Here is a 57,671-nt window from a genome sequence, read left to right as displayed (position 1 = left end):
ATTTTTATATGTGCTTACTGTAGACATTTGAATATCCAATTTATTAGATATTTCTAAATTGCCAAGTCCTGTTATTAATAATTGTGCAATTTCAAATTCTCTATTAGATAAACTTTCTATTGAATTGACTAATTGTTTTTTTCCAACTTTAGATTTAAGTTTATTTCTTATTTCATCACTGTAAAAACTTCCTTTTTCAAGAATTTCTTGTACCGCAGAAATAATTTTATCTTCGGAGCAATCTTTATTTAAAAATCCATCTGCACCATTTTGAATGTAGCGCAATCCATATTGACTTTCTTCATGTGAAGAAAAAATAAGAATTTTAATAGCAGGTTGAATGTCTTTAATTTGTTTCATGATTTTGATATTCTCAACACCATTGATGTTTATATCTAACAAAATTAAATCTATTTTTACAGCTTTCGCAATTTCTAAAGCATCTTCATAATTTTCTGCATTGTAAATAGTTGCGTTAGAAACATTAGAGCCTAAAATTAATTCAATTCCTTTTCTAACGACCATGTGATCATCAACTAATAGAATATTTTTACCTGAATTCATAAAAACAAAATTTTATTTATATGTATTTATTTACATATTTGGATTCAAATATAAAAATTTAAAACACAACACAAAAAAAACCCTAATGAACATTCATCAGGGTTTTTGAAAATGTCTTAAAAATTATTCTTCAGATACTATTGCTTTGTCTTTATCAACATGAACATTTAACGTTACAGCAACTCCATACTCATTAATCATAGTCATACTTAAAACATCTTTTTTAGCTAATTTTTTTGAAACAAATCCATTAAAATTATTATAGGAAATATTCATTTCTGTTAGATATTGTAATTTTTCTATATCTAGTGGAACTTGACCATTCATTTTATTATCAAATAAACTTAAATTTTCAAGAGCAACTAATTTAGAAATAGAATTACTTAAACTTCCAACCAGTTTATTACTATTTAATTGTAAAACTTTTAAAGATTTTAAATCATACAATGAATTTGGTATCGTTCCAGAAATTTGATTGTTGTACAATGATAATGTTTGAAGATTGGTCAATAAACCAATTGCAGTTGGCAATTCACCCGAAAGATCATTCATAAACAATTCAATTTCTTTTAATGAGGTTGCATTTGATAATTCATTTGGAATTGTCCCTGTTAATTTATTGAAGGAAATATTTAAAACTTGAAGTGATTTCATTTCGCCAATAGATTGTGGAATAGAACCCGAAACCTGATTTTTAAAAAGATTTAAAACATTTAAATATCTTAAATCTGAAATAGAAGCTGGAATTGTACCCGACAAGTTATTATCTGACAAATCAATTGAAACAACTCTGTCATTAAATAATTTTACTCCATACCATGAAGTAACTGGAGCATTCAAATTCCATTTTGTTTTCCATTGTTCTCCATTGGTAGACTTATTGAATTGCAAAAGGGCATTCTTTTCGGACACAGAAATTTCTGCATGCATTATAACAGAGAAAAACAAAGATGCCAAAAGTGTAATTGTTGCTTTCATAATTATTTATTTAAAAAGGTAAAACAACATAAATTATCGTTTATACGCAAATAAAATCGATGAAATGCATTTTTTTGAATAAATTTATGAGTTAAAATAGTTTTTTTCTTACAAAAAAAATTATTATCAAAACTAAATAAAATTATATATTTGTTATACTAATCAATAAAATTTGTGAATTATGCACACATTATTAATACTTTTATTATCAGCGTTTTCGTCGCTTGTAGTTGGATTTATTTGGTACAACCCAAAAGTTTTCGGTACCATTTGGATGAAAGAATCTGGGGTTTCAGAGGAAAAAATTAAAGGAGGCAACATGTTTGCAACTTTAACAATGGCATTTATCTATGCTTTTTTCATTTCAGTTATCATGCAATTTCTTGTAATTCATCAAACTGGAGCATTAGGTATGGTTGGAGGCGATGCAACTAAAGCGCTTCCGTCATACAATGCTTTTTTAGCAGATTATGGAACAAAGTTTCGCACTTTTAAACATGGTGCTTTACATGGTTTTATGACTGGATTATTTTTTGCGCTACCAGTTATTGGCGTTGGCGCTCTATTTGAAAGAAGAAGTTGGAAATACACTTTAATTGCTGGTGGGTATTGGGTAGTTACTTGCACAATTATGGGTTCAATTTTATGTCAATTGATATAACTTATTACCTACATTAATTTAAAGCTCTTTGTTTCAAAGAGCTTTTTTATGTTATTTTATCAATTGAAGCGGCAAGTTTAAAATCTTTTTCGGTCAATCCATCGGCATCATGAGTTGATAAAGCAATTGAAACTTTGTTGTATACATTAAACAATTCTGGATGATGGTTTTGCTTTTCAGATAAAAGACCAACTCTTACTATAAAACTTAGTGCTTCACTGAAATCATTAAATTCAAATTTTTTTTCTATTTTTTTATCATTTAAATTCCAATTATTAAGTGCTTTAATGCTCTTTTCGATTTCTAATTTTGATAACTTTTCCATGACTTTTATTTTTTTAAATGCATTTAAATATAAAACAGACTAAATTAACTAAATTTGAAAACTATAATTTAAGCTATTGAATCCATCTATTTCTTTTACAATTTATCATAAAGTTAGTGAAATTCCTGTCAACTGGAACGAACTTGCTGTTAAAAATATTTTTCTATCTCAAGAATATCTTCATATTCTTGAAAAATCGGCTCCAAAAAACATGATTTGCCATTATATTGGTCTTTATAAAGAGGAGAAATTAGTTGGAATAGCACTTTCACAATTTTTAGATTTAAATAAATTAGAATCTTTTGGAGATAGAGATAAATGCATAAAATCTAAAGTGAGAAATTTTGTTTTTAAAAATTTTTCTTCTCATGTTTTGTTCATAGGAAACAACATGCTTACGGGTCAAAATGCGTATTTTCTCTCTGATAAAATTGATAAAATAGAAGCTATTGAAACACTTAAAAAAGCATCTGATGCATTAAAAATAATTTTTAAAACCAAAGGAAAAAAAGTTCATATCACTACATTTAAAGATTTTGATAGTTCTGACATTTCTAATTTTAAAAAAGCTGGTTTTGATGATTTTTATCAATTTTCAACACAACCAAATATGGTTTTTAAAATTAAAGAAGAGTGGAAATCTGAGCAGAGTTATATTGATTCATTGTCTAAAAAATACCGTGATCAATACAAACGTTCTCGTAAAAGAGCAACCGAAATTGAAAAAAGAAAATTACACCTAGAAGACATTATTGAACACGAAGAAACCATTTATGATTTATATTTTTACGTGGCAAAAAATGCACCTTTTAATACCTTCTTTTTAACAAAGAATCATTTTAGTATTTTTAAAGAAACTTTAAAAGATAGATTTTTGTTTTATGGCTACTTCCTTGACGAAAAGCTTATAGGCTTCAACACTTTAATAAAAAATGGCGAAGCAATGGACACCTATTTTCTTGGTTATGACGACACGATTCAAAAAGAAAAAATGCTGTATCTAAACATGCTTTACGACATGATCGCCTACTCTATTAATAAAGGTTTTAAGGAAATAATTTTTGCTAGAACTGCGTTAGAAATTAAAAGTTCTGTTGGCGCAAAACCTCAAAAGATGTTTGGTTTAATGCAACATAGCAATTCTATAATTGATAAAAAAATTGATAAAATTTTTACCTACCTAGAACCCGAAACGGTTTGGCAGGAACGAAATCCGTTTAAATAAATTATGGAATGGCAACTTTCATTTGAGCTGGTAAAATATTAATATTTAATAGTGTTTCCTCTCCAATATATTCGCCATCAATTTGAAAACTGACTGGTAAAGCAGTAGTTATTGTTGCTTTGTCGGTAGAAATGATTTCGACATCTTCAGAGTTTACTGGAATATTTCCTGTTATTATTTTTCCAAAAACTAGTAAATCTAGATTTTTCAAAATCACTATTTCAAATTTTCCGTCGTTCATTACTCCATCAGGATTTATGGTAACGCCAGTTCCATATTTTTGAGAATTTGCAATTACAATCATCCTTGCAACACATTTTATAGTTTCATTATTGGCTACAATTTTGGCTAAAAAAGGTTCCTCAAGTTCAGTTAATGTTGTAATTACTTGCAAAGCATATCCTAGTTTTCCTCGTGTTGAGCCGTTTTCGTAGTTTTTAACCAATTGAGCATTAAGTCCTAAATCACTTAAGTGTATACTTTTTTTTCCGTTTATTGAAATCATGTCCATTTTCATAAAATGATTGTGAAATGATACCGAAAGATTTTCTTCAATTGTAGACGGCAAATTCAAATCTACCGATAATCCGTTGGCCGAACCTGCAGGAATAATTCCGAAAATTACATCTTGCTTTTCTAATGCTTCACCAACCATTTTTATAGTTCCATCACCACCAGCAATCAATATTCGTTCAGGTTTGTGCAAATTATAAAGCGTTTTTAATGCTTCTTCGTCGTTTTCGCCCGAGGTTTCATAAACTACAATTTCTACATTATACTCTTCGGCAAAAACCAGAGTTTTATTTAAAATTTCACTTTTATCTACATCGCCAGAAATTGGATTTACCACCAAAATGTATTTCTTTTTTACTGTCATGGATTACTATTGCTAAAAAATTTGTAATTTGTGAATCTCTTTCAAATATATGCAATTAAATGAAACCCATTCTAAAATTATATCGCGGATATGCCAACGAGCAAGAATTGATTGTGATGGGTCATGTTTTTAAACCAACTTCTAAGGAAGATTATGATTTTCAAAAGAAGAATTTTAAAAATGCTACTTCGGTAATTAGAATGTTTCGTATTGCAACTAAAGCCAATACCGATGTTTATCTAGAGCAAAACGGAAAAAAAATTCATACAAAAACTTTAGACGATGGGTATTTTAAATTTTGCATTCCGTTGCAAGAAAATAGGAATTATGGTTGGATAAATTACAGTGTAAGTATTTTTGATGGAGATGAAGAAATTATAGAAACAGCAAGTTACATAAGACCACACGAAGGAAATTTTGGATTTATATCTGACATTGATGACACTTTTTTGGTTTCGCATACTCGAAATCCTCTAAAGAAATTGTATATTTTATTGTTTAAAAACGTTTATGACCGTAAGGTCTATGAAGATGTTGTTCCACATTATTTGGCATTGAGTTTGGCTGGAAGAACTAATAAAAAAGAAGAAAATGCTTTTTTTTATGTTTCTAGTAGTGAATGGAATTTGTATCGATTTATTATTCAGTTTACAGAGATAAATAAATTGCCAAAAGCGGTTTTATTGCTTAAAGATATTAAAACCAGTTTGACCGATTTGTTTATAACTGGTCGTGGTGATCACAACCATAAGTTTGAAAAAATAAAACATATATTGGAATTTTATCCTAATTTGCAATACACACTTCTGGGCGATGATTCGCAGCATGATCCTTATTTATATGAGAATATTTGCAAAATATTTCCTGTAAATGTGAAAGCAGTTTACATTAGACAAACTGGAAATTCTAAAAAAAGTAAAACAGAAATTGCCTTAAAAAATATTGAAACCTTGAATGTTGAAGTGTGCTATTTTAAAAATAGTACGGAAGCAATTGCTCATTCTAAAAAAATAGGTTTGATTATTTAACCGAATTCTAGCCCAGATTAGAATGGAAATCCTTGCTTTGTAAAAACTATTTTTTTGCTAGTTTTGCAGAACGACCAACGGAAGTTCCTGCAAAGCTTTGCAAAAAAAGTTTTTACAAAGCAAGATTGGAATGTAAAGCTGGAAATAGCTCCAAAAATTACAAATTATCAATTTCTTGTTGAACAGTTTCCCATTCGGCAAGAAGTTTATCTAAATCGGCTTTTTTCTTGTTGTATGCCATGAAAAAACTTGCGTTTTCCAAGTGTTTGTCATAGTTAGAAGCCAGTTCTTTATCGTCTTTTTGAATGTCAATTTCTAGTTGTTTTATCTGACTTTCTACTTTGCTCAGGCGGTTTTGAAGTGACTTACTTTTCTTTTGATCTTCGTAGGAAACTTTAGAATTACTAACTGGTGCGTCTTTCTTTGCAACGTCTTTTTTCTCTACTTCGCGCATGTTTTCCATGTTGCGTTGTTCTAGAAAAAAGTTAATATCGCCAAGGTATTCTTTGATTTTTTGGTCTTTAAATTCATACACCAAATTGGACATTCCTTGCAAGAAATCTCTATCGTGCGATACTAAAAGTAATGTTCCTTCATACTTTTGAAGTGCGGCTTTTAGTACGTTTTTAGATTTTATATCCAAGTGATTTGTTGGCTCATCCATCACCAATACATTGATTGGCTGAAGCAATAACTTACATAATGCCAGTCGATTACGTTCGCCTCCAGAAAGTACTTTAACTTTTTTATCGACATCGTCACCACGAAATAAAAACGAACCCAGCATGTCACGAACTTTAGAACGATTGGTATCCGTTGCAGCGTCTTCCATAGTTTGCAGAAGCGTGATTTCACCGTTTAAATATTCGGCTTGATTCTGGGCAAAATAACCCACTTGAACGTTGTGACCCAATTTGATTTCGCCTTGGTATTCGAATTCGTTTACGATTGCTTTGATAAAAGTAGATTTTCCTTGACCATTTTGTCCAACAAAAGCTATTTTACTGCCTCTTTCTACCAAAAGTGAAATATCTTTTAGGATGGTTTTATCACCGTAAGATTTGGTTACATTGTCGGCTTCGACTACGACTTTCCCTGGTACTTTGGAAACTGGAAATGAAATATTCATGACCGAATTATCGTCTTCATCGACTTCAATTCGTTCTACTTTATCTAATTTTTTAATTAACGATTGCGCCATTGATGCTTTGGAAGCTTTGGCGCGGAATTTCTCAATTAATTTTTCTGTTTCCTCAATTTTCTTGGCTTGATTTTTTTGAGTTGCCAATTGCTTTTCACGAATTTCATGACGCAATTCAAGATATTCTGAATAAGGTTTGTTGAAATCGTAAGCTTTACCTAGAGAAATTTCAATAGTTCTATTGGTTACATTATCTAAAAACATTTTATCGTGCGAAACTATTACTACAACGCCAGGAAAATTCCTTAAAAAACTTTCCAACCAAATGATACTTTCAATATCCAAGTGATTGGTTGGCTCATCAAGAAGCAAAATGTCGTTGGATTGTAAAAGTAATTTAGCCAATTCAATACGCATTCTCCAACCTCCAGAAAAAGTTTCTGTTTGGTCGTTAAAGACCTCTCTTTTAAAACCTAAACCTAAAAGAATTTTCTCGGTATCTCCAACGTAGTTGTATCCACCAAGTAATTCAAAACGATGTGTATAATCGGATAAATCTTCAATTATTTGCGAATATGCATCACTTTCATAATCGGTTCTTGTCACTAATTGAAGGTTTACTTCTTCTAATTTTTTTTCTACAATTTTAATTTCTGTAAAAGCTTCATAAGCTTCTTCAAGAACTGTTCTTCCTTGTTCAAAATCGATATCTTGACGAAGAAAACCCATTCGAACTTCTTTTTCGGTAGCAATTTGTCCAGAATCTGGTTTAAAATCGCCAGCAAGAATTTTTAGCATTGTAGATTTTCCTGCGCCATTTTTTCCTACAAGTCCTACTCTATCGCCAGAACCAAGACGAAAAGTTACTTCTTCAAAAAGATAAGAACCACCAAAAGAAACCGATAAATTGTGAATGTTTAACATTAAAATAGTTTAAAAGATTGTGTTGATTTTAAGACAATATTAAATTAGATATCAGCTTTTCAATCGTAAATTTGTATGACCAAATTAATGGTAAAACAAATATTTTGCAAATGTTAAAAAAAGGATCCAAACTATATAGTATTTTAACAGGAAGTTGTCCAAAATGTCATCAAGAAAGCATGTATTTTGAAAAAAATCCATACAATCTGAAAGATTTATACAAAATGCACGAAACTTGTAGCCATTGTCATACACAATATATGATAGAGCCATCTTTTTTTTATGGAGCGATGTATGTTAGTTATGGTTTGACAGTAGCCCTTGGTGTAGCCATTTTTGTGATTTCAAATGTGATTTTAAACTTTCCAGTAAAACCAACTTTTATTGCAATTGTTGTAGGAATTATTGTTTTAATGCCTGTAACGGCGAGAATTGCGAGAAACATTTATATCAATATGTTTATTCATTATGATAAAAACTGGAAACAAAATTCTTAACCCTACGAATATCAATTGCTGGTTCTAGAGGTTTATCATTTTCAATATGATTAAAAAGACTTGTTGCCATTGCTGGAGCAAGCATTACACCACGAGTTCCAAGTCCGTTTAATAAATGGATTTTATTGTATTTGGGATGCGTTCCTACCAATGGTCGTCTGTCTTTTACAGTTGGCCTAACGCCAGCATAATGTTCAATTATTTCAAAATCGCAGTTAATTAATTCTTTTAAGTTGTCAGTCAATTCTTTTTTGGCAGCTTCCGTAGGGATATTTGTTTTGTCTTCCCAATTGTAAGTTGCTCCAACTTTGTATAAATCATTACCAATTGGGATAATAAATATTGATGATTTTACAATTACGTCTAGTTTTAAATTTGGGGCTTTTATAAGAAGTAACTCGCCTTTTGTTCCATCTAATGGTAAATTAGAGAAAAAAGGATTTAAAAGCATTCCAAATCCTTCTGCAAATATTATGTGTCGTGCTTTAAGATTTTTATATTCGACATAATCTACGTTTGTATTTAAAAGGGAATAATCAAATGTTTCTTCAAGATATTGATTTTGGCTTACTAAAAATTCTTTATATTTTTCTAATAAAAGAGCTGTGTCAACATAACCCGAATATAAAACTTCACCATAATTAAATGGAGATGATATAGCATCAAGTTTTTTAGAAATCAAGTTAGTGGAAAGGAATTTTGAAAGATTAGGTTTATCAGAAGCTGTGAACCAATTGTTTTGTTCTTCAACGGAATAGAATATTCTTAGTAAAGGCAATTTATAATCTAACTTAACCTTCAATTTAAGTTCTAAATCGCCGTAAAAACTATAAAGTAAATCAAGTTGTTCTTTAGCTTGCCATACTTCACTAAATCGCTTTAAAATTACAGGATTGTACAAACCACCAGCGATTTTAGAGGAATTTTGTGATTGATTATTAAGTACTACAATACTTTTATCATTTTGCAAAGCAATTTCAGAAAAAGCAATGCCCGCAAGTCCAGAACCAACTATTATATAGTCTAACATTTAATTGTATTTATAAATAAAGAAAAATAAAAAAAACTCCTACCAAAGGTAAGAGTTTTTTAATATTGTATGAAAACTTAAATTAGTAATTCCACATGTCTTGCTCGAAGTTACGGATTTTTTCTTTCACTCGTTCAGATTCTAACAACTGCATTTGAGCATTGTCTTTCATGTAATCTTGAATAGTTCTGTCACCATAAACATTTTCTTCTTTATAAATAACACCATTAAAGCGTCTGGAATTTAGAAGATGATCAAACGTAATTGGCATTGCTGAATTTTTATCATTGAAAGCTTTCGCATCATGAAGGACATCACGTATTGATGGAAAATATACCCAAAATAACTCAATTACATCAGCATTATCTTTTCCAATTTCTCTTGCTTCTGGAGCAACTGGACAAATAGCTAACAATCTGTATTTTAACTCACTTTGGCGTTTGTCAAAATACCAAAATCCTTTGATCTTATATCCTGATATATCCTGTGCAGACAATTCTTGTTCATTGATAAATTGCTTATCTAAAATTTTTTTTCCAGACTTATAATCATCATAAAAATTATTAATCTCGTCAAAACCTGCTTGAGCAGTATCAATATATTTAAAAGTAGAACTCATGTCTTTTAATGACTTTTTAGTATTAAAATAATCATCAGCATAGACTTCTGTTATCTTTCCACTTTTAATTCCATTAAGTAAAACTTGAAAAAGAGATCTTCTTTCTTTACCAATATTAGCTGTATCAACAGGGTAGTATAAAGGAAAATTTATTCTTTCATCAAGATCAATTATTTCCCAAGTAGTTTTACCCATTAAGACATCTCTGTCATGAACATAACCATAAGGAAGAGGCTTATCATTATCAGATTCTAATTGAGCGGCAGTTTTTTTACCTATCTCATCTGGAGTTTTAGCATTCAATAAATTTGATTGTGCAAAAGAACTGTAACCTCCTGCAACAAGTAAAACAACCAATAAAAAGTTTTTCAATTTCATAATTTATAATATTTGTTATCTATGTGGGTAATATATAACGAGAAATTCAGATAATTATTGTACTTCCCAAGTTACTGGAGAACATTTCCCAGGAACAATACCACTACCAATACCAACAATTTTAGTTTTAATATCAAATATAGATACTTGATCACCTCTACCAACTTTAGCTAAAGCAGCAGCACATTGAGCATTAACTCTATCACCATTCACAATAATTGCAGGTTGACCAGAAACTTTAAAAGTAAACTGGGTAACTGTATAACTTAAATCATACAAGAAATCTGGTAATTTAGCTGTTATTTGAGCAACTTGTAAACGTGATTTCGGACCTTTGCCTGAACCCATTTCACCAGCAATATACCCTGTTGGTGGAGGTATATTTTTTACTCTGAACACCTTTTTATCTGTAACAGTTTTACCATCAGACATTTTCCCAGTAACTGAAACAGTAACTTCAGTACCAGAACTAGGATTCAAATTATAAGTACCAGGCTTAGCAGCTTTTGTCAAACCTGTAGCGCTAGCATTTACATTATTATCAGAAATACCAGCAAATGAAATTGTCATTGGGTTAGGTAAACCTCTGTAAACTACGTTCATTTTGTCAGCAGATATATTAGCTGAATTTGGACGAGGAACAACAACATATTTACCTTCAAATTTTAATGGAACAGGCTTTCCTTCTTCCATAAAAGTAAATGTTCCATTAATATTTTGCTCACCAATACCTCCAGCAGTCATTGAAATAACTGCTTGACCATTTTCAATTTTTCCTGGTCCTTGAAATGATGTAGGCTTAGTATTTGCATCATATTTTCCTATAACAACTTTACCAGTAACTTGTTCACCTTGAAAATAAACATTTTTATCCAAAGCAACAATAGCTTGGAAATTTTTTAGGGACATTGATTCAACAGCTGCTTTTCCTAACAATATGCTGTAAACATCAGCCTCAGCTTTCTTCACATCATTTTGCCATGAAGTAAGTTTAGCCAATGAAGCTATTGATGGAAAATGCTCAAAGTGATATGACAAATATTTTTTTGTTATACCTTCTCCATCTTTAACATCTTTAGTGTCAAATTTAGAATTCAATTCCGACATTACATTATTCATCTTGGAATTTGAACCAATTACAGATTTCATGTCTGCTTTATACTTTTCTATTGCGCTAACAATATCATTCCCTTTAGAAGAATAGCCATCACCTTTAAACCAAGTCTCATCTATATGAAGACCTTTATCCATAGCCTCGTAAGGCAATTTTCCAGTTTCTTTATCTACTTCTACGCCATTAGTCGCATCTTTTTTAAGATTATCAATATAAGCGTAGAATTTTTTTGTAATATCAGCAACTTTATTTGATTGAGCAGCAGCATCTGCAAAGTGTGGATCTTCTAAAGCCTTCTTATCTAAAGCCTGCAACATACCTTCATTTGTTGTTATTGAACTAGAATTTGCGCTATCAAATTTTTCATTCATTAATCCGAATGCCGATAATACTTCTTTTGACATATTTAATGCCAACATAGCGATGAAAACCAGATACATCAGGTTAATCATCTTCTGTCTAGGGGTTAATTTTCCTCCTGCCATTTTTTCTAATTAGTTTAGTTTAAAATTTTGTTTAATAATAAATTTAGTTTAAAACTAATTATCCTTTATTGCTCATTGCAGATAACATTCCACCATATACATTGTTTAATGTAGATAAGTTAGAAGTTAAAGATTGCATTTGGTCTTTTAATTTTAAGTTGTTTTCAGCAACTTCATTGTTAATTTGTGCATTTTTCTCTGCGCTTTGAACTTGTACATGGTATAAACCATTTAAAGTTTCAAGGTGAGTTGCTGCTTTAGTCATTTCTTCTGCATATTTCTTTTGTCCTGCCATAGCATCAACAGTTGGAGATATAGATTTTGCTGCACCTTCAAAGTTTTTAATACTATTTCCTAAGCTTGCCATCAATTCACCATCGATTTTAGCTTCTTTTAACATGTTGTCTAATTTTTGAGAAAGCAATCCTTGAGCATCTTTGGGATCTTCAATTTTTTTAGCTTTTTCTTTAGCTTGACCACCAGCTAATTCAGGATAAACAAGTGACCAGTCTAATTCTACGTCAGCAGGCTCAAAAGCAGATAAAGCAAAGATGAAAGCCTCAGTTAACAACCCTATGATAAGTAATGCACTTGCAAATGGCCAGTGTTGAATTTTAAATAATGCTCCAACGATTACAACTGCCGCACCCATACCGTAGGTGAAATTCATGATTCTTTTAGGAATTAAAGCCATAATAATAATAATTTTTAGTTAGTTAAGTTTAATATTTAAGTTAGTTAATATTCAATTTATCTTTTTACAGTTTTTCCATTTCCTGTAGTTTGAGTTCCCATATAATCTTGAACTGTTCTAAAACCAATGTAGCTTCTAGCAGTATCTTGATATTCGAAATCTCTTGTTCCAACTTGCAAGAAGTAAGAAACGTCTTTCCATGAACCACCTCTAACAACTTTACGTTTGTTCGAAGTATCTGGTACATTTGGATTCATCGTTGAAACATATTCGTAAGCCGATGCATCATAAGACGAATCTGTCCACTCTGCTACATTTCCTGACATATTATAAAGATTGTAACCATTAGGTTGATATGATTTAGCTTCAACAGTATACAGGGCTTGATCTGCTGCATAATCTCCACGGCTTGGTTTAAAGTTAGCCATAAAACAACCTCTATCATTTTTAGTATAAGGTCCACCCCAAGGATAGTTTCCAGATTGTAAACCTCCACGAGCAGCATATTCCCACTCAGCTTCTGTAGGCAAACGGAAAGAATTTATTAAATCTCTTCCTTTTTTCTTTTTTACGTAAATGTTTTTATTTAAAGTTCTCCATGCACAGAATGCCTTAGCTTGTTTCCAGTTAACTCCAACCACAGGATATTCTCCGTACGCTTGATGCCAAAAATAATCATTGTGCATTGGCTCATTGTATGAGTATGCAAAGTCTTTGATCCAAACTGTTGTATCTGGATAAACTTTTGTATTTTCAGTTTTAATGAATTTACTTCTTTTACCTACTTTAGCTTTAGCCGCAGCTTGAATATCCATCCAAGAATAGTGAAATTGCAATTTATTAACATCAATAGTTCTCAACCCATTAAATGATTCTGCTACTGGCAAATACATAGTATCCATAACTTCTACATAGAATTCATCTGGATATTTTTTTGTATCGGTAATTAATTTAACTTTTTTGTTAAGTCGTCTTCCAGCATAAGCATCGTCTGTAGTACCTACACTATAGTAATTTTCATACATATATTTATCATAAGGAGTCATTTTAGCTGGATCTTGATCATTAAAAGCAAAATCACCAATACTTCCACCACTTTTACCACCTTTTCCAGATCCTTTTTTAGTACCAGTTTCATCAGCAAGAATAGCCAAACGAACTCTTATAATAGAATCCTTAACCCATTCAACAAATTGACGGTACTCACTATTTGTAATTTCAGTTTCATCCATGTAGAATGATCTTACGGTTACTGTTTTGGTTGGAGCATCTTGAACATTAGCTAAATCATCATCTGATTTACCCATGATGTATGCACCACCAGGAACTAAAGTCATTCCGAATGGTTTTTCTGGATGCCATTTCTTGCCTTTTACTCCAACTAATTCGCCTTTGTCATTAGACTTTCCACAGCTTACCAATAGAGCTAAAACAGATGCAAATGCAATGAACTTCTTCATATAAATTTGGGTTAATTATGTATTCTTATTTTAAGGGCGTAAACCTATCTATTATTTTTGAAAAAAACAATTATTTATATCTTAAAATTTTCATTTCTTGACCAAAAATACAATTATATATTTAGCGTCAAAATAAAAACATCGATAAAATGCAAAAAATTACGATTATTAACGTTTTCGTGGTATTTTTATAATATATTACCTACAAAACATTGGTTAAATAATTTTATAAGATTTTTATTTACTAAAATCTTAAATTATACTCTTGCGCTGTGCCTTCCACCATCTTTCTGGAAACTCTTGATTGCAAGCTGCTAAATAATCATCATGCGTACAAGGCAATAACGTGTTCTTTTTTAATTTATTGTGCGAATTAGTGAAAAATGGTATTTCAATCCACCATCGCTCAGTTTTATTACTTTTATAAAAAACAATATCTTCATCATCTAAAGGCACTGTATATTTTATATAATTGTCTTTGCTACCAAATGGATATTCATTTGATCTATAATGAACGCCTTCTATAAAATACCAAATAATTTGAGCAATTAAAGGCGATTCTTGCTTAGCACTAAAATGATTAAACACTCCAAAAGAAGATACCTTATCACTAATTCCTGCATATCTTGACAAGGAACATATTTCTTTGCCATTAAATCCGTTGGGTTGATAATTGTTTAAATTTCCCGAATCTGATGATTTAACTGAATTTAAATCTATACTTACTAAATCTGCATCTCTAAAAACAGGCTCCGAAATGGATAAATTATTACATATTTCTCCCAATCTATAGGCGTCAAAAAACAACTTCTCCATTAAATCAATCTCCTCTTGAGAGTTGTAATAGGTTTGAAAACCAATATTACTATAATTGAAAAGATTATTAGGTTCGTCAACAATTATTTTGGAAAAATAGGACTCACTAGAAATGGTTTCTTGTTGCTTACCCAAATCAAATTTATTGTCAATAGAGACTAAATTAACCATTTGTTCTAAATCGTCATATCCTCTATAAATAGCATAAGTTAAATCTTGTGAGCCGCCAATTATTATAGGAATAATTTTATTTTTAACTAATTTTGAAACTACTTTTTGTAGCGCAAAATAGGTGTCTTCTTTAGAATTACCTGGCAGAATATCTCCTAAATCTGCAATTATTTTACTCCAATTTCCAGGAAATAAATTATACAATTCTTTTCTAATAAAAGATAAATCACTGGTTGTAGCATTTTCTCCTGCACCTCTATTTTCTGGAACTCCAACAATAGCAATATTTATTTTAGAAATATCAGGAAAATCATCTTCTGTATGAAAGACAACTTTACTCGATAAATGCTGAGATGAAAGATTTTTTATATCGATCAGTAAATCAGTATCAATTGGCGTTAAAAAATCAAATTCCATGTATTATTTCTTTTTTACTGGTGCTTTTTTGGCAACTGTTTTTTTAGCAGGCGCTTTTTTAGCAGCTGTTTTCTTTGCAGGAGATTTTTTCTCAATCATTTCTTGAACTTCGGCTAAAGTTAATTTAGTTGCATCAACATCTTTACTCAGTTCAATTTTGATTTTACCTTTGGTAATCTCGCTTCTTCCCCAACGTGCTTTTTGAACCAAAATTCCTTCTGCTTCCCAGTTGTGAATTACTTTATCAATATTTTTTTGAAGCTTGTCTTCAATTAATTCTTCAATGTCATTTTGAGACAAATTATCAAAATTATATTTTTTAGAAACATTGATAAAAATACTATTCCACTTGATGAATGGTCCAAAACGACCTGTTCCTTTTTGAACACCTTCGCCCTTATAAACAGCAATTGGTGCATCGGCTTGGGTTTTTTCATCGATTAAAACTTTAGCTCTTTCTAAATCTACATCCAATGGTTCTTCACCTTTTGGAAGTGAAACAAATACTTTTCCGAATCTAATAAATGGTCCAAAACGTCCAAGACTAACTTCAACTTCTTCACCTTTATATTCTCCTAATGCTTTTGGAAGTAAAAATAAATTTAATGCTTCTTCCAAAGTAATGTTACCCATATTTTGTTCTGGGCGCAAACTTGCAAATTTCTTTTCTTCGTCGTCAATATCCCCAATTTGAGCCATTGCACCAAATTTTCCTAAACGAACCAAAACCGTTTTACCCGATTCTGGATGTTTTCCTAAAATACGTTCGCCACTTTCTCTATCGGCATTGGCTTCAACATCTTTTACATTAGGATGGAATTTATCATAAAACTCCTGCATCATGGTTGTCCAATTGATGTTTCCTTCTGCAATTTCGTCAAAATCTTGTTCGACTTTGGCAGTGAAATTATAATCTAAAATCGCGTCAAAATTCTTAACCAAGAAATCGGTTACAATATTTCCGATGTCGGTTGGAACTAATTTTCCTTTATCGGAACCTGTGTTTTCTTTTAAAATTGTATCCGAAACTTTACCAGATTGCAAAGTCAATTGTGTATATTTTCGTTCCTGACCTTCAAGTGTTCCTTTTTCAACATAACTTCTGTTGATGATAGTCGAAATAGTTGGTGCATACGTTGACGGACGACCAATTCCTAATTCTTCCAGTTTTTTTACCAACGCAGCTTCGGTATAACGACTTGGCGGACGAGAATATCTTTCGGTTGCCGTGATGTAATTGTTAATCAATTTTTCATTGACTTTCATTGCTGGCAACATTCCTTCTTGTTCATCATCATCATCGTCATTTCCTTCTAAATACACTTTTAGGAAACCTTCAAATTTGATAACTTCTCCAGATGCTGTAAAAACTTCTTGATGATTATTGGCTTCAATTTTTACGTTGGTACGTTCTAATTCGGCATCACTCATTTGAGAAGCTAAGGTTCTTTTCCAGATTAAATCATATAAACGAGCTTGATCTCTATCAATATTTACAGTATGACGCGACATGTCTGTAGGACGAATTGCTTCGTGTGCTTCTTGTGCGCCTTTGCTTTTATTTACAAATGTTCTTGGTTTAGAAAACTCTTTTCCATACGATTTTATAATTTCGGCTTGAGCAGCTTCCATCGCATCTTTGGAAAGATTTACACTATCGGTTCTCATGTAAGTTATCAATCCAGCTTCATATAAACGTTGAGCTAATTGCATTGTGATTCCTACTGGAAGGTACAATTTACGTGCCGCTTCTTGTTGTAAAGTTGACGTTGTAAATGGTCCAGCTGGAAATTTCTTGGTAGGTTTAGTTTCTAAATCGGCTACCTTATAATTTGACCCGATATTTTTAGCTAAAAAATCTTCGGCTTCTTTTTTTGTATTAAAATTCTTTGGCAATTTGGCTTTAAAAGCTCGTCCTGCTTCGTTAACAAACTCGGCAACAACTGAATAACTTGCAAGTGCTTTAAAGTTTTGAATTTCGCGTTCTCTTTCAACAATTAATCTCACAGAAACCGATTGCACACGACCTGCAGAAAGTCCGCCTTTGATTTTTCTCCATAAAACTGGCGATAATTCATAACCAACTAATCTATCTAAAACTCTTCGGGCTTGTTGTGCGTTTACTAAATTGTAATCTATTTCTCTTGGATTATCGATTGCTTTTAGAATGGCAGTTTTGGTAATTTCGTGAAAAACTATTCGTTTGGTTTTGTTTTTATCCAAATTTAATTCTTCTGATAAATGCCAAGAAATAGCTTCTCCTTCGCGATCCTCATCGGAAGCTAGCCAAACCATATCGGCTTTTTTTGCTAATCCTTTAAGTTTGGTAACCAATGCTTTTTTATCGGCTGAAACTTCGTATTTGGGTTTGAATCCGTTTTCGACATCTACTCCTATTTCTTTGGAAGGCAAATCGGCAATGTGTCCATAACTCGATTCTACTTGGTAGTCTGCTCCAAGAAATTTCTCGATGGTTTTTGCTTTTGCTGGTGACTCTACTATTACTAAATTCTTTGCCATTTACTTTTTTGTTTGTGAGGCAAAAGTAGAAGTTTTTTTTAGATTTTTGGTAATTGGATATAAATTTGGAACTTTTCACAATTAAAAAATAGAAAATTAAATTCTATTTACTGCAATTTTTGAAAGTCTCTTATTGTGAATTATTGCTGTAAAAACTACATTTTTATTATTCTCATCAATGTAAAAATGAATATTATAGGGAAATGTTTTTGGATGAGCAATACGAACATTCTTATATCTTGGCGAATAAGAACTTGGCATTGTTAAAATTTTTTGAATTGCTATTTCTATAGCTAAAGCAAATTCAATTTCTAATCCTTCTTTTTGTTCTTTATACCAAATTTTAGCTTCTTGGATATCTGCAAAAACTGCATCTAAATAATATGCGTTGTACATTAAATTTTGCGCTTTAATTCTTCCAAAAGGTTATCTATTGGCTTCAAACTTTCAGTGTTTTTTGCTATCGATGCTAATCTAGTATCTATTAGATCTTTTTCCCATTGTGGAAGATCTTGCTCTAAAGTTTCAATATCTGGATAGTTATTTTTTATCAAATTCCAATCTTCCATTGGCACATAAACACCTGTTTGATTGCCTAAATTATCTTGTAATACTTGAAGTTTCATGATTTTGATTGTTAGAATATTGTATAATAGAAGTTTCTCAAACAAAGCTACTAAAAATATTATGAATTAAATTATTATTTTGGAATTTGTCTTGCTATGCAAAAACAAAATATCGGAATAATGAATAGTGAAGTTTATTTAGTTTAGCTGTAAAATATAAACAAATTTGTTTACATTTGTAATTATGAAAACCAAACTTGACATTTTAAAAGGAGTTCATCCAGGAAAAATAATTGAACGTGAATTGCTGAAAAGAAACATCAGCAAAAGACAATTTGCGCTTTCTATTGATGAATATCCGCAAACTTTGGGTTCAATTATAAAAGGTAGCCGAAATATGAATGTTGATTTGTCTTTAAAAATTGAAAATAAATTAGGATTTAAAGAAGGTTTTTTAATGACTTTACAGGTTTTTTACGATATTAAACAATCTAAAATAGATGTAAATTATAAACCTGATTTAAGCAAATTTAGAAAAGGCATTTTTTGGGACACAACTTATGAAAAAATTGATTGGCGATTGATGAAGAAATCTATAATTCAAAGAGTATTTTCATACGGAAACGAATTAGAACAGAAAGAAATTAGGAATTTTTACGGATCAAATGAAGTAGATAAAATTTTATCAATTATAAAACTACGATGAAAGAATTATATTGGAACACTGTAAAACCTTTGCTCAAAGAAATTTTGGAAGAAATAATAACAGAAGATATTTTCAAGCCTTTTAGATTAGTAGGCGGAACTTCCTTGAGCTTGCAAATTGGTCACAGAATGTCTGTTGATATTGATTTGTTTACAGATAATGAATATGGTTCAATTGATTACGTTGCAATAAAAGATTTTTTAGAAAACAAATATTCCTATTGTAGTTCACGAAACTTAGAAAACGTAAGTTTTGGAACTTATTTTGAAGTTGGAAATTCTAAAGATGATTTTGTCAAAATAGATTTATACTACACCGATGAATTTATAGAAAACTCAATTGCAATTGAAAACATAAGAATGGCAACTGCAAATGAAATAATTACAATGAAACTTGATGTAATTTTGCGTGGCGGAAGAAAAAAAGATTTTTGGGATTTGCATTATTACCTTGACAAAATGAGCCTTGATGAAATGATAGATTTATTCAAAAAACGTTATCCCTATAATGATGATTTTACTAAAATTAAAAAACAATTGGCGAATTTTGATTTAGCCGACACCGACTTTGAACCCATTTGTTTATTGGGAAAAACCTGGGAAATTATAAAATTGGATTTTTATGAATATATTGGTAAATAGCAGATTGCCCTAGCCCAGATTACCTCACTTTGTTCTTTATTTTAATTGGTGTTCGATGAATGCTTCGCATTTGAAGTGTAAAGCCCGGAGCAAAAAAAGTAAAAGTTTCTTGTTTTAAAAAAGCGACCAACGGAAGCTCTTTTTAAAACTTTAGAAACTTTACTTTTTTTGTGAGGACTTGCAACGGAAAGCTGGAAAAGCTTCTAATAAAAAAAAGTTAAAACAAAACTGCCATCTTGTCAGATTTTATAATTTAGTATTATCTTTGTAGTCCGAGAAACTCGAAGATTATTTTATGGAAAAGGAAATTGATGAACAATTGCAAGGTCAAAGTCTTGTTCTTGATACGAAAGTAGAAAATACAAAGAAACTTTATATAGAAAGTTATGGTTGCGCTATGAATTTTTCGGATAGCGAAATTGTGGCTTCCATCTTATCTAATAACGGCTACAACACAACGCAAGTTTTGGAAGAAGCCGATTTGGTCTTGGTAAACACTTGTTCTATTCGTGATAAAGCAGAGCAAACAATTAGAAAGCGTTTGGAGAAATACAATGCTGTAAAAAGAACCAATCCGAATATGAAAGTTGGCGTTTTGGGTTGTATGGCAGAACGTTTGAAAGAGAAATTTCTGGATGAAGAGAAAATTGTAGATATGGTTGTTGGACCTGATGCTTACAAAGATTTACCCAATTTACTTGCCGAAGTTGAAGAAGGTCGTGATGCTATAAACGTAATTTTAAGCAAAGAAGAAACCTATGGAGATATTTCTCCTGTGCGATTGATGAGCAACGGAATTACCGCTTTGGTTTCTATCACGCGTGGTTGTGATAATATGTGTACGTTTTGTGTTGTGCCGTTTACTCGTGGTCGTGAAAGAAGTCGTGAACCACAAAGTATTATGAGTGAAATTCAAGATTTGTGGGACAAAGGTTTCAAAGAAATTACGCTTTTGGGTCAGAATGTAGATAGCTATCTTTGGTATGGTGGCGGATTGAAAAAAGATTTTGTGAATGCGAGTGAAATGCAAAAAGCAACTTCGGTAGATTTTGATAATTTATTGGAAATGGTTGCTGTTGGTTTTCCTAAGATGAGAATTCGTTTTTCTACGTCAAATCCTCAAGATATGCACGAAAGTGTTTTGCACGTTATTGCGAAATATCCAAATATTTGTAAGCACATTCACTTGCCAGTTCAATCTGGAAGTAACAGAATTTTGAAAGAAATGAATCGTTTGCACACGCGTGAAGAATACATGACGTTGATTGATAAAATCAAAACCATAATTCCAGAAAGTTCTATTAGTCAAGATATGATTGCTGGTTTTCCGACAGAAACCGAAGAAGATCATCAAGATACTTTATCGTTAATGGAATATGTGAAATATAGTTTTGGATATATGTATTCTTATTCTGAACGTCCAGGAACATTGGCTGGAAGAAAAATGGAAGACGACGTTCCAGAAGAAACCAAAGCTAGACGATTGCAAGAGATTGTAGATTTACAACAAAAACACGCTTGGCAACGAAGTGAAGAATTTATTGGTAAAACAGTTGAAGTTTTAATCGAAAAATTGTCTAAAAAATCTAAGGAAGAATTTTCAGGCAGAAATTCACAAAGTATTACGGTTGTTTTTCCGAAAGAAAATTATAAAATTGGTGATTTTGTGAATGTGAAAATTGAAAGTTGTACTAGCGGCACTTTGAAAGGTGTTGCTGTTGGGTATTCTAATATGAATTAGTTTTTTTAGCCACGAATTTCACGAATTTTCACGAATTATTTTGAAGTGAAAATTTCACGAATTTTAAATAAAAGCTTGAATTAATTAGTTTTAGCCACGAATTACACGAATTTTCACGAATTAGTTTTAAGTGAAAATTTCACGAATTTTTAAATAGAAAATTATGGAATTATATAAGCAGGAGGAATATTATAAAATAATTGGATTATGTATGGAAGTTCATAGAATTCTCGGTGGTGGACTTTTGGAAGCAGTTTATAAAGAAGCATTAGAAATTGAATTTACAAATCATAACATTCCTTTTGAAAGAGAAAAAGAATTTATAATTGAGTATAAAGGACAAACTTTAAAAAAGAGGTTTTATGCTGACTTTGTTGTTTATGAAAATATTATTTTAGAGGTTAAGGCAACGAAATTATTAGTTGAAGACAATATAGCTCAAACTTTGAATTACATGAATATAACAAAAAGTAAATTAGGAATTTTGGCAAATTTTAGTCCAAAGTCTCTTCATCACAAAAGAGTTGTTCTATAAATCCCGAAAGAAATTTGTGAAATAATAAGCGTGAACAAATTAGTGCCAATTCGTGTAATTCGTGGCTGAAAAAAGGTGCAATTAGTGAAATAATTAATTAAAATAAAATTAGTGACAATTCGTGTAATTCGTGGCTAAAAAAATAAGCTCGTTTAAAATGAGTAAAATTCGTGGCTAAAAATATGGAAACAGTACAATCAATAAAACAACGATTTGAAATTATAGGAAACGATCCTAAGCTCAATCGTGCCGTAGAAAAAGCCATTCAGGTTGCTCCTACTGATATTTCGGTGTTGGTAGTTGGAGAAAGTGGCGTTGGAAAAGAAAGTATTCCTAAAATTATACATTCGCTTTCGCACAGAAAACACGGAAAATACATCGCTGTAAACTGTGGTGCTATTCCAGAAGGAACCATCGACAGTGAGTTATTCGGACACGAAAAAGGTTCGTTTACTGGCGCAACATCTACACGTGAAGGCTATTTTGAAGTTGCCGATGGTGGAACAATTTTCCTAGATGAAGTTGGCGAATTGCCACTAACAACTCAAGTGCGTTTACTTCGTGTGCTAGAAAATGGCGAATTCATAAAAGTAGGTTCATCACAAGTTCAAAAAACTAATGTTCGCATCGTTGCTGCCACAAATGTCAATTTATTTGATGCTATCGAAAAAGGGAAATTCCGTGAAGATTTGTATTACAGATTAAGCACCGTTGATATTCTTTTACCGCCATTACGTGACCGAAAAGACGATATCCATTTGTTATTCAGAAAATTTGCTGCCGATTTTGCCCACAAATACAAAATGCCAGCCATAAAACTAGAAGACGAAGCCATTCCATATCTGCTAAAATACCGTTGGAGCGGAAACATTCGCCAACTGCGAAATGCAGCCGAACAAATTTCAGTGCTAGAAACCAAACGCGATATTTCTTTACAAACTTTAATGTCCTATTTACCGCAAGACGGAAGTCATTTGCCAAGTGTAATTAAAGACAAAAAAAGTGAAAGCGATTTTTCTACCGAACGTGATATTTTGTACAAAGTATTATTTGATATGAAAAGTGACTTGAACGATTTAAAGAAACTAACTTTAGAATTAATGAAAAACGGTTCGGCCAAAGTGCAAGACATCAATCCGAATTTGATTCAGAAAGTTTACGGAAAATCTGACGAAGATACGTTTTTCGAAGAGCAACCTCGAACTCCAGCAATTGCAACAAACAACGAAACCGAACAAGAAGAATTTGAAGACGACGAAGACGACAACAACTATCTTTTTGCAGAAACTGTCGAGGAAGAAGAAATTCTAAAATTAGAACAAAAAGAAATTGAACTCATCAAAAAATCGTTAGAAAAAAATAAAGGCAAACGAAAAGCTGCTGCCGATGAACTAGGAATTTCTGAACGTACTTTGTATAGAAAAATTAAGCAATACGATTTATAGTTAATAGATGTTTAAAATTTGAAAATTAACAAACAGAAAATAATATATTTGACACGAGCTTTTCTAAAAAGGTGAAGCACTTTTAAAATTTAAGATGAAAAAACATTCTATACTACTATTATTTCTTGTCGCAATAACTTTAAGTGGTTGTGGAGCATATAATTTTACAGGAACAGGTAAAATCGATGCTAAAACGTTTCAAGTAAATTACTTTCAAAACAATGCACCGTTAATTGAACCCGGAATTGAAAGAACTTTTACAATAAGACTTCAAGAAATAATTCAAAACCAAACCAATTTAAATCTAACTAACAACAGTGGCGATTTACTTTATGAAGGTGAAATTACACAATACAACATTACACCAATGACAGCTACTGCCGATCAAAAAGCAGCGCAAAGTAGATTATCTATCACAATAAACGTTAGATTTGTAAACAAAAATAAAGACGAAGATAATTTTGAAAAACCATTCACCTTTTTCTACGATTATCCCGGAACCGATCAATTAGTTGGATCCAAACTGAGCACAGCATTAGACGTTATTTTTGAAAGAATTACCCAAGATATTTTCAATGAATCGCTTGCAAAATGGTAATTTTAAATTAATTACAAAAACCAAAACTTGAACATAACCGATTACACCTATCTTATCAATAAACCTGACGCTATAAACGAGCGACACAACAGTGCATTGGAAAAAATAATAGAAGAATTTCCGTTTTTCCAAAGTGCTCGTGTTTTACGATTAAAGCATTTGTACAACCAAGATAGTTTTAAATACAATTATGCACTCAAAGTAGCTGCAGCATTTACTACAGATAGAACCATCTTATTTGATTTTATAACTTCTGATAATTTTGTTACTGTTCAAAACGGTCTTTACGATCAAAAAATTGCCGAATTATTAAACATCGATGTCATTGGTAGCGAAATAATAGAAGTGCCCAAAAACACCAATTCACTCGAACAATCAATACTTTCTTCCATAACACAAGCCAATCCTCAAGATTTAATTTTCGAAAAGAAATTAGACATAGGAAAACCTTTAGATTTTACCAAAGAAGAGAAACATTCCTTTCAAGAATGGCTTCAACTTTCAAGACTAAAACCAATTGAAAGAAAAGAAAACATCATCGAAGAAGACCAAACTAGAAAGAAAAATTTAGACTTAATCGATAAATTTATTCAAACAAATCCAAAAATTCCACCAGTAAACAAAGAGAATGTTATTCCTGTCACAACACCAGTAATAGAGGATAAATCCTACTTGATGACCGAAACTTTGGCCAAAGTTTATCTAGAACAAAAAAAATATACAAAAGCAATTCAAGCATATCAAATATTAATTTTGAAATATCCAGAAAAAAGTAGTTTCTTTGCAGACCGAATTTCGGATATTAAGAATTTACAACAAAACAATAATAGTTAAGCAATGAGCACATTTACAATTTTTTTAGTATTAATAACAATCGTTTGTTTCTTATTAATCATAGTAATCATGGTACAAAACCCTAAAGGTGGAGGTTTATCTTCTTCATTAGGAGGTTCAACTCAAATGGGTGGCGTTCAAAAAACGACCGACTTTTTAGACAAAAGTACATGGGTATTAGCTGCATCTTTAATAGTATTGGTTTTATTATCAAGTTTAAGTTTCTCTGGAAGCCTAAGCGAAAATGATAAATTAATCGACGCTTCTCAACCAGCAAAAACAGAAACTAAAGACAAAGCTGCACCAGCAACTAGCACTACAACAACTGCTACAAAACCTGAAGCTACTCCGGTAACTCCAGAAAAAAAATAAGAAATCATTAATTTCTAAAGAAGTCCCGAGTAACATCGGGATTTTTTTTTGATTTTAAGAAGCGAACCGCTTGGGCATTCTTGCAAACCCTTTTTCCTGCCTTCCATTATATCTTTGTCTCGAAAAAACGAGCCAAAGGATGCCATTACAGTCAGGGCTAAAAAGTTTCGTCTTTAATTAAAATCAAACTCTGAAAAAATGTCAGTTTTAAACCATTGGCACAATTTCTGAACATACAATAGCAAAGTAAAAACTTTAATAAATTAAAAAAATATACACATTATGGCATTAAACATTAAACCGCTTTCAGACCGCGTTATAGTCGAACAAGCTGCTGCCGAAACACAAACAGCTTCTGGAATTATCATTCCTGACACAGCAAAAGAAAAACCGCAAAAAGGAACTGTTGTTGCTGTAGGAAATGGCAAAAAAGACGAACCAATGACAGTAAAAGTTGGAGACACTGTTCTTTATGGAAAATATGCTGGAACCGATTTAAAACTAGACGGAAAAGATTACCTAATAATGCGTGAAGACGATATTTTAGCAATAATTTAAAGTCTGTAAGCTTTAGGCAATAAGCATTAGGCTATGAGAGATTTTAAAAAATATGAAATTTGGCAATTAAGTCATTCTTTAACGTTAGAAGTTTATAAAATCACCTCTAATTTCCCAAAACAAGAAACATATGGTTTAACCAGCCAAATTCGTAGAGCTACGGCTTCAATTCCAACAAATATTAGTGAAGGATGCGGAAGAAATAGTGATAAAGAATTCAATCATTTTTTAAACATTGCCTTAGGTTCAGCAAACGAAACAGAATATTTACTTATTCTATCAAAAGATTTAAATTACATAACAGAAGAATTATTTTCTGAATTAGATTTAAAAACAAACACAATAAAAAGTAAAATTTACAAATTAAAACAAATATTAATTCAGCAATAGCTCAGGCTTATCGCCTATTGCCTATTGCCTAAATCTTATAAATAATGGCAAAAGATATAAAATTTGATATTGAAGCACGTGACTGATTAAAACGTGGTGTTGACGCATTAGCAAATGCAGTAAAAGTAACTCTTGGACCAAAAGGTCGTAATGTAATCATCGGAAAATCATTTGGTGGACCAAACGTTACTAAAGACGGTGTTACGGTTGCAAAAGAAATTGAATTAAAAGACCCATTAGAAAATATGGGCGCTCAAATGGTTAAAGAAGTGGCGTCTAAAACCAATGATTTAGCTGGAGACGGAACAACAACTGCAACCGTTCTTGCACAAGCAATTGTAAAAGAAGGATTAAAAAACGTAGCTGCAGGTGCAAACCCAATGGATTTAAAACGTGGAATCGACAAAGCAGTTGAAGCTATCGTTGCTGATCTTGGTAAACAAGCTAAAGTTGTTGGAAGTGATTCTGAAAAAATCAAACAAATTGCTTCTATTTCTGCTAATAACGATGAAGTAATTGGTGAATTAATTGCTACTGCTTTCGGAAAAGTTGGTAAAGAAGGTGTAATCACTGTGGAAGAAGCAAAAGGAACAGACACTTATGTTGATGTTGTAGAAGGAATGCAATTTGACAGAGGCTATTTATCGCCATATTTTGTTACAAATCCAGAAAAAATGAATGTAGAATTAGAAAATCCTTACATTCTTTTATACGATAAAAAAGTATCTTCTCTAAAAGAGTTACTTCCAGTTTTAGAACCAGTTGCTCAATCTGGGAAACCATTATTGATCATTGCTGAAGATGTTGATGGTGAAGCATTGTCAACTTTAGTAGTAAATAAATTACGTGGTGCGTTAAAAATTGCTGCTGTAAAAGCACCAGGTTTTGGTGACAGAAGAAAAGCAATGTTAGAAGACATCGCTATCTTAACTGGTGGAACTGTAATTGCAGAAGAAAGTGGTTACACACTAGAAAACGCAACATTAGAAATGCTTGGAACAGCAGAAAAAATTACTATTGACAAAGACAATACAACAATTGTAAATGGTGCTGGCGATGCAGATTTAATAAAAAACAGAGTAAACCAAATCAAAAGTCAAATGGAAACTACGACTTCTGATTATGACAAAGAAAAATTGCAAGAACGTTTGGCTAAATTAGCTGGTGGTGTTGCAGTTCTTTATGTTGGCGCTGCTTCTGAAGTAGAAATGAAAGAGAAAAAAGACCGTGTTGACGATGCTTTACATGCAACTCGTGCCGCTGTTGAAGAAGGAATTGTTGCTGGTGGAGGTGTTGCTTTATTGAGAGCAAAAGCAGCTTTGGCATCTATAAAAGCAGACAATGCAGACGAAGCCACAGGAATTCAAATTGTTTCTCGCGCAGTAGAATCACCATTGAGAACTATTGTTGAAAATGCTGGACTTGAAGGTTCTGTAGTAGTAGCAAAAGTTTCTGAAGGAACAGGAGATTTTGGCTACAATGCTAAAACTGACGAATATGTAGACATGCTAAAAGCAGGAATTATTGATCCTAAAAAAGTAACTCGTGTAGCGTTAGAAAACGCTGCTTCTGTTGCAGGAATGATTCTTACTACAGAATGTGCACTAGTAGAAATTAAAGAAGAAAATGGTGGCGGAAACCCAATGGGTGGAGGTATGCCGGGAATGATGTAATTCCCAAGTACGAGGTTTGAAGTACGAAGTACTAAATCCAAAATACGAAGTAATAAAAAATCCGCTTAATCAATTGATTGAGCGGATTTTGCTTTTATAAGATTAAATTATTTTCTTTTCTTAAGAATTTTGATTAAAACCGGAACTGTGGTGATTAAAATAATTCCGATAACAATAAATTCAATATAATGTTTCAAGTCGATATGAAATTGATTCAAGAACAATTCATAAAGATAATGTCCTGCAAAAATCATTGTAAACGACCATAAAATAGAACCTAGAATGTTATAAAACATAAACTTCTTTTTATCCATTTCTACAATTCCTGCTATGACTGGTGCAAACGTTCTTATAATTGGCAAAAATCTGGCAAAAACTATAGCTTTGGTTCCGTATTTATCAAAGAAATCTTTCGATTGAAATAAGTACTTTTTCTTGTAAAAAAAACTGTCTTCTCTCTTAAAAAGGTACGAACCGCTTTTAGATCCAAACCAATATCCGGTCATGTTTCCTAAAATTCCCATTAAAGAAACAATAGCTGCCAAGAAAGTTACGTTGATAAAATCACTTCCTGTTGAAAATGATTTCATTAAAGCTTCGCTGTAAATTCCGCAAAGGAATAACAAACTATCGCCTGGCAAAAAGAATCCTGCTAACAATCCGGTTTCTGCAAAAACAATAAAAAGCACTACATATATACCAATTTTAATTCCTCCAAGTTCTAATAAAATGTAGAATTCGGGATTAAAAAGTTGTTTCCAATCAAAATGAGTCATAAATTTTTTGGTAATTATTCAATTTAATTTGCTTGTTCGACACCAAAAGTATCGGGTGTGAAATTAACTATAAATAAGCTTTCAACCAATTAAATTTATGTTATTTTCTTTCGTATTGACAACAACTGTGTAGATTTTCATAAACGGCATCGGTTGCTTTTACTTCGTCGGTATCATGACCAACTTTTGCAATGGCTTTTTTTACATCCAAAACAGACGATTTCTCTTCATTTAGAATCAAATTCAATTGATGTGTTTCAACATCCCAAATTGCCATTTTTACTCCTTCAACAGAGAAGGCTGCTTTCTCAATTCGCTTTTTACACAAATCACAATTTCCGTTTACATCAATTGTATACCGTGCATTTTTGCTTTTTTTATCTTGTGCTTGTGAAGAAAATGCCACAAAGAGTAACATCGCTCCTAAAATTATATTTTTCATATTTTGTAGTTTTAATTGTTTTTTATTTTAATAAGTTCCCTCGACTGCGCTCGGGATTACAGTGCATCATAAATTTGAAGTTGATTTTTGAAATTGCTATTTTATTTTAAATCGCAATCCTACATAATACATTTGCCCGAAAACTGGCGCATAAACAATTGATGTATCAAAAGTTGCACCAAACGGATTATCCGAACCTAAAATCGCTTTATTTTGACGGTAATTTCCAATATTTTCACCTCCAACATAAACCTCAAATACCGAAGAAAATGTTCTAGTAACTTGCATGTTCATCACAGCAAATGATGGCGAAAACTCTGGCAATCTGTCGTTGACTGGATTGGTAGCTGTATTTGGCAATTGCTGTTTTCCGAGCCAATTTAAGGTGTAATCAAATTTCCATTGTTTTCCTTTTTCTTTAATATGTGTTTGAAATTCCAAATTCCCAAAGAAACGATGCTTGGCTTGCAATGGTCGCTGAAAACTTCCAGACAAATAATCTGTTGAAATATCATAATATTTATAGGCAGTTCTCAAATTTAGATGCTTGATAATTTCATAATTAAAATCCAATTGAAAACTATTGGCATAGGAATTTCCTTTTAAGTTATAAAACAAAACTTGTTGCGGACTTTGCATTACATCAACAATTGCTTGATTTTGAAAATCGGTTCTGTAAAAATCAAAAGTAACATCGGCAGATTTTCCAAAAAGAAGAAAATTTTGTGTAAAACTCATTCCATAATTCCAAGCAATTTCGGGATTTAATCCGTAGATTTTTCCATCAGTATCCAATATAGACATGGTTCTTGAACTTGCAAAAAGCTGCTGATTTTCGGCATAGATATTGGCCGCGCGCTTTCCTCTTCCAGCAGAAAATCTAACCACAGCTTTCTCCCACGGATTGTATCTTACATGTACTCTTGGTGTAAAAAAAGCTCCTAACCTATTGTGATAATCAAATCGTGCGCCAAGAATATAACTAAATTTATTGTTGTCATCATACGTATATTCGAAGAAAGCACCAACCGAATTATCTATTCTACTAACATCCAAAAGATTTACAAACTCAGCATATTTATCGTAAGTAAAATTCAATCCAGTTGCAAATTTATGCATGGTATTGCTAATTATAGAATTGAAAATTAAGTTAGAATAATAACTTTGTTGCTTTATATTGTATTGATTTAACCCAAAGTACGATTCTTGATTGTGATTGCTATAAGCATTCTGAAAACCAATACTTTGGTACGGCATGTCTTTAAAAACATAACCAATTTTAGAAGTAAAATCAAATCTATCGGTATTAATTTCTGAACCCCAATAATTGGTTGTTCCTTTATCTCTATTTTTATCAAAATTTAATTCTCCTGTTTGTTTTTCATCTTTCATATATTTGAAATTGATGAACGATACCCAACCAGTTTCGGCACAAGCATATTGCCAACGATTGACAACATTAATTTGTTTACCCAACGGATTATCTAAAAATCCATCGTTATTCATATCGTTTTTGGCAACACGTGTGTTTCCATGAATATACAAACTTGTCGCCCAATCGTCTGATATTTTTTTGTTGAAATGTGTATTCAATTCAAATCTAGAATCGGTAGCACCATAAGCATTCAAGAAAAACGGAATGTCTTTTAATGGTTTAATCAACTCAGTATTTATTTGTCCTGAAATACTTTCATAACCATTTACAACACTTCCTGCTCCTTTAGTGATTTGGATACTTTCTACCCAAGTTCCCGGCGTAAACGATAATCCGTAGGCTTGCGATGCACCACGAACGGAAGGAATATTTTCTTCAGTAATCATTAAATATGGTGAAGTCAAACCTAACATTTTTATCTGTTTGGTTCCAGTTAATGCATCGGCAAAATTTACATCTATTGACGGATTGGTTTCAAAACTTTCTGCCAAATTACAGCAAGCGGCTTTTAATAATTCTTTACTCGAAACAACAGAAGTATTGGTTGTTTTGGTGAGCGATTTTCTTATTCCTTTTTGTAATCCTACAACACTAACTGTATCAAGTTTTTCTTGCGAAAATAGTAGTGTAAAAGAAATCAACATTAGAAATAATGTTACTTTTTTCATTGTATAAAATTTAAAATTCGTTATTAGTTTGAGCTAAATATGAAAATTAAATTACGCGTAAAAGGTATATTGGCTGTACAAAAGATATAATGGCGGCGCATTGGCATTGCAATAATATGTTGGAGTTTCGCTGTTTTTGTGGTAAAAATTAGCATTAAAAACTACATATTTCCAATCTTTATTAACAATAAAAGCATCAAATGTTGGAGTAGTTGACTTTTCAATGAGTTGATCTGATTTATCAGATGATTTAACTATTTTATTTTTGCAACATTTAGATTCTTTTTCTACAATACCACAGCAATCTTTTTCAACTTCAGGAGAATTAGATGTAGAATTTAAAGTAACCGAAGCAACAACATCATCACAATAATGCACATTAAAAGCCAATCCTACATTGGAAACCAATAGGAAAATTGCTAAAATTATACTTATGTGTTTTTTAAAAATCATTATGCAAAGTTATGAAAAAGAATGATTTAAATTCTTAAAATGGTGTTATAAAAAAACCGCTTTCAAATTTGGAAATAGAAAGCGGTTTAAAAATCAGTGAAATATTTAAAATTATTTGTCTTTAAAGAAAATTTCACCTTTAACTAACCATGAAAATGCAAATACCCATAGTGCTACAACTTCCCAAAACCAAAAATAAATAGTATCACGAAAATAGTTTTCAATACTTTTAAAAAGATAAATTGCCAACATTGCAATTGAAAATAGTATTATAAAGCCACATGTTTTGTATATTTTATTTCTGAATATTTTCATTTGCGTACTATCACCGCTAGTTTTAGTAAAAAGCTTGAGACAAAAATAAGCCAATATTAAAAAAAATAAAGACGCAGCTATATTATGAATTGTTCCATTTGGAGTTTTTGTACCTTCAATAAAAGTACAAGGAGAAAATGCAACTACAAAAGCAAAAATGGCTGCAAGATTTCCAGCTTGATTGTCGGACAACCAATCACTTTTTTCTTTTTTATGTCCTTTATAGGTGAATAAGAATAAGGCAACAGCACACAATAAACCGACAAAAACATCGCCCATATTGGTATGATAATAAAAGCTAACTGAACTTTTTGGGCATTCATTATTGATTTTTTTGTTATCGCCAAATAACAAAACTAAAGGCAATAAAAAACCTATAAATCCTACTATTTTTCGTAATAATTTGTAGGATATTAATTCTGGAGTATCTTTCATAATATGCTTTTAAAAATTAAAGATAAAGTTTAAAAAAATATTCATTTACAGACACTGACATTTTTCGAATAAACCTTCTAAAAAAGGAATGCTTGGCGCAAAAAAGTATTCTCCACCTTTCATTGTTACTGCCGACTCAAATGGAGCAATAGTAAAATTTGAAGGAGAAGTTTCTCCATATTCTAAAGGAAAGACACCCAAACTTATATTTCCTTTATTGTTTTGTCCAATTACAGGATCGATTCCATTTTTATTATTTGGAAAATTTTCATCATTAACCCATTGTTTCTGAATGAATTCAAACTGATTGGTAATACTACTTTGAAAACTCATAAATAATAACCCAACATCTTTTGTTGGTAATTCATGATAATCTTCTTTAACTGTACTTGGTTTAACAACTTGTCCGTAAGGAATTCCTCGACGTGCCATAATATGCTTTTGGTCGCCATTTCGTCTAGGATTTGATTTTCTAATATGTGCATGAAAAGGACATTTGGAATTATTATCACTATATTTAAAATTATTAAAAATACCACTAGCTATAATTCCATCTTCATCACTAACTTCAATTGGAGTTCCGTCTTCAAACCTTCCTACTATCATCGCTCCTGCACGTTCACTAGCGTCACCTTCAAGTTTTAATACATCGGCTAACTTTTCTTCATTGCGTTTGAATTTTCTAACATTTTGCTCTAATTTTCTAAACACAAAATAACTACCAAAAGCATCTTTGTCTTTTACTAAAGGATCATTCACTAAAACTAATTCTTTAGCAGCAGTTGGATTGAATTCATTCGTATTTGCATTTAGTTCTTTATACTTTTCAAGTTCATCTTCAAAGAAAAGCGGTTGACTAATGCCATCGACATACCCAAAATGTTCTAATCCGTCTTTATTTTCGTTTCTAATTGCATTACCATGTTCTACAGTAGTAATTAAGCCCAGTAAATCTAATTCATCAATAATTATTCTAGAGGCTTCTGCTAACTTCTCTTGATTATCATCACCAATTAAAATCATAGCATGAATTTCGTTTTGAAAACCTTCTTCCCAGAGTTTTTTTTCTGGGTCATTTAGTCCAGCCTTCTCCATTCCATCGTTAAAAGTTTTCTCAAATGATGTAGTTTTCATCTCCAAATAATTGTATCCATGAGCAGATAACATAAAACCATAAAAAACTCCACCAGAAACTTTATTTCGTTTATATATTTCATTTTCTTTAAGCTGTTTTTTACAGCTTGTAATTTTGGTAGTTGCAAAATCTGCTATCCATTCTTTAACGCTTTCAAGTCTGTTTTCTTGAAATTTGACAAAAATATTTGTAGTAAAATCTCTTCCATGTCCTTTAAGAATATTTCCTTGAAGTTTTGAAAACCATTCATTATTTTTAATATCGTATTGATTAATTAGTGCCATGATTTTTTATATTTAAATTGTTAATTAGTTAGTGTCACCAAATTTGAATGCCGAAATTCCGATTCCTATACCAAAAAAAGGTTTGTTTTTATAAACCCATTTACTACCAACTTCTCCTGACAAATAATCTATACCAATAGCAGCAATAAATTGTAAATCGTTTTTAAGTTCAAATATAAAACCTGTAGTGGGTGAAAATGCTATGTTACTTTGTTCTGAAGATATAAATTGATTTGTTGTCTCAGGAGTTATATTTACCTGACTGGAGTTGACGCTAAAAAAAAAATACTTCTTTATTTGGTCTATATCTAGACTACCAAATCTTCTTGTTAAAACCAAACCCAAGTTGAAACCACTTTCAAAATTGTTATAGCGTTTTGTATTGTCAACATCACTTCCGCCTTCTAATCTAACTTTAATTGGCAAGGTTAAAATTCCGAAACCCCATTTTCCTTTTACGTCATCCATATCTTTCTCGCACTGATATTCTTTCATAGATATAATTGCACCAGCAGCATTTGTAAAAAAAATATCGTCTCCAACTTTACCAATTTCCGTGAGATATTCACCAATAACTAATGGTGTTGCAAGAGAATTTGCTGTAAGTGGTGCTCCTTTTTGTAACGACAATGGTATCGGAATTGATGTTGAAATTGTTGCTTTATTAACTTGATACTTTTGTGCATTACTAAATTGTGAAATGCATAACAGAAAAGTTAAAATTAATTTTGTTTTCATAATGTTTTAGTTTTAAGATTTATATATTTCAAAACTAAACCAAATTAAAATCCTAGCTGTAGGGAAAACCCTAATCAAATCAAGGAGTTTTACTAATATTTAAAAATAATAGATGTAGAAAACGCTCTCAAATACTTGAAAGCGTTATACAAAAATCTAAAAAACCTACTACTAATTTTTAATGAATTTTTGATTTATAATTCCATTATCAGTTTTTATTTTTAGAAAATAAATACCATTTTCTAGGCTTGACATATCAAATTCTGAATTTGTATTTTCAAAATATTTTACTTTCTTACCCATAGCATCATATACTTCTAGATTAGAAATTTCTGTTGAAAAAATAATTGTAGCGTTGGTTGGATTAGGAGAAAAAATAATTGAAGGCTTCATTGTATTTTCTTGTAAAGATAAAGTTGATATATCAATTTTATATAAACCATAATCATAATAAGATCCATTATATTTAAATCCATTCATAAATATACTGTTGCCAACTTGTATCATTTTTTTGTTCAAAATTTCTGGTGAAAAATTTAAATTTAAAGTGTTAAATTCAATACCATCATAGCTTGTTATTTGATTTGGTTGAGAATTATAAAATAATAATTTATTATTACTAACTTTTCCGTACTGCATACTATTTAAACCTCCATAAATGAGAGTTGTATTAGAGTTTGATAAATCACTTTTGTAAACTCCATTATAAGAACCATAATAATTTCCGTTATAGGCAACAATAGGTCTATACTCATCACCGCCACTACTGTAAGTAAAAAATATTGGAAAACTAGCTTGTAAAAATGATGATCCATCTGTTTTATGAACAACATCTGAATTATCTAAAAAATACATCCATCCGTTTGCATAAAAAGAATTGTCTCCATTGTAAAAATTAGCACTATATGCATTAGAATTATATAGGTTAGTAGAAGTATTAAAAGTTGCAATACCACCATTAGTTTTACCTAAAATTAATTTATTGTTTACAATAGGAATAACTGGTTTATAAGCATTTTCTACTACAAGAGAATTATTGATGCCCAATGATTCGTTATTAAAATCATAAACAATTGAAAGGTTACCACTTTCATCTAATTTATAAAGTCTATATTTTCTAAAACCACCATTTCCACCATAATTAAAACCATGAAAATAAATGTCATTGCCATTTATTCCATAAGTTTTAAAAAAATATTGATAGATTAAACCTGTATTAACGTCTGTATAAACAGGAATGGTTAATGAACTATTATTCAAATCATACACTTGTAAATTAAATTCATTGCCATTACCACCATTTATATTAGATCCTCCAAATGAATAAACTCTATTATTTTTAATAACAAAATTGTTAGATGAATCTGGAATTATTAAACTGACACTATTTGTAGACAAATTTATTTTATACAATTTAAATGAGTAATTAAAAAACAGTTGATTATTATAATTAGTAACATTACAAGGAATAGTTGTATCTATTGGCAATAACTGTCCGCTAAAAATTGTAGTTGTATTTGCAACTGCATCATATTTATAAATGTAACCGTCGTATTGAGTAGTAGAACCTGTTTGTAATTTATATGTAATTCCAAACACATAATTACTTTCATTATAAATTAATTGTGATCCTCCATTAACGAAACTTCCTTGTTTTATATAACCATAACCATTGGGCATTGGGATGTAAGTTATTTGAGCAGTTATTGTTAATGTAATTAATAAAAAAAATATTGTGTAAAGTCTTTTCATGATTAATAATTTTTAGGTTATAATTTATTATTAACAAAACTAATTTTTGATAACAGTTCCTACAATAGTGAAAACACTAATTGCAAATAGGAGTTTTCCTTAACAATTTGTTACACAAAAAAATTGGTAAACACATTAAAATATAGTAGATTTATATTTTTTTAACACATACAGGGTTTTTACTGATTAAATCTAGTGTTTTTCCTATTTAGATTGTATTAAAAAATTTTGAGATTTGTTGAAACTTTAAAAATTAGAAAATTATGAAAACAATCTCCTTATTTTTTATTTCAACTTTTTTATTATTTGGATTTAAATATTCTGAAAATAATATCATTAATAACGAAAATATAGTACTTCAAAAATGCATAAGTATTGAAGAGTATAAAAAAATAGATACGAGTGAATCTGATAAACAAGCGCAATGGTTAAAGATTAATTCAGATAATGTATGCGAAAAGGAAGAATTTTACAAACTCGTTTATGGACAACATTTAATTAATAAAGTAAAATTTGAAAATGAATTAAAAAATTCTGCAAATGATAAAATATTAAAAATTCATTGGCTAGATTTGAACAAAATGCTATCTAAATATGGTGATTATGAAAAATATGTTGCTTTTCAAGTTGATAGTAATGGTAAATTAGGGCTTAAGTTAATTGATAACTTTGTAAAAAGCCCATCTTGTTATTCTGTAGCTTTTTTTAGAAGCATTTTTTATGATAAAACAATAAATATTCTAGATCCTAAAGTTTTTTTTGAATTTCATCAATTAGACAATGGTTATGTAATTTTTTCTCTTATTGAAGTTAATGGACCACAAGAAAATAGATTGTCTTTTCATAATATCTCTGATGTTCCTTTACTGGTTTCACCACATTTAGAAAAAGAAAACAACTCCTACTCTTTTCAAATTACTAAATATGACGAATTAAAAATTAAAAATTTAAATAAACAAAATTTTGATATGATGAAAAATAAAAAGAGTGTAAAAATGAATAAACTAAAAACTAAAGTTAAATGAAAAAAATTTTACTTTTAATTCTAATATTTATTATAGGACTATTTATAGGAACAAAACTTTTTAATACCAAAGAAGATAAATCAGTAAATAAAAACTCGTGTAGCTCTAAACTACTAGATGTTGTTACTAATGGAACTAAAATAGATAATATAGAGTTGAGCAAAATTCTACAAAGTTGTGGTTCTATAATTTGTGACCCAAAAAATGTTAATTTGTCAAAAAAAATTGAAGGATTTCATACTATCAATAATTCGAATTACGAAAATATGATTTACCGTTTTTGGGGTTCAAATATTGACCTAACAAATTCAAAATATTACAATGAAGTGAAATGGAGTGATATAGAAACTGAAATAAAAGATATTTGTTACGAAAAATATATAAGCTTTTATTATAGTGCAAATCTTATTAATGATGTTTCATTAACAACTACTAAAAGTTTTACAGAAAAACCATCTTGCTATTCTATACCATTATTTAAAAGTATATATGAAAATCACAAAAGTGATATTAATGCAAATACAAAAGTTAAATTTTACAAAGCATTAAATCAAAATAATGATGTTGTAGTAGTTTTTAAAATAGAAGGACTAAAAGTAGGTGGTTATTATGATATTTCTGACATGCCAATGATTGTAATTCCAGGTTATTTAAAGTTTTTAAAAGATTTAGCTAAATTATTGTCATGACATTTATAAAAATTTTAATTCTAGTTACTTTATTGCATGCTTTATTAAGATTAAACAATAAAATTAAAATAAATTTATTTTTAACTATATTGCTTTTTATAAGCGTTGTAAACGAAATTTTATCTTATTTCTTATTAAATCAAAATTATAAAATAAGTTTAAATGCAACAATTTATATCATTTTCAGTACCATTATTTGGTTGAATATAATTTATATTATTTTTCAAAGACAAAAAATAATTTTGCTATTACTACTTTCATTTTTAATAATTAGTTTATTCAATTTATTGATAGGCCAAGGTTACAACTCTTTTAATACCTACACTTTTATTATTGGATCTATAATTTATATTGGATTATTTATTTTTGAAATTATAAAAAAAATAAAGCAAGAAGATTTAACTTTTTTTCAAAAGAATGAATTTTTATTATCTATTATACCTGTCATTTTTTTTTTATTTTTCAGTTTTATGTTTGCTTTTAACAATAAAAAAATTCTTTTATTTACAGTTTTTGATAAGTTAATTTTATATTCATTTCTAGGAAATTTAGCTAACATAGTTTATTACGGATTAATAAATCTTTATATTTTTAATGACCATAGAACAAAGTAAATTATGATTTATGACATTGCACTAGGCATCATCATTAGTCTATTATTCATAAGTTTAGTAGTGCTTTTTTGTGTGATTTTAATAAAACTATTCATCAAGAAAATAAAAGAACACAATCTTAAAGAAATTGAATTTCAAAAAACATTAAATCTGACTATTATTGAAACCCAAGAACAAGTTTTTAACAATATCTCCCAAGATTTACACGATGATATCGGCCAACAACTTACTTTTATTAATTTTCAATTAGAAAAAATTAAAATTGATGCACATCGACCTCTCGATGACTTAAATAAATTGAGTGATTCAGTATCCAAAGTATCACAATCTATTAGAGAATTAAGCCATTCTATGAATCATCATGTTATCAATAAAAATGACTTGATTAAAGCGATTAATGAAGAAGTTGAACGCATTAAAAAATACAAAGACACACAAGTGATTTTTGATTATTTTCATTCTGATAAAATTATTAACGATACCCAAAAAATTATTATTTTTAGAATTTTTCAAGAAACAATAACCAATACCATCAAACATTCTAATGCAACCAAGATTGAAATTCATATTGATTTTGATCCTAATTTTGTAATGAAAATAATCGATAACGGAATTGGTTTTGATGTGGAAAGTGCATTGAAAAAAAAATCACTTGGGTTATTTAATCTTTATAAACGTGCCGAAATAATTGATTATTCTATCGAAATAAAATCCAATAAAAATCAAGGAACGCAACTAACATTGAAAGAAAACTAACCTAGTAATGAATAACATTTTACTCTCAATTATAGACGACCATGCCATTGTAAGGCAAGGTTTAAAAGATTTATTAGAAAAACTTGGCGGATTTACAGTTGTATCAGAATTTGAAAACGGACAACAATTTATTGCATCATTACCTCAAGAAGATAAAATCGATGTATATATTTTAGATTATTCGATGCCTAAAATGACTGGAATTGATGTATTAAAACACCTAGAAACTTTACCTGACGAATATCGAGTGTTATTATTAACGCAACATTTTGATGAGTCAATAATCAATGATGCTTATAACTATGGAGCACGAGGTTTTTTAAACAAAAATTGCTCAGCTCACGATTTGAAATTTGCTCTCGAAAACATTGTAAAAATTGGATACAATAACGTTTCTGAAATTTTAAAAAGAATTAAAAATTACGAAATTAAAGACGCCAATAAATCTGCCATCTCTCTTACAAGTCGCGAGTTAGAATTTCTAAAATTAGTATGCAATGAAAACGAATACACCTATGAACAAATGGCTGAATTAATAGGCGTTTCTGTAAAATCTATTGATGGATATCGAACTAATCTATTTGAAAAATTCAACATTAAATCCAAAGTAGGATTAGTATTATTTTCATTCAAAAATAAATTAACAGAACCTTTTTTGTAATAACTATTTTATCTTCTTCTGATAATAAAATGCAGGAATAAAGAGTATTACAAAAATTGGCTGAATAATAAATCTTCTTATGTAGAACAACGCCATTTTATTTTCGGTACCGCTAACTTTGAGCATAAAAAAGAAAGCTACCATTAAAATACTTCCAAAGAAGACATACAAAAAAGTAGAAAATTTAATGATTTTAGAGTCTCTAAATAACAGATATAACAAGCCAAGAGACAACATCGAATTGAGATAAAATCGGAACCCTAAACTGAAGAATAATTTCACTGCATCATAGTTTGGTAAAGGTAAACTTGTGAAATTAGTCTTGAAATAATCCAAAAAAGGATCATAAAAAATGACATCTTCATACATTCTAATTGCCACTAAAGACAAGAGAATTACAAATATAAAGACTAAATTTGTTTTATTTTTTAGTAGATTTTTTAGCATAAGATGAATAGTTGTTAACCCAAATAACCCAAAGTAAAAATACAATTCCATAAATAAATAACGGAAAAATTACACCGTGAAGCACATGTTCATACTGCGGATAATGAAATATAGCCATACAAAGTAATGCAATTCTTAAAACATTAAAGATATGAACAAGCAAACTTCCTGAGATAATAAAGAGAAATGTTTGTTTAAATTTTCCTGTAAAAGCAATTACAAAACTGACAAAAAGAATGATCACGCTCAATGCGTTACATCCTTCTACAATGCGTGCTACCCATTGTGTATGATAAAATAATTTTACACTTGGTTCTTTATAATTTGGCATTGTATAAGACTGTGAATCGAATAGTGATAAAACTACTTTAGATTGCTTGGCAACAATTTGAGTAAATCCATCAACCTCAAATTTTTTCTCGTCAAATTGATTGAGATAACTTTGATAAATAAAAGTCAAGACCAAATAGGTAACGAAAAATTTGGTCAAGAAAAGCAGAAAAGGTTTAAATTGGATAAGATATTCTTTCAAAATATAATTTTTAACAAATTTTAGGTAAAAGTAAGAAATTGCAATGGTTACTTTTGTAAAAAAAATTAGAATATGAATTTTGATAGTTTACAACCACAAGTAATTTTGATTCTTTCAGACGAAAAATTAAGTCGAGATGAAAAATTAAAAAACCTATGCCAGTTTTTATCTGACAACATCGAATATTATAATTGGGTAGGATTTTACTTTGCCAATCATGAAAACAATACATTACATCTTGGACCTTATGTTGGCGCAGAAACAGATCATACTGTAATTCCGTTTGGAAAAGGAATCTGCGGTCAAGTTGCCGAATCGAACGCAAATTTTGTAGTTCCAGATGTTGCGGCTCAAGACAATTACATCGCTTGTAGTTTTACAGTTAAATCAGAAATTGTTGTTCCGTTATTTGTAAACGGAATTAATATTGGGCAAATAGATATTGATAGTCATGTAATTGACCCATTTACAGAAGCTGACGAACGTTTTTTAGAATTTGTAAATCAAGAAGTTGCAAAGCTTTTTTAAAGAAATTCCAAATTCCAACATTTACAGTCTATTTATTGACTTTACTTTAAAAACACCTTTGGTATTTGGGATTTTACCATTTGAATTTAATTTCAGATTTGGTATTTAAAAAATAAAGTGTATTTTTGCACTCGAATTGAGAAAACCTCTATTCATACATAATAATCATTTAAAATAATATTGGAATGTATTTATCTAAAGAAACAAAAGCTGAAATTTTCGCTAAACACGGAGGAAAAGCTGAAAACACAGGTTCAACAGAAGGTCAAGTAGCACTTTTCACTTTTAGAATCTCTCACTTAACTGAGCATTTGAAAAAAAATCGTCATGATTATAACACAGAGCGCTCGTTAGTTCTTTTGGTAGGAAAAAGAAGAAGTCTTCTTGATTACTTGAAGAAAAAAGATGTTGTAAAATATCGTGAGTTAATTAAAGAATTAGGTATTAGAAAATAATACATAAAAAGAGGTGCCCACGCGCCTCTTTTTTTTTACAATAACAATACGCTTTTTAAAAAAAAAGTTTGGTTTTTCATTGGGTTTTAGGCAGTAACTACGCCACACAAACAACACAACTACACGTGTCCGCCGACAGGCAGACTAAAACCAATGTTAAATCAATAACAAACAAAATTATGATTCCACAATTATTTGTAGAAAGCATCGATTTAGGTGATGGAAGAAACATCACAATCGAGACAGGTCGTTTGGCAAAACAAGCTGACGGATCTGTAGTAGTAAGAATTGGTAAAACTGTAATCTTAGGAACAGTTGTATCATCAAGAAAAGCAAGTCCAGGTATCGACTTTTTACCGTTAACGGTAGATTACAGAGAAAAATTTGCAGCAGCAGGTCGTTTTCCTGGTGGTTTCTTCAAAAGAGAAGCGCGTCCAAGTGACAACGAAGTATTAACAATGAGATTAGTTGACCGTGTTTTACGTCCGCTTTTCCCATCAGATTATCATGCAGAAGTGCAAGTTATGATTCAATTGATGTCTCATGACGAAGATGTAATGCCAGATGCATTAGCAGGTTTAGCAGCTTCGGCAGCACTTGCATTGTCTGACATTCCTTTTGAAACTTTAATTTCTGAAGCTAGAGTTGGAAGAATTGACGGTAAATTCATCATCAATCCAAGTCGTGCACAATTAGAATTGTCTGATATCGACATGATGATTGGAGCTTCAACAGATTCTATCGCAATGGTAGAAGGAGAAATGAAAGAAATTTCAGAAGCAGAAATGGTAGAAGCAATTAAATTTGCACACGAACACATCAAAAATCAAATTGCTGCTCAAGAACGTTTGCAAGCTGCTTTTGGTAAAAAAGAAGTTCGTACCTACGAAGGAGAAAGAGAAGACGAAGCAGTTTACGAAAAAGTAAAAGCAGCATCTTACGATAAAATTTACGCTATTGCAAGTAAAGGTTCAGCTAAACACGAACGTTCGGCTGCATTTGATGCTGTAAAAGAAGAAGTAAAAACGTTGTTTACTGAAGAAGAATTGGCAGAAAATGGAGATTTAGTTTCTAAATATTTCAAGAAAGTCAACAAAGAAGCAGTTCGTAACGTAACTTTAGATTTAGGAACGCGTCTTGACGGAAGAAAAACTACAGAAATCAGAGACATCTGGTGTGAAGTAGATTATTTACCATCAGTTCACGGTTCGGCATTGTTTACTCGTGGAGAAACGCAAGCTTTGGCAACTGCAACTTTAGGAACTTCTAGAGAAGCTAACCAAATTGATTCGCCATCAGAACAAGGAGAAGAAAAATTCTATTTACATTATAATTTCCCGCCATTTTCTACAGGAGAAGCTCGTCCGTTAAGAGGAACTTCAAGAAGAGAAGTTGGTCACGGAAACTTGGCACAACGTGCTTTAAAGAACATGATTCCTGCTGATTGTCCTTATACAATTCGTGTAGTTTCGGAAGTATTAGAATCTAACGGTTCATCTTCTATGGCAACGGTTTGTGCTGGAACATTATCCTTAATGGATGCTGGTATTCAAATGATTCGTCCAGTTTCTGGAATTGCAATGGGATTGATTACTGATGGTGATCGTTTCGCAGTTTTATCTGATATCTTAGGTGATGAAGATCATTTAGGAGATATGGATTTCAAAGTAACTGGAACTTCTGAAGGAATTACAGCTTGTCAAATGGACATCAAAATTGACGGATTGAAATACGAAATCATGGAGCAAGCATTAGCTCAAGCTCGTGATGGACGTTTGCATATTTTAGGAAAATTAATTGAAACATTGGCTAAACCAAATGCTGACGTTAAAGTTCATGCTCCAAAAATTATCATGCGTACAATTCCTGGAAACTTCATTGGTGCCTTAATTGGACCTGGAGGAAAAGTGATTCAAGAATTACAAAAAGCTACTGGTTGTACTATCGTTATTAACGAAGTTGACGAGCAAGGAGTTGTAGAAATTCTTGGAACTGATCCAGACGGAATTGCAGCTGTATTGGCAAAAATCGATTCTATCATTTTCAAACCACAAATGGGTGAAGCTTATGAAGTGAAAGTAATTAAAATGTTAGATTTTGGTGCAGTAGTTGAATATACTGATGCTCCAGGAAACGAAGTTTTATTACACGTATCTGAATTGGCTTGGGAAAGAACAGAAAATGTTGCTGATGTTGTAAATATGGGTGATGTTTTTCAAGTGAAATATTTAGGAGTTGATCCTAAAACTAGAAAAGAAAAAGTTTCTAGAAAAGCACTTTTACCAAGACCAGCTCGTGAAGAAAATCGTGCTCCAAGAGACGAAAATCAAGCACCAAGAGAAGGAAATAAAATTACTCCTAAAACAACAGAGGAATAATTAATTTTTAGAATATAGAAAAGCCCAACTTGAGAAATTAAGTTGGGCTTTTTGTTTGTAATTATTTATAAACATTCGATCTTCATGTATAAAAAATACATTTTCTTATACACGTTATAATTTCATGTACAAAAAATCGAATTCTTTATACACAACATAAAAAAGTCTCACTTAAAACAATTAAATTCTTACATTTGAAAATACCAAAACAAAAAAATTATGGCGTTCATTATTTTTATATTAGTAATTTGTATTTTCATCCTATTTAATAATTTTTACACTTTAAAAAAAGAAAGTTCTTTTATAAAATCTATAGTCGAAAAATATAGTGAGGAAACTGCAACTTTAAAAAGAGAAATTGCTGAAATCAAGAAAATAATTGATGAGAATCTGGAACAAGTTCAGATTGAAAAGCATCCAAAAGAAGTTCAAGAGAAACCAGAAGAAATTGATGAGAATCTGAAACAAGTTCAGATTGAAGAATACAAACCTTACTTCACTCCTATTCCTGATGAAGAAATGCCAAAACAATCGGCACCAATTGTGGAAATTCCAGAAATTGACGAGCCAATTTTAAATCTAGAACCAAAAGAAGAACCCATAATTAGTTACGAAAGTCAATCGGCACCACCACGAGCAGAAAAACAAGTAATTTTTGAAGAAAAAGTATATGTTGAAAGTGCCTTTTCAAAGTTCTTGAAAAATGCCGAAAAACAATTTGCCGACAATTGGACTGGAATTCTAGGAACAGCAATTATGGTTCTCGGAATTGGTTATTTGAGTATTTACACCGCGTTAAAAGTTACGCCATTATTTAGAATTTTAATTTTGTGGTTGTACGCAGGAGTATTATTTGGTTCCTATTATATTTTACAGAAAAAAGAAAAATGGGCAACAACTGGACTTTGGCTGCGAAGTGCTGGCGCAAGTTTGTTTCTGTTTGGATGTTTTGGTGCGTCGCAAATTCCGGCATTGGCTTTTATCTCGAATCCGATTGCTGGTTATTCGTTGATTGGTCTCGGAATTGCACTCAATTTATTTGTAGGTTACATCATCAAAAAACAAACTTTTTTATCGCTTCATGTTGTTTTGAGTATGCTGATTTTATGTGTAATCCCAGAAAAAAGTTTGGCAACAATTCTATTAGCAACCATTACTGCAACAATCGGAATCGTCTTATCGTACAAAGAAAAATGGGAATATCATTTACTAATTGTCATTACTGCTTTTATCATTTTTGACATTTGGTTTAATGCACAATACACAAAATTAACTTTAACCGACAACATTATTGCGATTCTCGGAATTATAACCGTTGCAGCAAGTTGTATGTTTATGCAATACCGAAAAGTTTATGAAAATACGCATTTCGACAAAGCTGGATTTGTAACACATTTAACCAATTGGATTTTATTCGCAACTGGATTAATTTTACATTCTACTGGCAGTAAATTCAAGACTTTTGTGCTGTTTGGCGGCGCATTAATTTGCTTTTTTATTGCACTGAAAGCTCGAAAAAAGAAAGTATTTTGGTTGTATCATTTAGACGGAATGGTTTCGTTTATATTACTGACTTTAAGCATCATAATGCTGAACGATTGGAAAGTTGGAATTGACATTATTGCTTGTGTTTTATATTTAGTGATGCTGGTTTGCTTGTTCGTAGTTTACAAAGCGCAAGAAACTTTATTGCACAAAATTTTCCTTGGAATTAATCATTTATTCGGAATTGGATTAGTGATTTTTGGTGCGTTATTGATTTCTAATTCATTGGATTTAAATAAAATTACTAGTTCGTTTTCAACTTCGATTGTTTTATTTATAATTGCCATTTCTATTCCGATTATTGCTTCTATTAAAAAAGAATATTCAGAAATAGATTCGTTTTTTGGCGAAAAAAGTTTGAGTTTGAATGGTGTTTTGGCAATGGTATTTTCGGTTTTTGTGATTACAAATGCAAATGAAGTTTTAATTGACAATTCATTTGTTTACATTCTAATTGTAATTGCATTAATTTGGGCATTTTTGAGAAAAAAATTCGATAATCCAACCTTTGATATTGGACGAATACTCTTTTATGTTTTGGTATTATTCATTGGAATTTTCATCATCAAAATTGAAGAAAAGTCCTATTACGATTGGACATTTGCATTAGGATTAATACTTGTTGTAGCTTTAAACTGGACAATCAAACATTTCTACAAAAATGATTTCATAATACGATTTATCGGAATAGTTGGCATCAATGCTTTACTACTGATTTTAGTTTACAAATATTTACCTCATTATCAAATTGTTCAAATTTTCAGTTTGTTTGGAATTGCGCTATTGAACCACGAGTTTTTATGGATTAATTTCAAGAAAAACAGTTTGACAACCGACAACCAAACGTTGCTGTACTTTTTCTATTATTTTTTCACCGTAATTGGAAGTTTATTGTTCTTATACCATTCCTTTGATTTTACAAATCCCGAAATCGGACTGACTTGTTTGGGAGTTTCAGCGATTGAAATCTATGTATTATTTGCCAAAAGAATCCGAAATAATTCAGAAGAAACCGCTAAAGAATGGACTAGTTTAAATTTACTGAATTCTGAATTGTTGCTTTTTAATGTTATCCTTTTTGGATTTTCATGTATTCAAGTGGACTATTTATCGGTGTATTTCGCTGGATTTGCAATTGTAATGTTTATAGCTTTTCAAAAGTTGGAAGAATTCAAACGTTTTAATAATTACTCGTTTTTATTCTTAATAGGAAGCATAATTTTGACACTTTATATAGCCTTGGATAACATTTATAAAATAGATAAAACCATAGTTTACTTGACGCAAACAGTTACCATTTTATTGTCAGTTGGATATTCCTATTTGCAATTGAAATCTACTGATGAAAAAGGAAAACGTTTCATTACGGCTTTACCTTACATTCAGAATTTATGGATAGTGGCGTTGCTTTTCATTCAGGTTGAAATTACTTATTTGCCTTTATCATTCATGGCATTAGCATTCCTAAATTATTGGTTTATAAGTAAAGAGAAAATCAAAATCGAAATACATTTTGTTCCAGTAATTGCTTTGTTAGCCATTGTAATTTCTTGTTATTATAGTTTTGACAAATTAAATAATTTCACACTAATAGATTGGATTACACAACTTTCGAGCGTTGCATTAGGTTTGTTTTTGGTAATCCTTTTAAACAAAAAAGAAAGCATCGATTCGATGAAAATCAAGTATCAAATTGTATTAAATATTTGGCTTTCGATAATTATGTTTTCACAATTAGAACACAAATGGCTTCCTGTATTTTGGGCATCAACAGCTATTTTGAATTTATATTTGTATCACAGAAAAATCAGTCAAGAAAAGAAAATTAGTATTGTTTATTATTTATTGGCCAATTTGCATTTGGGCTTTTTGAGTTTCAATTTTTACCAATCTAAATTCCTATTTGTCTATTTATTGATATTCGTTTTATTAGCTGTTTACATCTATTTAGCCACAAAATGGATGGAAAACTTCAAACTCAAAAACAGTTTATTGATTTATCCTGCGACACTAAGTATTGGATGCTTTTTATACCTAACCTTCGACAAAGGAATTCTAACCTTCTTCTGGATTTTGGAAGCCTTGGGATTATTGATTTTAGGAATCATATTAAAAGAAAAATACTTTAGATATGTATCGCTTTCATTGGTTGGAATTTGTGTAATTCGATTGATGTTTTTCGATTTATCGAATGCCGATTTCTTGATTCGAGCATTAGTTTTACTAGGTGTTGGTGTTGTTTTATTGGTTATGAATAGTTTGTTTAAGAAGTATAAAGATCGATTTGAATAAAAATAAAACTTTTTTTAAACACAATTTATTTTTTTGACGCAACCTTTTTAAAATTTATACACTATTAGATATAAACTTTAAAAAAATCATGCTATGAAATTGAAGATTCACCAACACAAAAAAAATAATTATAAAAATGTGAGTAAAAACTTCAGTTTAATAGTTGTTTTATTATTTACATTTATCGGAATTAACTCTTGTAGTGATTTGGACGATAACGCATCGGTAAAGGATTTAAAAGATGTTATTACAAGAGATTCTGAATTATTTCAACTTATAGAAAAAGTAACTACCGACGGCGATAATCCAACTGAAACAATAGTTTGTCTTGATTTTATTTATCCTTTTCAAGTATTAATTTATGATTCAAATTTACAGCAAGTTGGGACACAAATTTTAATTAGTGACACTCAATTTAGTTCGTTTTTAGGACAGTTACCAACAAATCAATCTATAAGTATAAGTTATCCAATTAGTACAACACTTGCCGACGGAACTATTTTTTCTGTAAATTCTAATGCCGAATTAAAACTTGCAATTGACAGTTGTTCTAAAGAAGATATTATAAGTTATTGCAATGGATTATTTGGTAGTGAAACACCTTGTGTATGGAAAATACCTTACACAATTAATAGTGATAATAAATATGCAAGCGGTATCTTTGAAGCTAATGGCAACGGAAGTTTAAATTTTAATTACAATGGATTAAATTATACTGGAACATGGGTTTTTCTATTTGTTGACAATAAATTACACCTAAATATTAATCTTGAAGGAACATCGCAAGTAGCATTAGATTTAAATATTGATAGAGAAATTCAATTAATAAACGATGACATAAAAATCTTATCATCACCTAAACCTATTGTTTTAAGGAAATCTTGTCAAAGCACTACAGTATATCAAATTGGCGATACAGGTACAGGCGGTGGATTAGTTTTTTATGATAAAGGAAGTTATAGTTTGGGTTGGCGCTATCTAGAAGTTGCACCAACAGATTTAGGTTTTTTTGAATGGGGTTGTTATGGTTCAATAATTCAAAATACAAGTTCACAAATAGGAAGTGGTTTATTGAACAGCGTATTAATTGCTAATTATCATGACAGTTTATTAACTTATTATTCTAATCCGGCGGTTTGTAATGCCTTGAATAATGGAAGTTTGTCAAGTAGAGAAGCATTATTATTGCAACAAAACAACTATAATGATTGGTTTGTTCCATCAGAAAACGAACTTGCATTGCTTTATCAAAACCTACATTTACAGGGAATAGGCTCATTTACTAACACATTATATTGGAGTTCTTCACAAGTTGATGGAACTAATGCTAAAGCTATTAATTTTTCTAATGGAATAAGTATTTCAACATCGAAAATTCCTAATCCGAACAATATTAAAACTAGAGCGATAAGAAAATTTTAATTGACAAGTATATCTTTAATACATTAACTCAAACATCCATTTCTTGACTCAAGAAGAACTCATAAAAGGTTGCATCAAGCACAATAGAAATGCCCAAGAAGCATTATACCATTTGTACAAAAAAACTCTTTTTGTGCTATGTCTAAAATATTGTCCTAATGAAACTGAAGCTGAGGACAATCTACACGATGCTTTTATAGAAATTTACTCGAACATTAAAAACTATAAAGCACACGGAACATTTGAAGGCTGGATAAAACGAATTACAATAAACAAAGCCATTAATAGATACAAACAATCTTATTTTTTAGTTCCAATAAGAGATGATTATACTCAAGATACAAAAGTAGAAGATTATGAAATTGACTTTTCTTTGGATTATATTCTATCATTAATTCAAGAATTGCCACAACAATATAGGTTTGTTTTTAGCCTATTTGAATTGGATGGTTATACACACAAAGAAATATCAGAACTACTGTCAATTACTGAAAGTACTTCAAAATCAAATTTACATAGAGCAAAATTAATTTTGAAAGAAAAAATAAAATCAAAAAAATCATTCCATAATTATCAATCTAGCAATGGAAAATAAAAAAGATATAGGCACAGCATTTAAAGAAAAATTAGATCATTTGGATAAAATACCAAGTGCTAATTTATGGCGATCAATTGAAAAAGAATTGGATAAAAAAAAGAAAAAAAGAGCGTTATTTTGGTTTTTTCCAGCACTAATTCTTCTAGGACTTATGATGTTTTTGTTTTTTAACAATCAATTTTCTCAAGATAAAATCGTTGATTTTAAAGAACAATTGAACCCAATAAAATCTATTGATGATAAAAATCTGAAAACAGCAACTGACACAACTAAAAGTAATACCAATAGCACTAAAAAAAGCAAAAAAACAATTGCAACCAAAGGTATTTCTAGAAACAATTCTGAAACAAAAAATACATTAAAAGAAAACGAAATAGGACAAAATAAATCTAAAAAAAGAGTTCAAACAAGAACTGAAAGATTGGTAAGTGAGTCTAAAAAAACAATTGTTTATAACGAAAATTATGAAGAATATGAAGTTGTAAAGAAATACAAAATCGTTGTAAGAAAAAAAGTTACCACAGTTAAACCTAAGATAGTGAGTAAAAATAAACCAAAAATAAAATATGTAAATAAAAGCAAACAGAATAAAAAAAAATTGATAAAAAACAAATTAAATAAAACAATTATCTCAAGTAAAATAGCAATTGTTAACCCTAATGAAAAAACAACTTTAGAAAAGCCAAAAGAATTAATTACAATTGAAAAACCTAGTATTAAAGTTGAAAATGATTCTGTAAAAAAAGCAGAAGCTACACTAAAATCTAAGAAAAAAACAGTTTTAAAGAGAGAACAACACAAAGATTCAACAGATTTAGAGGAGACAAAAAACATTGAATACTATGGATCTGTTTTTTATGGACCAACATTATTTGGTTCTTTAAATGCAAATTCTATGATAAATTCTGGATTGACAGACGTAACTAACAAACATCCAATTACGTTTTATTATGGGTTTTATTTTAAATCTAAATACCAAAGATTAGGATTGAGTTTGGGATTTTCAAAAATTAATTTGAAAACTGCCTATCAATTTAATCAAAATGGATCTATACCAAATTATAAAAATATTGAGCTTAATAATTCTAATTCACCGCTTACCGTTGCCAATTATATCGCGAGCGCTACTAATGCAGAATTGATTCAAAAAATATCCTATTATGAGTTGACCTTAGCATTTTATTATTCCGTAGCAAAGCAAGAAAATAAGTTTGGTGCCGAGGTAACTTCGGGAATAAGCATGCTAACTTTAGACGAAAATAAACTTTATTTATCATCCAATGAAAATGAAGATTTAGCTATTGGTACGGCAAAAAATATATCAAAAATAAATCTTTCCTATAATGTGGGAATGGCTTTTAACTATAAATTATTTGACAAAATCTCTCTTGATTTTAATCCGGTACTAAAATATTATTTTTCTACTTTTAACGAAAAGAGCGAGTCTAAACCTTATAGTTTATCTATTCAAACTGGTTTTACTTATAAATTTTAAAATTGTAGTTGGTTATTAAACCTCAAATTTTAACTTTAAAAATTGAGGTTTTTTTTATTACTAACTACCCATTAAATAGTCTATTTCTTTTAATTGATTTTCCTTTTTTAATAAGATAAGCGTGGTAACAACTTGGCACATCATGCGTCCATTTTGGTAAAAAATAAATTATCAAATAAACGTCTATATGACCAATTACTCCAAAGAAAACTGCTAAGAAAAACGGAATTCCTGCACATCCAAAACCAATCATTGAAATAAAAGCCACAAGCAAAGTAACGCCCCAAAGTTTAGATAAAATTGCATGAGTACAGGTTTCTTTTTTAAATTTTGCCAGGCTAAAAATATATGTTAATCCTTCCATTAAGAAAATTATTGCAATGGCATATCTGTGGTTTATAATTATTTCGGGATTTAAAATCCATCCGCACCAACTAACACAAAGCCAGAAAACTAAATCGGTTTGAGAATCCATTCTCCTTAATTTTTCGGAGGAAACACTTAGTCTTCGTGCTATAATTCCGTCAAAAATATCAGATAGTAATCCTAAAAAAAGCAATAATACAAGCTCTGTTCTTATTGCATTACCAAATTTATATGTCAAAAAAATCATTGTTGGCCCTAATAATAATCTAAATAATATTAAGAGTTGTGGGGTTTTATTTTGCATAAAATATTTAAATTATTGTTTATAAACTATTCCAAAAGCTATAGCATGCGAACCAAAATTAGATTCCATGACTTCAATTAAATTAGACGGCGTAAACCGGTATTGCAATATAATTCCAACATTTTTATATTTTATAATGAATTGCCATCGACAAACTGCTTTTCCCAAAATGATTATCGATTCTTTTTGTGAACCAATTGTATGGCGTGAAATTATAATTAATAGAAAATCCAATATTTTTACCAGTAAAACTTACACCTTGCGCAGCATATAGACACGTTAAGGCTTTTGTGTTGGTGTCTATATGATAAGAATATTGACCGTTCTCATCAGCATAATAGCCACTTGTATCTTCTGGATTTTCTTTATCTTCAAACGAAAAAAAACTTGCGCCAAAAGTTGAACTCCATTCTAAAGAAACCTTTTTATTTAATAAGTTCAACGAATACAATTTGTTAACTCTAATGGAAGTTTGAACAGTAACTCCTTTTGGTTTTACATTAAAAACAGAATCTTTACCAGTATAAACAAAGCTATCATTAACTTTTGGTATAATAATAGTAAACCCAAAATCGAGTAAATCGTTGTGCTCAATTCTAGTTCTATACCAAAATCCAAATTGTTGTGAAGTTTCAATTTTAGATTTTAAATTTCCCAGCGGAATAAGATAACCGGCTTCAAATTTAAAATGTTCAAATCTTGTTGTGTCTCTACTAATTTCTTGTGAATTGGAATTTACAAAAAATAAAAACGATGCTAAAACAAGTACACTTTTCATGATTTACCAGTTTAAAAAAGGCATCGACCTTTTGTTATTACTATTCCAAAAACCAATTTGTAATCCTTTTTGAGTTTTACATTTATTGATAATTCCAATTTGAATTCCTTTAAAGTTTTGAGAATTATTTAAAACTCCAATTTGAATTCCGTTCAATTGTTGCGAGTTATTACTAAAGGCTACAAACATTCCGTTAGCAAATTTTGAATCGTTAGCAAGCAAACTAAGATGAAGTCCGTTTAGTTTAGTTGTGTAGTTATAGATTCCGTTTATGGAAATTCCGTTGCACGAATAACCAGCATTAAATAAAGAAATTGATATCCCAGAATAAGCAATATCTTCGTTCCTATTGGAATGACCAGTTCCAATATTTAAGCCATTAACATGTAAAGTTGGTGTCTCTTGAAAACCTCTTCTTGCTGGATCGTCAAACATTAAAATAAAAATCGATAACGGATTTATCTCAATATTCAATCCATTTACACTTTTAATAGAATTGTTTTCACTCATATTCAAACCTAATCCTAGCGCCAATCCGTTAACTTTTAAAGTTCTACTTGACCTTGGTGTGATACTAAAAAATTTGGTTTTGGTGTCATTTTGCGTAAATCCATTTAAAGTAAACATCATTAAAAGGAATAAAATTCTTGCTTTCATAATTATTAGTTTTAAAATTATAAGACAAAAATATTGCGAATAACACAATTAAATTAGTGATAAATAATAATTAAATTTTATATATTTGCGATTATCGCAAATTATGAACAATCAAGAACTACTTTTAAAAGAAATTAGAAAACAACTCGCACCATCAACCTCATTAAATGATGAAATTGCGGTTGTATTGGGTATAAGTTATGATGCTGCGCACCGACGTGTTTCGGGCAAAAGCAAATTTTCTATTGACGAATCAATTGTTCTTTGCAATCATTTCAATATTTCTATGGATTCGCTTTTCTCTAAAAATGATAAAGTAATTATTGAAAAAACTATTGAGATTAGTTCATTAAAAGACATGCTCAATTATTTCAAAAAATCGGCAGAACGAATAGAACAATTAGCAACAACAGAAAAGGCTATTTTATATTATTCAGCCAAGGATATTCCGCTTTTTTATTTTATGGATGGCACAATTATGTCTAAATTTAAGGCCTATGTTTGGTTAACTTTATTAAATCCAAAACAAGAAACTACAGCTTTTGAAAATTTTGTTATTGACGAATCGTTTATGGAGCATACGCAAAAATTGAAAAAAATTTATGAAAAAGTAACCGTTAAAGAAGTTTGGAACGATACCACAATAAACAGCAGTTTACAGCAGATTTTATACTTTTACGAAGCAGGTCTATTGACTTATAAAAGTGCAACTGCTTTATATCAAGATTTAAAAAGAATCCTTAATCTAATTAATGAAAAATCAAATAAAGCCAATTATTTTATCTATTACAATGAACTTATATTACTAAACAACAATATGTTAATTGAAACTGATAAAAAATTAACTATGTTTATTCCTTATACCTTATTGGGTTATTTTATTACAGATAATACAGAAAGCTGTCAAAACGTACATCAATTTTTCAATCAACAAATCATCAATTCGAAACCATTAAACCAATCGGGAATTAAAGACAGAAATCTATTTTTCAATAAAGCCATTCGCAAAATAGATTATTATTTGGAACGTTTAAATAATCAAGTTGATGTATTGTTTTAAAATAAAAATCCTTTTTTGTAACTTTTTTGCAACTCATTACGTATAATAATCTGAACACTTTAAAGTAAAGGAAAAAAAATAATGAGACAGCTTAAAATCACCAAGCAGGTAACCAATCGTGAAACTGCTTCCTTAGACAAATACCTACAAGAAATAGGAAAAGTTGATTTGATTACTGCCGACGAAGAAGTAGAATTGGCTCAAAAGATTAAAGCTGGAGATCAAAAAGCTCTAGAGAAATTGACAAAAGCTAATTTACGTTTCGTGGTTTCTGTTGCTAAACAATATCAAAATCAAGGACTTACACTTCCAGATTTAATTAACGAAGGAAATCTTGGTTTAATTAAAGCAGCACAACGATTTGATGAAACTCGTGGATTTAAATTCATTTCGTATGCCGTTTGGTGGATTCGTCAATCGATTCTTCAAGCTTTGGCAGAACAATCTCGTATTGTTCGTTTGCCATTAAATAAAATTGGTTCTATCAATAAAATCAACAAAATGTACGCTTTATTAGAGCAATCTAATGAAAGACCACCTTCTGCTGAAGAAATTGCAAAAGAACTAGACATGACTGTAAATGATGTAAAAGAGTCAATGAAAAACTCTGGTCGTCACTTATCAATGGATGCGCCTCTTGTAGAAGGAGAAGATTCTAACCTATACGACGTTTTACGTTCTGGTGAATCTCCAAATCCTGATAGAGAATTAATTCACGAATCATTACGTACAGAAATTGAACGTTCGTTAGAAACCTTAACACCAAGAGAAGCAGACGTAGTTCGTTTGTATTTCGGTTTGGGCGACCAACATCCAATGACTTTAGAAGAAATTGGAGAAACATTTGATTTAACTCGTGAGCGTGTTCGTCAAATTAAAGAAAAAGCAATTCGAAGATTAAAACATACTTCAAGAAGTAAAATCTTGAAAACGTACTTAGGATAATATTCTTTTAAGGTTACAGGTTTAAAGTTTCAGCTCACTCTAAAAGAACTTGAAACTCTAAACCTGAAACTTTTTTATAGCAAACAACAGTCTGATTAACTGTTCGTTTTTTGATTGATGATTGAAACTCCGGCTGATTACCGGAGTTTTGTTTTTTGCATGGCAAACAAAACTCCAGTCTGTTCGCTTCACTCGAGTTTCCGGAGTTTTGTTTTTTAATCTGAACTCATTTCAGATTCTTTAAATATAATCTACCTTTGCAATTACAACAGATGCTGAAATGAATTCAGCATAAACAACATAACTAATCTCAGCATTTAAAGATGCTGAAATAAATTCAGCATAAATGAAAAACACACTAATTGCACCATCAGTTTTAGCTGCTGACTTTGCAAATCTACAACGCGACATTGAAATGATTAACAATAGTGAAGCCGATTGGTTTCATATTGATATAATGGATGGTGTTTTTGTTCCAAATATTTCTTTTGGAATGCCAGTTTTGGAAGCTATTTCTAAACATGCAAAAAAAACAATTGATGTTCATTTGATGATTGTAGATCCAGACAGATACATCAAGACTTTTGCCGATTTAGGTTCTAATATTTTGACCGTTCACTACGAAGCTTGCACCCATTTACACAGAACTTTACAAGCTATCAAAGCCGAAGGAATGAAAGCTGGAGTTGCTTTAAACCCACATACAAATGTTAGTTTGTTGGAGGATGTGATTAAAGATATCGATATGGTTTGTATCATGAGTGTCAATCCTGGTTTTGGCGGACAATCTTTTATTGAAAATACGTATAAAAAAGTAAGACAATTAAAAGAAATCATCACTAGAAACAATGCCGCAACTATTATCGAAATTGATGGTGGCGTTACAAGTAAAAACGCAGTTCAATTGGTTGAAGCTGGCGCCGATGTTTTAGTAGCTGGAAATTTTGTTTTTAAAGCCGAAAATCCAACAAAGACAATTAGCGAATTGAAGAAGTTAACCACTATTTAACATGGGTTTTTACTATTAAATTTCATGAGTTTTACTTTATTATCTTCACCTTTACAAGGATTTACAGACTTTAGATTTAGAAATGCCCAAAACAAATATTTTGGTGGCATTGACACTTTCTATTCGCCATACATTCGCTTGAACGGAAAACTTGTAATTAAGTCATCTTACGAACGCGATTTGCTTCCTGAAAATAATAATACTTTAGAAGTAATTCCACAAGTAATAACTAACGATGCGGATGAATTTTTATTTGTTTCAAAATATGTTCAAGAATTGGGCTACAAGGAATTAAATTGGAATTTAGGTTGTCCCTATCCAATGGTTACCAAATGCGGAATGGGTTCTGGATTGATAAGTAATTCTGAAAAAATAAATACCATTCTTGACAAAGTACATTCCGAATCGGACATCATCGTTTCCATGAAAATGCGATTGGGTTATGATACTACAGATGAAATTCTTCAGGTTTTACCAATTTTAGATAGGTATCCAATTAAAAATATTGCCATTCATGCTCGCATAGGAAAACAACTTTACAAAGGCGGTGTTCACTTGGAGGCTTTTCAAAAATGTATTGACAACACCAAACACAAATTATAGGCGGATTCAAGTATCTAACGCAACATCGTTAGTTATTTAGTTAGTATCAAAAATAGCATTTTTCGTTTAAAATCTGCTTAATTTTAGAATAACTTT

The 57,671-nt window shown here is 30.5% G+C and carries 55 protein-coding genes and 2 pseudogenes (1 of these 57 running past the window's edge); 30 read left to right on the top strand and 27 right to left on the bottom strand.

Going from position 1 to position 57,671, the window contains the following annotated elements; all coding sequences use genetic code 11:
* Together ACH2CG_RS01005 and ACH2CG_RS01000 are read right to left on the bottom strand one after the other, a co-directional pair.
* Positions 1–564: the 5' portion of a response regulator gene (locus ACH2CG_RS01005; RefSeq protein WP_395061305.1), read on the bottom strand. The gene continues 72 nt to the left of window position 1, outside the view; only the first 564 of its 636 coding nucleotides appear in the window; its start codon is at positions 562–564; its stop codon lies beyond the left edge, outside the window.
* Positions 565–687: 123 nt separating this feature from the next.
* On the bottom strand, positions 688–1,542 hold the full coding sequence (locus ACH2CG_RS01000; RefSeq protein WP_395061303.1) for a leucine-rich repeat domain-containing protein: 855 nt from the start codon (positions 1,540–1,542) through the stop codon (positions 688–690).
* A 181-nt stretch (positions 1,543–1,723) separates the two neighbouring features.
* Between ACH2CG_RS01000 and ACH2CG_RS00995 the strand changes: the two genes are divergently transcribed.
* Positions 1,724–2,203: a DUF1761 domain-containing protein gene (locus ACH2CG_RS00995; protein ID WP_395061301.1), complete on the top strand. Its 480-nt coding sequence runs from the start codon at positions 1,724–1,726 to the stop codon at positions 2,201–2,203.
* A gap of 46 nt (positions 2,204–2,249) precedes the next feature.
* Here ACH2CG_RS00995 and ACH2CG_RS00990 read toward each other — a convergent pair whose 3' ends face one another.
* Entirely contained in the window at positions 2,250–2,528 is a 279-nt protein-coding gene (locus tag ACH2CG_RS00990) for a 4a-hydroxytetrahydrobiopterin dehydratase (protein ID WP_395061299.1), read from the bottom strand.
* Positions 2,529–2,604: 76 nt separating this feature from the next.
* On the opposite strand from ACH2CG_RS00990, the gene ACH2CG_RS00985 reads away from it, so the two are divergent.
* Positions 2,605–3,753, top strand: coding sequence for an 8-amino-7-oxononanoate synthase (locus ACH2CG_RS00985; protein WP_395061297.1), 1,149 nt, complete (start codon positions 2,605–2,607; stop codon positions 3,751–3,753).
* A 1-nt stretch (position 3,754) separates the two neighbouring features.
* Here the strand turns inward: ACH2CG_RS00985 and ACH2CG_RS00980 are convergent, their stop codons facing one another.
* Positions 3,755–4,630: a diacylglycerol/lipid kinase family protein gene (locus ACH2CG_RS00980; protein ID WP_395061295.1), complete on the bottom strand. Its 876-nt coding sequence runs from the start codon at positions 4,628–4,630 to the stop codon at positions 3,755–3,757.
* Positions 4,631–4,689: 59 nt separating this feature from the next.
* On the opposite strand from ACH2CG_RS00980, the gene ACH2CG_RS00975 reads away from it, so the two are divergent.
* Positions 4,690–5,658: an App1 family protein gene (locus ACH2CG_RS00975; protein ID WP_395061293.1), complete on the top strand. Its 969-nt coding sequence runs from the start codon at positions 4,690–4,692 to the stop codon at positions 5,656–5,658.
* 157 nt (positions 5,659–5,815) lie between these two features.
* Here ACH2CG_RS00975 and ACH2CG_RS00970 read toward each other — a convergent pair whose 3' ends face one another.
* Positions 5,816–7,723, bottom strand: coding sequence for an ABC-F family ATP-binding cassette domain-containing protein (locus ACH2CG_RS00970; RefSeq protein WP_395061291.1), 1,908 nt, complete (start codon positions 7,721–7,723; stop codon positions 5,816–5,818).
* Positions 7,724–7,833: 110 nt separating this feature from the next.
* Here ACH2CG_RS00970 and ACH2CG_RS00965 point away from each other — a divergent pair, with 110 nt between their 5' ends.
* Complete coding sequence (locus ACH2CG_RS00965; RefSeq protein ID WP_395061289.1) at positions 7,834–8,220, top strand: DUF983 domain-containing protein; 387 nt, start codon at positions 7,834–7,836, stop codon at positions 8,218–8,220.
* Here ACH2CG_RS00965 and ACH2CG_RS00960 read toward each other — a convergent pair.
* The 9 genes from ACH2CG_RS00960 to ACH2CG_RS00920 form a co-directional block, all read right to left on the bottom strand.
* Positions 8,183–9,250: an NAD(P)/FAD-dependent oxidoreductase gene (locus ACH2CG_RS00960; protein WP_395061287.1), complete on the bottom strand. Its 1,068-nt coding sequence runs from the start codon at positions 9,248–9,250 to the stop codon at positions 8,183–8,185. The two genes, ACH2CG_RS00965 and ACH2CG_RS00960, sit on opposite strands and share 38 nt — an antisense overlap.
* Positions 9,251–9,332: 82 nt before the next feature.
* A complete protein-coding gene (gene gldN, locus ACH2CG_RS00955) occupies positions 9,333–10,247 on the bottom strand; it encodes a gliding motility protein GldN (RefSeq protein WP_395061285.1) in 915 nt (304 codons plus the stop codon).
* 54 nt (positions 10,248–10,301) lie between these two features.
* Complete coding sequence (gldM, locus tag ACH2CG_RS00950; protein WP_395061283.1) at positions 10,302–11,846, bottom strand: gliding motility protein GldM; 1,545 nt, start codon at positions 11,844–11,846, stop codon at positions 10,302–10,304.
* A 58-nt stretch (positions 11,847–11,904) separates the two neighbouring features.
* On the bottom strand, positions 11,905–12,540 hold the full coding sequence (gene gldL, locus ACH2CG_RS00945; protein ID WP_395061281.1) for a gliding motility protein GldL: 636 nt from the start codon (positions 12,538–12,540) through the stop codon (positions 11,905–11,907).
* 56 nt (positions 12,541–12,596) lie between these two features.
* Positions 12,597–14,000: a gliding motility lipoprotein GldK gene (gene gldK / locus ACH2CG_RS00940; RefSeq protein WP_395061279.1), complete on the bottom strand. Its 1,404-nt coding sequence runs from the start codon at positions 13,998–14,000 to the stop codon at positions 12,597–12,599.
* Between the two features lie 252 nt (positions 14,001–14,252).
* Complete coding sequence (locus ACH2CG_RS00935) at positions 14,253–15,404, bottom strand: formimidoylglutamase (protein WP_395061277.1); 1,152 nt, start codon at positions 15,402–15,404, stop codon at positions 14,253–14,255.
* 3 nt (positions 15,405–15,407) lie between these two features.
* A complete protein-coding gene (gene topA, locus ACH2CG_RS00930) occupies positions 15,408–17,924 on the bottom strand; it encodes a type I DNA topoisomerase (protein WP_395061275.1) in 2,517 nt (838 codons plus the stop codon).
* 96 nt (positions 17,925–18,020) lie between these two features.
* Complete coding sequence (locus ACH2CG_RS00925; protein ID WP_395061273.1) at positions 18,021–18,320, bottom strand: hypothetical protein; 300 nt, start codon at positions 18,318–18,320, stop codon at positions 18,021–18,023.
* Positions 18,320–18,550, bottom strand: a complete 231-nt coding sequence (locus tag ACH2CG_RS00920) for an addiction module component CHP02574 family protein (RefSeq protein ID WP_395061271.1) — start codon at positions 18,548–18,550, stop codon at positions 18,320–18,322. The genes ACH2CG_RS00925 and ACH2CG_RS00920 overlap by 1 nt, the downstream gene beginning before the upstream one ends.
* A gap of 184 nt (positions 18,551–18,734) precedes the next feature.
* On the opposite strand from ACH2CG_RS00920, the gene ACH2CG_RS00915 reads away from it, so the two are divergent.
* From ACH2CG_RS00915 to groL, 11 genes and pseudogenes are all read left to right on the top strand, one after another.
* A complete protein-coding gene (locus tag ACH2CG_RS00915) occupies positions 18,735–19,196 on the top strand; it encodes a transcriptional regulator (protein WP_395061269.1) in 462 nt (153 codons plus the stop codon).
* Positions 19,193–19,837, top strand: coding sequence for a nucleotidyl transferase AbiEii/AbiGii toxin family protein (locus ACH2CG_RS00910; protein ID WP_395061267.1), 645 nt, complete (start codon positions 19,193–19,195; stop codon positions 19,835–19,837). Before ACH2CG_RS00915 ends, ACH2CG_RS00910 begins: the two co-directional genes overlap by 4 nt.
* A gap of 295 nt (positions 19,838–20,132) precedes the next feature.
* Positions 20,133–21,578 (top strand): tRNA (N6-isopentenyl adenosine(37)-C2)-methylthiotransferase MiaB, encoded by a 1,446-nt coding sequence (gene miaB, locus ACH2CG_RS00905; protein ID WP_395061265.1) that lies wholly within the window; start codon positions 20,133–20,135, stop codon positions 21,576–21,578.
* A gap of 163 nt (positions 21,579–21,741) precedes the next feature.
* On the top strand, positions 21,742–22,113 hold the full coding sequence (locus tag ACH2CG_RS00900) for a GxxExxY protein (RefSeq protein ID WP_395061263.1): 372 nt from the start codon (positions 21,742–21,744) through the stop codon (positions 22,111–22,113).
* A 182-nt stretch (positions 22,114–22,295) separates the two neighbouring features.
* On the top strand, positions 22,296–23,558 hold the full coding sequence (locus tag ACH2CG_RS00895) for a sigma-54 interaction domain-containing protein (RefSeq protein ID WP_395061261.1): 1,263 nt from the start codon (positions 22,296–22,298) through the stop codon (positions 23,556–23,558).
* Positions 23,559–23,652: 94 nt separating this feature from the next.
* Positions 23,653–24,156 (top strand): LptE family protein, encoded by a 504-nt coding sequence (locus ACH2CG_RS00890; protein WP_395061259.1) that lies wholly within the window; start codon positions 23,653–23,655, stop codon positions 24,154–24,156.
* A gap of 27 nt (positions 24,157–24,183) precedes the next feature.
* Positions 24,184–24,990, top strand: coding sequence for a tetratricopeptide repeat protein (locus ACH2CG_RS00885; RefSeq protein ID WP_395061257.1), 807 nt, complete (start codon positions 24,184–24,186; stop codon positions 24,988–24,990).
* A gap of 3 nt (positions 24,991–24,993) precedes the next feature.
* Positions 24,994–25,362 (top strand): preprotein translocase subunit SecG, encoded by a 369-nt coding sequence (gene secG, locus ACH2CG_RS00880; RefSeq protein ID WP_395061255.1) that lies wholly within the window; start codon positions 24,994–24,996, stop codon positions 25,360–25,362.
* Positions 25,363–25,644: 282 nt separating this feature from the next.
* Positions 25,645–25,920, top strand: coding sequence for a co-chaperone GroES (groES, locus tag ACH2CG_RS00875; protein WP_395061253.1), 276 nt, complete (start codon positions 25,645–25,647; stop codon positions 25,918–25,920).
* A 33-nt stretch (positions 25,921–25,953) separates the two neighbouring features.
* Positions 25,954–26,310 carry a four helix bundle protein gene (locus ACH2CG_RS00870; RefSeq protein ID WP_395061251.1) on the top strand — a complete coding sequence of 119 codons (357 nt, stop codon included), beginning with the start codon at positions 25,954–25,956 and terminating at the stop codon, positions 26,308–26,310.
* Positions 26,311–26,354: 44 nt separating this feature from the next.
* Positions 26,355–27,983 (top strand): annotated as a pseudogene (groL, locus tag ACH2CG_RS00865) (chaperonin GroEL).
* A gap of 107 nt (positions 27,984–28,090) precedes the next feature.
* Here groL and ACH2CG_RS00860 read toward each other — a convergent pair.
* From ACH2CG_RS00860 to ACH2CG_RS00825, 8 genes are all read right to left on the bottom strand, one after another.
* A complete protein-coding gene (locus tag ACH2CG_RS00860; protein WP_395061249.1) occupies positions 28,091–28,759 on the bottom strand; it encodes a DedA family protein in 669 nt (222 codons plus the stop codon).
* A 100-nt stretch (positions 28,760–28,859) separates the two neighbouring features.
* Complete coding sequence (locus ACH2CG_RS00855) at positions 28,860–29,201, bottom strand: heavy-metal-associated domain-containing protein (protein ID WP_395061247.1); 342 nt, start codon at positions 29,199–29,201, stop codon at positions 28,860–28,862.
* Between the two features lie 96 nt (positions 29,202–29,297).
* On the bottom strand, positions 29,298–31,304 hold the full coding sequence (locus tag ACH2CG_RS00850; protein ID WP_395061245.1) for a TonB-dependent receptor plug domain-containing protein: 2,007 nt from the start codon (positions 31,302–31,304) through the stop codon (positions 29,298–29,300).
* A 51-nt stretch (positions 31,305–31,355) separates the two neighbouring features.
* Positions 31,356–31,757: a hypothetical protein gene (locus ACH2CG_RS00845; RefSeq protein ID WP_395061243.1), complete on the bottom strand. Its 402-nt coding sequence runs from the start codon at positions 31,755–31,757 to the stop codon at positions 31,356–31,358.
* A gap of 111 nt (positions 31,758–31,868) precedes the next feature.
* Entirely contained in the window at positions 31,869–32,507 is a 639-nt protein-coding gene (locus tag ACH2CG_RS00840; RefSeq protein ID WP_395061241.1) for a DUF998 domain-containing protein, read from the bottom strand.
* A gap of 45 nt (positions 32,508–32,552) precedes the next feature.
* Positions 32,553–33,926: a Dyp-type peroxidase gene (locus tag ACH2CG_RS00835; protein WP_395061239.1), complete on the bottom strand. Its 1,374-nt coding sequence runs from the start codon at positions 33,924–33,926 to the stop codon at positions 32,553–32,555.
* 24 nt (positions 33,927–33,950) lie between these two features.
* Complete coding sequence (locus tag ACH2CG_RS00830; RefSeq protein ID WP_395061237.1) at positions 33,951–34,664, bottom strand: hypothetical protein; 714 nt, start codon at positions 34,662–34,664, stop codon at positions 33,951–33,953.
* A gap of 171 nt (positions 34,665–34,835) precedes the next feature.
* Positions 34,836–36,416, bottom strand: coding sequence for a T9SS type A sorting domain-containing protein (locus tag ACH2CG_RS00825; RefSeq protein ID WP_395061235.1), 1,581 nt, complete (start codon positions 36,414–36,416; stop codon positions 34,836–34,838).
* A gap of 263 nt (positions 36,417–36,679) precedes the next feature.
* Between ACH2CG_RS00825 and ACH2CG_RS00820 the strand changes: the two genes are divergently transcribed.
* The 4 genes from ACH2CG_RS00820 to ACH2CG_RS00805 all read left to right on the top strand — a co-directional run bounded on the left by ACH2CG_RS00820 (position 36,680) and on the right by ACH2CG_RS00805 (position 40,161).
* On the top strand, positions 36,680–37,441 hold the full coding sequence (locus ACH2CG_RS00820; protein WP_395061233.1) for a hypothetical protein: 762 nt from the start codon (positions 36,680–36,682) through the stop codon (positions 37,439–37,441).
* On the top strand, positions 37,438–38,130 hold the full coding sequence (locus ACH2CG_RS00815; RefSeq protein ID WP_395061232.1) for a hypothetical protein: 693 nt from the start codon (positions 37,438–37,440) through the stop codon (positions 38,128–38,130). The genes ACH2CG_RS00820 and ACH2CG_RS00815 overlap by 4 nt, the downstream gene beginning before the upstream one ends.
* 617 nt (positions 38,131–38,747) lie before the next feature.
* A complete protein-coding gene (locus ACH2CG_RS00810; RefSeq protein ID WP_395061230.1) occupies positions 38,748–39,500 on the top strand; it encodes a sensor histidine kinase in 753 nt (250 codons plus the stop codon).
* Positions 39,501–39,507: 7 nt separating this feature from the next.
* A complete protein-coding gene (locus ACH2CG_RS00805) occupies positions 39,508–40,161 on the top strand; it encodes a response regulator (protein WP_395061228.1) in 654 nt (217 codons plus the stop codon).
* A 3-nt stretch (positions 40,162–40,164) separates the two neighbouring features.
* Here ACH2CG_RS00805 and ACH2CG_RS00800 read toward each other — a convergent pair whose 3' ends face one another.
* Both ACH2CG_RS00800 and xrtF read right to left on the bottom strand, forming a co-directional pair.
* Complete coding sequence (locus tag ACH2CG_RS00800; protein WP_395061226.1) at positions 40,165–40,608, bottom strand: exosortase F system-associated protein; 444 nt, start codon at positions 40,606–40,608, stop codon at positions 40,165–40,167.
* Positions 40,583–41,140: an exosortase family protein XrtF gene (xrtF, locus tag ACH2CG_RS00795; protein WP_395061224.1), complete on the bottom strand. Its 558-nt coding sequence runs from the start codon at positions 41,138–41,140 to the stop codon at positions 40,583–40,585. Before xrtF ends, ACH2CG_RS00800 begins: the two co-directional genes overlap by 26 nt.
* 72 nt (positions 41,141–41,212) lie before the next feature.
* Between xrtF and ACH2CG_RS00790 the strand changes: the two genes are divergently transcribed.
* From ACH2CG_RS00790 to ACH2CG_RS00760, 7 genes are all read left to right on the top strand, one after another.
* Entirely contained in the window at positions 41,213–41,668 is a 456-nt protein-coding gene (locus ACH2CG_RS00790; RefSeq protein WP_395061222.1) for a GAF domain-containing protein, read from the top strand.
* A gap of 185 nt (positions 41,669–41,853) precedes the next feature.
* On the top strand, positions 41,854–42,123 hold the full coding sequence (gene rpsO / locus ACH2CG_RS00785; RefSeq protein WP_035123529.1) for a 30S ribosomal protein S15: 270 nt from the start codon (positions 41,854–41,856) through the stop codon (positions 42,121–42,123).
* A gap of 179 nt (positions 42,124–42,302) precedes the next feature.
* The gene (locus ACH2CG_RS00780) at positions 42,303–44,501 is read left to right on the top strand and encodes a polyribonucleotide nucleotidyltransferase (protein WP_395061220.1); all 2,199 of its coding nucleotides are present in this window, start codon (positions 42,303–42,305) and stop codon (positions 44,499–44,501) included.
* A 219-nt stretch (positions 44,502–44,720) separates the two neighbouring features.
* On the top strand, positions 44,721–48,338 hold the full coding sequence (locus tag ACH2CG_RS00775) for a DUF2339 domain-containing protein (protein WP_395061218.1): 3,618 nt from the start codon (positions 44,721–44,723) through the stop codon (positions 48,336–48,338).
* 93 nt (positions 48,339–48,431) lie between these two features.
* Positions 48,432–49,760 carry a hypothetical protein gene (locus tag ACH2CG_RS00770; RefSeq protein WP_395061216.1) on the top strand — a complete coding sequence of 443 codons (1,329 nt, stop codon included), beginning with the start codon at positions 48,432–48,434 and terminating at the stop codon, positions 49,758–49,760.
* Between the two features lie 43 nt (positions 49,761–49,803).
* The gene (locus ACH2CG_RS00765) at positions 49,804–50,355 is read left to right on the top strand and encodes an RNA polymerase sigma factor (RefSeq protein WP_395061214.1); all 552 of its coding nucleotides are present in this window, start codon (positions 49,804–49,806) and stop codon (positions 50,353–50,355) included.
* Positions 50,345–51,853, top strand: a complete 1,509-nt coding sequence (locus ACH2CG_RS00760) for a hypothetical protein (RefSeq protein WP_395061213.1) — start codon at positions 50,345–50,347, stop codon at positions 51,851–51,853. The genes ACH2CG_RS00765 and ACH2CG_RS00760 overlap by 11 nt, the downstream gene beginning before the upstream one ends.
* Before the next feature lie 64 nt (positions 51,854–51,917).
* Here ACH2CG_RS00760 and ACH2CG_RS00755 read toward each other — a convergent pair whose 3' ends face one another.
* The 3 genes from ACH2CG_RS00755 to ACH2CG_RS00745 all read right to left on the bottom strand — a co-directional run bounded on the left by ACH2CG_RS00755 (position 51,918) and on the right by ACH2CG_RS00745 (position 53,958).
* Positions 51,918–52,523: a CDP-alcohol phosphatidyltransferase family protein gene (locus ACH2CG_RS00755; RefSeq protein ID WP_395061211.1), complete on the bottom strand. Its 606-nt coding sequence runs from the start codon at positions 52,521–52,523 to the stop codon at positions 51,918–51,920.
* 124 nt (positions 52,524–52,647) lie between these two features.
* Positions 52,648–53,301 carry a hypothetical protein gene (locus ACH2CG_RS00750; protein WP_395061209.1) on the bottom strand — a complete coding sequence of 218 codons (654 nt, stop codon included), beginning with the start codon at positions 53,299–53,301 and terminating at the stop codon, positions 52,648–52,650.
* 3 nt (positions 53,302–53,304) lie between these two features.
* Entirely contained in the window at positions 53,305–53,958 is a 654-nt protein-coding gene (locus tag ACH2CG_RS00745) for an LA_2272 family surface repeat-containing protein (protein ID WP_395061207.1), read from the bottom strand.
* Between the two features lie 103 nt (positions 53,959–54,061).
* Here ACH2CG_RS00745 and ACH2CG_RS00740 point away from each other — a divergent pair, with 103 nt between their 5' ends.
* The 4 genes and pseudogenes from ACH2CG_RS00740 to ACH2CG_RS00725 form a co-directional block, all read left to right on the top strand.
* The gene (locus tag ACH2CG_RS00740; protein ID WP_395061205.1) at positions 54,062–55,018 is read left to right on the top strand and encodes a helix-turn-helix domain-containing protein; all 957 of its coding nucleotides are present in this window, start codon (positions 54,062–54,064) and stop codon (positions 55,016–55,018) included.
* An 81-nt stretch (positions 55,019–55,099) separates the two neighbouring features.
* Positions 55,100–55,963 (top strand): RNA polymerase sigma factor RpoD/SigA, encoded by an 864-nt coding sequence (locus ACH2CG_RS00735; protein ID WP_007137700.1) that lies wholly within the window; start codon positions 55,100–55,102, stop codon positions 55,961–55,963.
* A 346-nt stretch (positions 55,964–56,309) separates the two neighbouring features.
* Entirely contained in the window at positions 56,310–56,972 is a 663-nt protein-coding gene (rpe, locus tag ACH2CG_RS00730) for a ribulose-phosphate 3-epimerase (RefSeq protein ID WP_395061203.1), read from the top strand.
* 24 nt (positions 56,973–56,996) lie between these two features.
* Positions 56,997–57,572, top strand: a pseudogene (locus tag ACH2CG_RS00725) (tRNA-dihydrouridine synthase family protein); the annotation flags it as partial.
* Positions 57,573–57,671: the final 99 nt, after the last annotated feature.

The sequence above is a fragment of the Flavobacterium sp. genome (genome assembly GCF_043778725.1).
Classification (GTDB): Bacteria; Bacteroidota; Bacteroidia; order Flavobacteriales; family Flavobacteriaceae; genus Flavobacterium.
This window is presented reverse-complemented; position numbering and strand designations above follow the sequence as displayed.

What these genes read in the sequence shown, in the direction of transcription:
- ACH2CG_RS00750 (WP_395061209.1), bottom strand. Translation starts at nt 53,301, where the DNA reads ATGAAAAGTGTACTTGTTTTAGCATCGTTTTTATTTTTTGTAAATTCC.
- gldK (WP_395061279.1), bottom strand. Translation starts at nt 14,000, where the DNA reads ATGAAGAAGTTCATTGCATTTGCATCTGTTTTAGCTCTATTGGTAAGC.
- ACH2CG_RS00780 (WP_395061220.1), top strand. Translation starts at nt 42,303, where the DNA reads ATGATTCCACAATTATTTGTAGAAAGCATCGATTTAGGTGATGGAAGA.
- ACH2CG_RS00965 (WP_395061289.1), top strand. Translation starts at nt 7,834, where the DNA reads ATGTTAAAAAAAGGATCCAAACTATATAGTATTTTAACAGGAAGTTGT.
- rpsO (WP_035123529.1), top strand. Translation starts at nt 41,854, where the DNA reads ATGTATTTATCTAAAGAAACAAAAGCTGAAATTTTCGCTAAACACGGA.
- ACH2CG_RS00970 (WP_395061291.1), bottom strand. Translation starts at nt 7,723, where the DNA reads ATGTTAAACATTCACAATTTATCGGTTTCTTTTGGTGGTTCTTATCTT.
- ACH2CG_RS00735 (WP_007137700.1), top strand. Translation starts at nt 55,100, where the DNA reads ATGAGACAGCTTAAAATCACCAAGCAGGTAACCAATCGTGAAACTGCT.
- ACH2CG_RS00775 (WP_395061218.1), top strand. Translation starts at nt 44,721, where the DNA reads ATGGCGTTCATTATTTTTATATTAGTAATTTGTATTTTCATCCTATTT.
- ACH2CG_RS01000 (WP_395061303.1), bottom strand. Translation starts at nt 1,542, where the DNA reads ATGAAAGCAACAATTACACTTTTGGCATCTTTGTTTTTCTCTGTTATA.
- gldN (WP_395061285.1), bottom strand. Translation starts at nt 10,247, where the DNA reads ATGAAATTGAAAAACTTTTTATTGGTTGTTTTACTTGTTGCAGGAGGT.
- miaB (WP_395061265.1), top strand. Translation starts at nt 20,133, where the DNA reads ATGGAAAAGGAAATTGATGAACAATTGCAAGGTCAAAGTCTTGTTCTT.
- ACH2CG_RS00760 (WP_395061213.1), top strand. Translation starts at nt 50,345, where the DNA reads ATGGAAAATAAAAAAGATATAGGCACAGCATTTAAAGAAAAATTAGAT.
- ACH2CG_RS00820 (WP_395061233.1), top strand. Translation starts at nt 36,680, where the DNA reads ATGAAAACAATCTCCTTATTTTTTATTTCAACTTTTTTATTATTTGGA.
- ACH2CG_RS00870 (WP_395061251.1), top strand. Translation starts at nt 25,954, where the DNA reads ATGAGAGATTTTAAAAAATATGAAATTTGGCAATTAAGTCATTCTTTA.
- ACH2CG_RS00860 (WP_395061249.1), bottom strand. Translation starts at nt 28,759, where the DNA reads ATGACTCATTTTGATTGGAAACAACTTTTTAATCCCGAATTCTACATT.
- groES (WP_395061253.1), top strand. Translation starts at nt 25,645, where the DNA reads ATGGCATTAAACATTAAACCGCTTTCAGACCGCGTTATAGTCGAACAA.
- rpe (WP_395061203.1), top strand. Translation starts at nt 56,310, where the DNA reads ATGAAAAACACACTAATTGCACCATCAGTTTTAGCTGCTGACTTTGCA.
- gldL (WP_395061281.1), bottom strand. Translation starts at nt 12,540, where the DNA reads ATGGCTTTAATTCCTAAAAGAATCATGAATTTCACCTACGGTATGGGT.
- ACH2CG_RS00890 (WP_395061259.1), top strand. Translation starts at nt 23,653, where the DNA reads ATGAAAAAACATTCTATACTACTATTATTTCTTGTCGCAATAACTTTA.
- ACH2CG_RS00935 (WP_395061277.1), bottom strand. Translation starts at nt 15,404, where the DNA reads ATGGAATTTGATTTTTTAACGCCAATTGATACTGATTTACTGATCGAT.
- ACH2CG_RS00825 (WP_395061235.1), bottom strand. Translation starts at nt 36,416, where the DNA reads ATGAAAAGACTTTACACAATATTTTTTTTATTAATTACATTAACAATA.
- ACH2CG_RS00810 (WP_395061230.1), top strand. Translation starts at nt 38,748, where the DNA reads ATGATTTATGACATTGCACTAGGCATCATCATTAGTCTATTATTCATA.
- ACH2CG_RS00830 (WP_395061237.1), bottom strand. Translation starts at nt 34,664, where the DNA reads ATGAAAACAAAATTAATTTTAACTTTTCTGTTATGCATTTCACAATTT.
- ACH2CG_RS00910 (WP_395061267.1), top strand. Translation starts at nt 19,193, where the DNA reads ATGAAAGAATTATATTGGAACACTGTAAAACCTTTGCTCAAAGAAATT.
- ACH2CG_RS00805 (WP_395061228.1), top strand. Translation starts at nt 39,508, where the DNA reads ATGAATAACATTTTACTCTCAATTATAGACGACCATGCCATTGTAAGG.
- ACH2CG_RS00745 (WP_395061207.1), bottom strand. Translation starts at nt 53,958, where the DNA reads ATGAAAGCAAGAATTTTATTCCTTTTAATGATGTTTACTTTAAATGGA.
- topA (WP_395061275.1), bottom strand. Translation starts at nt 17,924, where the DNA reads ATGGCAAAGAATTTAGTAATAGTAGAGTCACCAGCAAAAGCAAAAACC.
- ACH2CG_RS00995 (WP_395061301.1), top strand. Translation starts at nt 1,724, where the DNA reads ATGCACACATTATTAATACTTTTATTATCAGCGTTTTCGTCGCTTGTA.
- ACH2CG_RS00975 (WP_395061293.1), top strand. Translation starts at nt 4,690, where the DNA reads ATGAAACCCATTCTAAAATTATATCGCGGATATGCCAACGAGCAAGAA.
- ACH2CG_RS00915 (WP_395061269.1), top strand. Translation starts at nt 18,735, where the DNA reads ATGAAAACCAAACTTGACATTTTAAAAGGAGTTCATCCAGGAAAAATA.
- ACH2CG_RS00845 (WP_395061243.1), bottom strand. Translation starts at nt 31,757, where the DNA reads ATGATTTTTAAAAAACACATAAGTATAATTTTAGCAATTTTCCTATTG.
- ACH2CG_RS00755 (WP_395061211.1), bottom strand. Translation starts at nt 52,523, where the DNA reads ATGCAAAATAAAACCCCACAACTCTTAATATTATTTAGATTATTATTA.
- ACH2CG_RS00900 (WP_395061263.1), top strand. Translation starts at nt 21,742, where the DNA reads ATGGAATTATATAAGCAGGAGGAATATTATAAAATAATTGGATTATGT.
- secG (WP_395061255.1), top strand. Translation starts at nt 24,994, where the DNA reads ATGAGCACATTTACAATTTTTTTAGTATTAATAACAATCGTTTGTTTC.
- ACH2CG_RS00925 (WP_395061273.1), bottom strand. Translation starts at nt 18,320, where the DNA reads ATGTACAACGCATATTATTTAGATGCAGTTTTTGCAGATATCCAAGAA.
- ACH2CG_RS00740 (WP_395061205.1), top strand. Translation starts at nt 54,062, where the DNA reads ATGAACAATCAAGAACTACTTTTAAAAGAAATTAGAAAACAACTCGCA.
- ACH2CG_RS00850 (WP_395061245.1), bottom strand. Translation starts at nt 31,304, where the DNA reads ATGAAAAAAGTAACATTATTTCTAATGTTGATTTCTTTTACACTACTA.
- ACH2CG_RS00920 (WP_395061271.1), bottom strand. Translation starts at nt 18,550, where the DNA reads ATGAAACTTCAAGTATTACAAGATAATTTAGGCAATCAAACAGGTGTT.
- ACH2CG_RS00770 (WP_395061216.1), top strand. Translation starts at nt 48,432, where the DNA reads ATGAAATTGAAGATTCACCAACACAAAAAAAATAATTATAAAAATGTG.
- ACH2CG_RS00980 (WP_395061295.1), bottom strand. Translation starts at nt 4,630, where the DNA reads ATGACAGTAAAAAAGAAATACATTTTGGTGGTAAATCCAATTTCTGGC.
- ACH2CG_RS00855 (WP_395061247.1), bottom strand. Translation starts at nt 29,201, where the DNA reads ATGAAAAATATAATTTTAGGAGCGATGTTACTCTTTGTGGCATTTTCT.
- ACH2CG_RS00835 (WP_395061239.1), bottom strand. Translation starts at nt 33,926, where the DNA reads ATGGCACTAATTAATCAATACGATATTAAAAATAATGAATGGTTTTCA.
- gldM (WP_395061283.1), bottom strand. Translation starts at nt 11,846, where the DNA reads ATGGCAGGAGGAAAATTAACCCCTAGACAGAAGATGATTAACCTGATG.
- ACH2CG_RS00990 (WP_395061299.1), bottom strand. Translation starts at nt 2,528, where the DNA reads ATGGAAAAGTTATCAAAATTAGAAATCGAAAAGAGCATTAAAGCACTT.
- ACH2CG_RS00895 (WP_395061261.1), top strand. Translation starts at nt 22,296, where the DNA reads ATGGAAACAGTACAATCAATAAAACAACGATTTGAAATTATAGGAAAC.
- ACH2CG_RS00815 (WP_395061232.1), top strand. Translation starts at nt 37,438, where the DNA reads ATGAAAAAAATTTTACTTTTAATTCTAATATTTATTATAGGACTATTT.
- ACH2CG_RS00840 (WP_395061241.1), bottom strand. Translation starts at nt 32,507, where the DNA reads ATGAAAGATACTCCAGAATTAATATCCTACAAATTATTACGAAAAATA.
- ACH2CG_RS00960 (WP_395061287.1), bottom strand. Translation starts at nt 9,250, where the DNA reads ATGTTAGACTATATAATAGTTGGTTCTGGACTTGCGGGCATTGCTTTT.
- ACH2CG_RS00800 (WP_395061226.1), bottom strand. Translation starts at nt 40,608, where the DNA reads ATGCTAAAAAATCTACTAAAAAATAAAACAAATTTAGTCTTTATATTT.
- ACH2CG_RS00790 (WP_395061222.1), top strand. Translation starts at nt 41,213, where the DNA reads ATGAATTTTGATAGTTTACAACCACAAGTAATTTTGATTCTTTCAGAC.